Genomic DNA, 57,671 nt, shown 5'->3' with positions numbered 1-57,671 from the left:
GCATTTATCTGTGATTTTTTTGGTAAGATTGGCAGCTGCATCATCTGCTAGAAAGACCAAACGAGCCTTTCCTTCTTGAACAGACTTGATGACCAACTCTTCTCCAGAGATGATTTTCCCTGCTCGCTGAGCCAATCCCAATAAATTACTGACTTTTTGCTTATTCAAGGCCTAACTCTCTTCTTTTCACCTTATGATCCACATAAGCAATCAATTCGTCGTAGAAAGCTTCATCCACATCCATGCTAAAGCTACGATTGAAGACTTTCTTCTTTTTAGCTTGAAGTGCTTCTTCGTTATCCAGCTTGATATAAGCACCACGACCATTTGCTTTTCCAGTCGGATCGATAAAAACTTGACCTTCTTTATTTTTTACGATTCGCAAGAGATCTCGTTTATCGATGACCTCATTTGAAACAACAGACTTGCGTAAAGGGATTTTTCTTGTCTTTACCATGATTCCCTCCCTATTCGTCTACAGAATCCAAATCACTTTCTACTTCTTCAAAAGCAGGCTCTTGACTTGCTTCCATTTCTTCGTACTCACTAGCTGATTTGATATCAATCCGGTAGCCAGTTAAGTGAGCCGCCAAGCGCACGTTTTGACCACGACGACCGATAGCAAGAGATAGTTTGCTATCCGGCACTACCACAAGGGCATGCTTGCTGTCTTCTTCGTCAAAGATGACTTGATCGACCTCAGCAGGCGCAATGGCATTGTAGATAAATTCTGCTGGATCTGGAACCCACTCAATGACATCAATATTTTCTTCTGTTGGAACCATACGATCCAATTTCTGATCGTAACGAGCTGGGTGGAACTTGCTAGTAATCTTTTTGATGTTAGACCCACCACGACCAACGATGGTTCCAATCGCATCTACGTTTGGATTATGGCTACGAACCGCCACCTTGGTCCGGTCTCCAGCTTCACGCGCCACGCTCATGATTTCAACCGTTCCATCGTAAACTTCCGGAATTTCTTGCTCCATCAAACGTTTGATCATTTCTGGATGGCTACGGCTTACGAATACGTTCACCCCACGAGGATTATCTTCCACTTTGTAGACAAAGACTTCGATGCGATCATGAGATTGGAAGACTTCACCTGGAATTTGGTCTTGTTTAGACAATTGAGCTTCGATAGACCCTAAATTCACATAGATAAAGCGATTATCAAAACGCTCAACCGTTCCACTCATGATTTCATTTTCATGTTCTTTATAAGTGTTATAGGTAATCGCACGAGTTTGCTTACGCATTTTTTCCATGATGGTTTGTTTGGCAGATTGCGCTGCGACACGGCCAAACTCAGCAGGAGCTTCTTCAAACTTGATTTTATCTCCCAATTCATAAGCAGAGCTGATGGCAAGAGCATCTTTCAGGCTAATTTCCAATCGGCTATCAAATACTTCATCCACTACTTCACGAACGGTATAAACGCGGAAGTCACCAGTCTTTTCATTAAACTCGATAGCCGCACTTTCTGCTTGACCATATCGTCTCCGGTAAGCCGAACGCAACGATTCTGTGACAGCTTCAATGATATCTTCTTTTTTGATTCCTTTGTCTTCTTCCAAGATGCGGAAAGCATCAAGCATTTCTTTACTCATTCTTTTCTTGCTCTTAGGCTACTAAGAGCCTTCCTTTCTTTTCTGCTATAATTTGACAGCTAATCTTGCTTTCGATACAAGACTATAGGGGATTTCAATGGTTTTCTTTCTGGTTTTGTCCATGTATTCCATGGTCAATTGGTCATCTTCGAACTTAACGAGCGTTCCTTCAATGACCTTTTGTTTATCAACTGCCTTGTACAAGCTGACATGGATATATTGACCCAGAGCTTTTTCCACTGCATCTTTAGTTTTTAAGGGACGCTCCAAACCAGGACTCGTCACTTCTAGGAAGTACTGTTCTGGGAATGGATCTGGTTGAATCTGATCCAACAGAGGACTAATCACTTCTGTTAAATCTGCCGTATCATTTAGGGTAATACCACCTGGCTTATCAACAAAGATACTTAGAACATAATCTCCTCCCATCTTTCCATATTCAACATCCACCAATTCGAATGGAGCTTGGATGGCTGGTTGAAGAATTTCTGTTACTAATTCAACAATTGTTGCGATAGGACAACACCTCCTCACAGACAAGAGGCGAAGATGTGTCTTCGCCTCTCCTTTTCTATTCGTTTTAAATATTCTAGCACAAGTTCCGTCGAAATGCAAGAATTTCGCCTTCCTGATTCATCCAGCTATCATCCAAAAGAAAAACGCCTCCCTTTTCAGAAGACGTTGATCCTTACCTAGACTTTAAAATTGTGCCTCAACTCGATAAATGACCTGACCCTTACTTGAAAATTTCTTTTCATATTCGGTCATGACATTTCCCTCAAAATCACTAGCATGAAGATCTAGCCAGACACCCTTCAAGGTCATTCCATACTGAGAAAAACTCACCAAACTGTATTCAAAGAGTCCTCGATTGTCCGTCTTGAAATGAATCTCCCCGTGCTCTGGTAAAATTTGTTTGAAGGTATCTAAGAAGCTCTTGTAGGTTAGACGACGTTTTTCATGGCGTTTCTTGGGCCAAGGATCTGAAAAATTAAGATACAATTGATCAATCTCACCGTCTTCAAAGTAATTGGTCAAGCTATCCCCGTCTACCCAAAGTAACTTGATATTGGGAACGTCAACTTCTAACACCTTGTCCAAAGCGTAGCTTAGTACTGATTTTTGAATATCAATCCCGATATAGTTAATGTCTGGATTTTGTTTGGCCATTCCAGTAATAAAGGCTCCTTTACCGCTTCCTACTTCAATATGAATAGGATGGTCATTTCCAAAAATCTCATGCCACTTCCCTTTGGCTTCTTCTGGCTTCAAAATGACAAATTGCGGATTGGCTTCTAATAATTCGGTTGCACCCTTGCGGTTTCTAACTCTCATGCTTCCTTCCCATATTTTGACCGGAAATTACGCAAGGCATAAATTTCTCGGTTCACATTCTCTAAATCATTGTTTTCATAGTATTTTACAATCTGACAAAGGAAAGAGTATTGACCAAACCAGTACAATTTACCAAATACAGTTTCGTTGTATTTGTAGCCGTAATAGACCAACCAATCCTGCCACTGAGAGTCTGGAATGTAGTGACTTAAAACATGAGCCACATCCATCATCCGATCTGTTAAGCGGACAGAATCCCAATCAACCAAATAGATAAATCCACTGTCCGTTTCAATCCAGTTACTGTGACGGACGTCTCCGTGAACAATGGTTGCATAATCTTCTCGAAAAGCTGGAACAGTCTGTCGTAAACTCTTTAATACAGATTGCAAATAATTGTTTTGACGCAAAGCGATTGGCAACTGACTGCTCAAAGAATTCAATAAATCTAATGGCGATTCAGCTGTGTAGCCCAACTTTCTCAATTGTGTCATCAAGGGGCGTGAACGGTGCAAACGAGTCAGGATATGAACCACTTGCTTTTTCCCCATCCCATTCGGAGTTAAAATTTCTCCATTTAACCATTCTTGTGCGCTCATCACATTTCCGTCAGGTAAGCGTCGGCTCCATAAGAGTTGTGGAGCAATTTGTTCTTTAGCTAGCCCCGCTAATATTGGGGTTGTATTCATTTTGACAAATACTTTCCCCCCATCCGGATAAGTCCCCATAAAGGCTTTTCCGCTTTTACCAGCAATTGGGGTCAACGTTAGCTCTTTTTCGTTCGAGTCCATCTATTCCTCCGTAAACAGTTTCCCATCTATTTTACTAATTTTAAGGCGTTTCGTCAACTAATCGTCTCACCTTGAAAGGTGCATAACCATAGGCTAAAAAGGCTGTGAAAGCTAGCAAGGCCAAGACGAGAAGTTTGTCTTCAAAGACCACCAATCCCAGGCCTCCCTCAACGAGAACCACAAACAAAGTTACCGATTGGACTGTTTGAAGAAGGCCTCGTGTTTTAGCATGAATTTCTAAGGGGAAGAGTCGAGTCAAATACTGATAGTCAAAGGCCTTGTAAAGTCCGAGCAATTGAAAAACAAGTAAATAATTCAAGAGACCCGCGACGGCCACTGCTACTAACGTTTGCGGGATGAAGATAAAGACAGCGATGGATAGTCCTAATAGATGCAGGCTCATGGAAAACAGGTCACCATTTCTGAGGTAAGAACGGAGATACAGGTTGTTCCAGGTCTTAGCACTGACTTTCGGAACCATGCTTGTCAGCTTATCTAAATAAGCCCGCCGTTTTACGCTGTTAGTCATTCCTTTTACTGTTGTAAAAAGGGCAAAAAATCTTAGAATACTTTGCTTTCTCAGGTTTTCAAGCTCTACGATTCGCTTCCAATCAAGACCCGCCTGGTTATAGAATCTTTTTCCCTTCCCTTGAAAAATAAGAACCTTCAACAAAAAGAGAACAGCCAAATAAACCACTACAATGGTAAGAGACAGTCCTAAAGCCAAAGCCAATGGGACAAATAGGACAAGCACAAGGGTTTGTACAATTCCCCAGAAAATAGTCGCTCGTAAGATTTGTTGGTTCAAATAGCCTTTCAATTGCTCTTCTTTTGCCAGAAGGAAAATCATGTCTGGCTTCTCAAGATAGGTAGCGATAGAACCAACTGGAAGCAGGAGCAAAGGAGCTAGGGCAAGTAGAAGGAGGAGAAGGCTCTTATCTTCTGGTAGGGAGCGCAAAAATTGACTGTACTGAACCGCTAAAAAGCCTAGAAAAATCAGGAGAAAGAGGACAAAGTGATCATTAAACACATAGCGAGAATATTTCAAGCACTGATTGCGAAAGGTCGTCTTCCTCTTTTGTAAAACTTCAATCATCGGTCCGCCTCTTTTGTTAGTGCAAGGTAAATTTCATTCAAATCGGCATCTGCCATTCCAAATTCTGTCCGCAATTCCTCTAAAGTCCCCTGAGCACGGACCTGCCCCTTATGAAGAATGACAAAGGCATCACACATTTTTTCAGCAGAATCCAGCACATGGGTACTCATTAAAATAGATTTCCCCTTCTCTTTTTCCACCTTCAATAATTGAATTAAATCTGAGATCGCAACTGGATCCAAACCTAAGAAAGGCTCGTCGACAATAAACAAACTTGGATCAACAGCAAAGGCACAAATAATCATGACCTTTTGTTTCATCCCCTTAGAAAAATGGACAGGAAACCAATCCAATTTTTCCTCTAGTCGAAATTGCTTCAAGAGAGGAGTCACACGCGCAAAAACTGCTTCCTGATCCAAGTCATAGGCCATCGCCACTGTCTCAATATGCTCACGCAGGGTTAACTCCTCATAAAGGCTCGGTGTTTCAGGAATATAACCAATTTTTTGGCGATAAGCACTTGGAGAAGTAGCTAAAGTCAAACCATCGATCCGGATTTCGCCAGCATAGGGACGCAGTAGACCTATAATTTCATTTATGGTCGTTGATTTCCCTGCTCCATTCAAGCCAATCAATCCAATTAATTGACCATCGCCAACCTCAAAACTAACATCTTTCAAGACAGGGATATTGACATAGCCTCCTGTCAGGTTTTTTATTTCTAACATATTTTCTTAGCTTTCTGGTATAATGTTCTTATATTATAACAAAATCTAGCGAAATTGAGGTACATTTATGGTTTCGGATTGTATTTTTTGTAAGATTGTTGCCGGAGAAATTCCTGCTTCTAAGGTCTACGAAGATGACCATTTTCTTGCTTTTTTAGATATCTCACAGGTCACTCCAGGCCATACCCTTGTGATTCCAAAAAAACATGCCCGTAATCTATTGGAGATGACACCAGATGAAACGGCTGCCCTTTTTAACATCGTTTCAAGAGTCACCAAAAAAGTGGAAAGTGCTACACAGCCTCAAGGAATGAATATCATTAGTAACATGGAAGAAATTGCGGGTCAGTCTGTCTTCCACACCCATGTGCATATTCTTCCACGCTACTCTCAAGAGGACGATTTAAAGATTGATTTCATTGCCCACGAGCCTGATTTTGACCGCCTTGCCCAATTAGCCAAGGATATCTCAAACCATTAAAAAGGAGCTTACTATGAAATTAAGAGATCTAATTTGGTTTGCGACTGGAGCAACCATCAGCTATCAACTTGTTAAAAATCGCGAACCTCTGAAAAATGAATTCAACGAAACCAAGCAACTCACGGATGGAATCCAATCAAACCTTTCAAAAATCAAAAAGAATATTGAAATCATCCAAGAGCAAAGAGTCCTTTTAAATCAACTACTGGAAGACTTCTCCTATAAAGCAAGGGTCTTCTCTCAGCAAGCCAACGCTTCTGTAGAACAAATCCAAACTATTTGGTCTGAGAAATCTAATGATCATGAATAAGCAAAAAAGGTTTTGAGATAGTCGTCTCAAAACCTTTTTATTTTTAGAAGTATTTGACTTAGTTTCCTCCGGTACCAGCTACTGTTGTATCCGTATAAGGTGGCACTGTCGGTGGTTGGTTTGGCGTAACTGCTTCTGAGCTTACAGAAGTTTCTGGAACATAGGAAGGATCATAATATCCTCCACCAGTATCCTGGCTCGCCTCTACTGGACTTTCACCACTTTCTGATGAAACGCTTCCCCCAGTTTCGTCGCCATCCAATAGAACGGCACTTGTTTTGAGCTTGCTTACAGGTGATAAGCCCAGACTTTTACGCAGAATATTCTGCATCTTCAACAGGTGCTCTGAAGTAACGATTTGGTAACTTCCGCCATCCGCTAGGGTGGCATCTTCACCTTTCAACTGTTCCATACGGATGTTCTTCAAGGCATCTCGATAGCCCATCAAGTTCATCAAGTTATTCGTATCCAAGGAGATATTGGTCTGCATATTATCACTAACCGCTTCAATAATTCCTTGATAGTTGCTCAGACCATCCAAAGTCAATACTTTCTTGATGATCTTTTCGATGACTTCCCGTTGGCGTTTTTGACGACCATAGTCTCCTTCTGGATCTTGGTAACGCATCCGTGAGTATACCAAGGCTTGCTCACCATCAATCTCTTGACGACCTGGTGGAATTTTCGCTGTGTATTCCGGTTCATTTTCTTCAATCGAAATATCAAAATCAAATGGATTGTTCACCGTTATGCCACCAACCTTATCAACCAGTTGGACCAAGCCTTTCATATTGATCATCGCATAACGGTCGATATGAATATTCATCAAATCTTGGATGGTTTTAATGGCCAATTCTGCTCCACCTTGAGCATAAGCCGAATTTAGCTTAGCTTGGACAGTTTCTCCATCTTGCGTAATATTGGTCAAGATATCCCGTTCCAAACTCATAATCGTTGTTTCACGCGTCTGTGGATTCACTGTCACGAGAATCATGGTATCGCTATTCCCTACCCACTGATCCTCTCTTGAGCCTGATCCAGTATCCACCCCCATGAGCAAGATGGTCATTGGTTTGTTTTCTGCGATGACATTGTTTTCATCGCCAATCCCTTTATAAGTCTTACTCAACGAATTTGTCGACTGATTGAGGATGGTCAGCCCATAGGCTCCAAGCCCGATTGTCGTTACGGCCAACAAACTAAAAAACATTAATAGAATTTTTTTAATCATAGATTCTGTCCATCTATCAGTTTACCCATTAGGTAAACATCCAGATATTCCCCTTCCTTGTATACGCCCCTCTTGCGGAGACCTTCAATTTCAAATCCTAGCGTTTGGTAGAGATGGACGGCTCGTTCATTTCGAACTTGGACACTGAGGTCTAATTTCCGAAGGAGGTTGGTACCTTCTGCCCATGCGATTCCTTCTTCTAGGAGAATACGACCCAAGCCCTTATTCCAATAGGCCTTTCGAACAACGATAAAGAGATCTCCAATATGACGCAAGGCCCTATTTTGATCCGCCGCAATATTTAAGACGCCTACCAAATCCTCACTCAAGTATAACAAAAGACATAATTGGTTGTCTGTTTGTGCTTGTTCTTCAGCAAACATTTCTAACTCTTGCTTGGTCATCCCAAGCCCTTCTGGAGCCAAGGTCATAAAGTCAGATTCAGTCGCCACATCTTTAAAAAAGTCAAGTAAACGCTCTGCATCCGAAGCCTCAGCCTCTTTCAAAAAGAGATCCAATACCTGTTCCATCTTCAAGCTCCTACAGAAGTTAGAAATGAGTCCTTTAATTGTTCTGCACGTTCACCGACAGCTGACAAGCGTATCTCACGTCCGTCGCCGTCCTTGAGCAGTTCAACCTTTAAATATCCAGCAGAAAGACTGGTCTCTAGCAGTTCGCCCCACTCAATAACGGTCACCCCTTCACCAAATAAAAAGTCATCCAAATCAATCGAATCTGGATCGTCTCCAATACGATAGACATCCAGGTGATACAAGGGCAAGCGGCCTTCATATTCTCTCACAATGGTATAAGTGGGACTTTTAATCATCTGACGAATATCCAACCCTTGAGCTAGACCTTTTGTAAAGGTTGTTTTCCCAGCGCCAAGATCCCCTGTCAGAATCACGACATCCTGTTTTTCTAACCGTTGACCCAACTGTTTTCCAAGTGCGATCAACTCTTGTTCATTTTGACTTTTCATTGCTCCATTATACCAAAAATAATTGATTCTTGCCCACTATTTTTAGTCGATCACTTTCGGCCTCACCTGAGACAATCAAAAAAGCTTGGACGATTTGTCCAAGCTTTCTTCTATGTTCATTCTAGTGCAAGGCCATACTGATAAAGTTCAGAATAAACAAAGCATCTAGAATCCAAATCATACTGTGAACCTCTTTGGCTTCACCTTTGACAAGTTTAGTTACTGTATAAGTAATAAAACCTGCTGCAATCCCATTTGTGATGGAATAACTGAATCCCATAAAGATAGAGGTGAAGAAGGCTGGTACAGCTTCTGCCATATCATCCCAATGGATGTTTTTCAGGCTACTCAACATCATGATCCCAACGATGATCAAAATCGGTGCTGTGGCTGCTGTCGGTACAATAGCAAGAAGGGGACTAAAAATACTTGACACTGCGAAACAGATGGCTACTACAAGGGCTGTCAAACCAGTCCGTCCACCAGCTCCAATTCCCGCAGCTGACTCAACATAAGTCGTCACATTCGAAGTACCTGCAATAGCACCAACAGATGTCGCTACGAGGTCTGAATAAAGGGCTTTATCCAATTTAGCGGATTGATGATTTTCACCATTTGTAGCAACGATTCCGACTTTTTCTCCTGTACCAATCAAGGTACCAATCGTATCAAAGATATCTGTCAAGGAGAATGCTAAGATGGCCATCAAGGTTTCAGGAAGACGAGAAGTATTGGTAATCAAAGAACCTAATCCTTCTGAACCAAGTGCAGCACCAAAAATTTTCCCAAGATCATTGACAGCTGCTCCAAGATGGGTGCTAGAAAAGTCAATCGTTGAAAGATCAACAATGCCAAACACAATAGCAAGGACTGTTGTCGTAAGGATTGAAAGGATAATACCACCTTTAATGCCCTTGATGACAAAGAAAACAGTGATAGCTAAGCCAGCCAAAGCAAGGAGGACTGTCGGACTATTGAAACTAACAAGTCCTGGGACCGCTGCAGAATTTGCTGTAATTGCCGCATTCGCCTTGTCAGCCCCTTCTCCTGCCACCGTATAAGTATGTGGATCAATTGAAAACTTCAACAGGCCAGCATTTTTAATTCCGACATAAGCCAAGAAGATTCCGATACCAGCTGAGATAGCTGAACGCAAAGCATTTGGAATTGACTCAATAATCATTTTCCGAACATTTGTTAATGTAATAACCAATGAAATGAGTCCGCAAATAAAGACCATTCCCAAAGCTTCTTTCCAAGAATAGCCCATCCCAAATACCACTGTAAAGGTAAAGAAGGCGTTCAAGCCCATCCCTGGTGCTTGGGCATAAGGCAGATTCGCATAGAAAGCCATCATGAGAGTCCCAACGACTGAACCAATAATGGTTGCTAGAAATACTCCTTGAGCAGGCATTCCTGTTTGGGAAAGCATTTGAGGGTTTACAAACAAGATATAAGACATGGCAAAGAAGGTCGTTAAACCAGCTAATACCTCTGTACGAACCGTCGTTCCGTGTTCAGATAGTTTGAAAAACTTATCCATTTTTCCAATAAACTCCTTAAAAAAAATAAATCTGCTCGCGATTCAATCACGAACAATACCAATATTTTATCAAATATTATTCACTTATACAAGAGATTCATCTGGACAATCTTTCGTGTCATATCATCTTCTATTCGAAAGACTGAAATTTTCCTGTTTATCTGGTATAATGGTAGCATTCGTCTTAAAATATGGTGCTCTATACTCTATAAAACATTCCTTATTTAGAGTTCGAAAAACCATACAAATGAAAGGATTCTTCCTATGAATAAGAAACTAATCGCTGTCGATTTAGATGGCACCTTATTAAATTCTGAGAGCAAATTATCATCCTATACGATTGAAACCATCCAGAAAGTCAGTGAACAAGGCCACCAGGTCATTATTACAACTGGGCGTCCCTATCGAATGGCAGATCACATCTATAAGGAATTGGGATTGGAAAGTCCCATGATTAACTTTAACGGCGCTCTCACTCATATTCCAAATAAAAAATGGTCGAAAGAACTATCCATGACCCTTGATAAAAAATACCTCCTCGATATGGTCGAGAGAGAAAATGACATCCAGGCGGACTTTATTGCAGGAGAGTACCGAAATAAGTTTTATGTCACCCATACCTACCACCATACGATTGATCCCGCCTTATTTGGGGTTTCAAAAATCTCCTCCAAAACAAAATTCGAAGCTCGTAAAGTTACCGAAAACCCAAATGCCATCCTCTTTCAAACACGCGCTGAAGATAAGTATGCTTTAGCCGAAGAAATGCGTGATTACTACCATCACGAGCTAGAAATCAATAGCTGGGGTGGTCCCCTCAACATTCTTGAATGTGCTCCAAAAGGCGTCAATAAGGCCTTTGCCCTCAACTATCTCCTCGAGACTTACGGACTTGATCAGAAAGACCTTATCGCCTTTGGAGACGAACAAAACGATACAGACATGTTGGCTTTCGCAGGAACTGGTTATGCAATGAAAAACGCCAATCCTGTCCTCCTCCCCTATGCCGATAAACAAACCGAGTATACAAATGATCAGGACGGCGTTGCTCGTCAACTAGAAAAACTCTTCCTATAAATAAAGTGAATCGCTTGAATCACCTTTTACAAGAAAGGATTCAAGCTTTTTTGTTTTCTCAAACATACGAAACTTTATAGGGACTTTTTCTAAAAATAATTTAACCAGTTAAGTTTATTTTCAGAAAATTTTCTATGTAAACGCTTGCTAACTGATGGAGTTTGTGATAAAATTAACATAACAAAAATAAAAAAGGAGCCTAGCTCGTTTCATACGATAATGATTCAAGTGATGTTACTTCTCGTTTTATTACCGTCTCTAATTCAACTAAGCTCTTGAGGAGGAAAACTATGAAAGCTGTTGTTGTAAATCCAGAAGGTACTGGTGTTGAAATTGTTGCAAACAAGGAGATGCGCCCATTAGAAACAGGGGAAGCTCTTGTTCAAATCGAATACTGTGGTGTCTGCCACACGGACTTGCACGTTGCTCACGGAGACTTCGGTAAAGTTCCAGGCCGTGTTCTTGGACACGAAGGAATCGGGATTGTTAAAGAACTTGCTCCAGATGTGACAAGTTTAAAAGTCGGTGACCGTGTCAGTGTTGCTTGGTTCTTCGAAGGATGTGGCACTTGTGAATACTGTACAACTGGTCGCGAAACTCTTTGCCGTACTGTAAAAAATGCTGGTTACTCTGTTGATGGAGGAATGGCTGAACAATGTATAGTAACTGCAGACTACGCAGTAAAAGTACCAGAGGGATTAGATCCAGCTCAAGCTTCTTCTATTACCTGTGCCGGTGTTACAACCTACAAAGCTATCAAAGAAGCCAAAGCTGAACCAGGACAATGGATCGTTATCTATGGAGCTGGTGGACTAGGAAACTTGGCTGTTCAATATGCTAAGAAAGTCTTCAACGCTCATGTCATCGCTGTTGATATCAACAATGATAAACTCGAATTGGCCAAAAAAGTTGGGGCAGACTTTGTCATCAACGGTCACGAAGTCGAAGATGTCCCAGGATTGATCAAAGAAAAAACAAATGGTGGAGCTCACTCTGCTGTCGTAACCGCTGTTTCTAAAGTAGCCTTCAACCAAGCAGTAGATTCAGTTCGTGCGGGTGGTCGCGTTGTTGCAGTCGGACTTCCTTCTGAAATGATGGACCTCAGCATTGTGAAAACAGTATTAGATGGTATCCAAGTCATCGGTTCTCTTGTAGGAACTCGTAAAGACTTGGAAGAAGCCTTCCAATTTGGTGCAGAAGGCTTGGTCGTTCCAGTTGTTCAAAAACGTCCAGTAGAAGATGCTGTCAAAGTCTTTGACGAAATGGAAGCCGGAACCATTCAAGGACGTATGGTACTTGACTTCACCAACTAATCAACTCAACCTATTAGACCAGCCCAAATGGACTGGTCTTTTTTAGTTTCTCACAAACAGGACCTGCAAGGGGTTGCTATATTTTTATTTTACCTATTAGAAGCTACTACTACTCTTTTTAGAAACTTTGGTTCCCCTTCATTCCCCTCTTGTCAAGGAATTCCAAAGGATTTTCGAATTTAATGGCTAGATATAGATATTAATAATTCAATATATCAAAACCTCTCTTTTTCCTTTAATTTAGTACTGAAAAATTGACTTTATCATGAAAACGTTTTATAATAGATAAGCTTAAAGTTTTCTTAAACTGAAAGTCAAACAAATTTTATAAGGAGGAATGTCAATAATGAGTATTGGTATCATTATTGCTAGCCACGGTGAATTTGCAGCTGGAATCCACCAATCCGGCTCGATGATCTTTGGGGATCAAGAGAAAGTTCAAGTGGTTACGTTCATGCCAAGTGAAGGCCCAGATGATCTCTATGCTAAATTCAATGCTGCTGTTGCCGCATTTGATGCAGAAGATGAAGTCTTGGTTTTGGCTGACCTTTGGAGTGGTTCTCCATTTAACCAAGCGAGTCGCGTTATGGGAGAAAATCCAGATCGTAAATTTGCGATCATCACTGGATTGAACCTGCCGATGTTGATTCAAGCTTATACAGAGCGTTTGATGGATGCAACTGCTGGCGTTGATAAAGTTGCTGCAAACATCATCAAAGAATCTAAAGATGGAATCAAAGCTCTTCCAGAAGAATTGAATCCAGTCGAAGAAGCAAGCACTGCTTCAGTTGCTCCTGTAGCCCAAGCTGCGATTCCAGAAGGAACGGTTATCGGAGATGGAAAACTCAAGATTAACCTTGCCCGCTTAGATACACGTCTTCTTCATGGACAAGTCGCAACTGCTTGGACACCCGATTCAAAAGCTGATCGGATCATTGTTGCTTCAGATTCTGTTGCCAAAGATGAACTCCGTAAGGAATTGATCAAACAAGCGGCACCAAATGGTGTGAAAGCAAACGTTGTCCCAATTCAAAAATTGATTGAGGTTGCTAAAGACCCTCGCTTTGGAAATACCCATGCTTTGATCTTATTTGAAACACCTCAAGATGCTCTTCGCGCCATCGAAGGTGGTGTTCCGATTAAAACCTTGAACGTTGGTTCAATGGCCCACTCAACTGGTAAAACCATGGTTAACAATGTGTTATCAATGGATAAAGATGATGTGGCTACATTTGAAAAAATGCGTGATCTTGGAGTTGAATTTGACGTCCGTAAAGTGCCAAATGACTCTAAGAAAGATTTGTTTGACTTAATTAACAAAGCTAACGTTCAATAATCGATTACTTACGAAAGGATTTTAAACATGTCTATTATTTCTATGGTATTAGTGGTCGTTGTTGCCTTCTTAGCAGGTCTTGAAGGTATCCTTGACCAATTCCAATTCCACCAACCCCTTGTTGCTTGTACCTTAATCGGTTTGGTAACAGGTAACTTGACTGCTGGCATTATGCTTGGTGGTTCACTTCAATTTATTGCACTTGGCTGGGCAAACATTGGTGCCGCAGTTGCACCCGATGCTGCCCTTGCATCTGTCGCTGCTGCCATCATCATGGTACTTGGGGGAGACTTCAGTACAAAAGGAATCGCTGTCGCTCAAGGTGTCGCTATTCCACTTGCAGTTGCTGGTCTTTTCTTGACCATGATCGTCCGTACCCTTTCCGTTGGTTTGGTTCACACTGCCGACGCTGCTGCTAGAAAAGGGGATATCAAAGGTGTAGAACGCGCTCACTTTGTGGCCCTTCTTCTTCAAGGTCTTCGTATCGCCATTCCTGCAGCCCTCTTGTTGATGATTCCTGCTGAAACTGTTAAAACTGCTCTTGAACAAATGCCAAAATGGCTCTCTGATGGAATGCAAATCGGTGGTGGTATGGTTGTAGCCGTTGGTTATGCCATGGTTATCAACATGATGGCAAGCCGTGAAGTTTGGCCATTCTTTGCCATTGGTTTTGCTCTTGCAGCCGTTAGCCAATTAACTTTGATCGCTCTTGGAGCAATTGGTGTTGCCCTTGCCTTGATCTACCTTACTCTTTCTAAGAAAGGTGGCAATGGAGGTGGCGGAGCCGCTACTTCTAACGATCCAATCGGCGACATTCTCGAAGACTATTAAGAAAGGTGTGACACTATCATGACTGAAAAATTACAATTATCTAAATCAGATCGTCAAAAAGTTTGGTGGCGTTCAACCTTCTTGCAAGGTTCTTGGAACTATGAACGGATGCAAAACTTGGGTTGGGCTTACTCATTGATCCCAGCTATCAAAAAACTCTACACGAAGAAAGAAGACCAAGCGGCTGCTCTTGAACGTCACATGGAATTCTTCAACACTCACCCATACGTTGCCGCTCCTATCATCGGGGTAACACTTGCTCTTGAAGAAGAAAGAGCAAACGGTGCTGCGATTGACGATGCTGCCATCCAAGGGGTTAAAATTGGTATGATGGGTCCTTTGGCGGGTATCGGAGATCCAGTCTTCTGGTTTACAGTACGTCCTATCCTTGGTGCCCTTGGTGCATCACTTGCTGCGTCTGGTAACATCCTTGGCCCACTCATCTTCTTTATCGCATGGAATGCGATTCGTATGGCCTTCTTGTGGTACACGCAAGAACTTGGATACAAAGCAGGTTCTGAAATTACCAAAGATATGTCTGGTGGGATCTTGCAAGACATCACTAAAGGAGCTTCTATCCTCGGGATGTTCATCCTTGCTGTCTTGGTAGAACGTTGGGTATCTATTAAATTCATCTTTAATGTTTCTTCTGTCAAATTAGACGACAAAGCTTATATCCACTGGGATAAACTTCCTGAAGGACACAAGGGTATCCAAGAAGCCTTCGCTCAAGTTGGTTCAGGTCTATCTCAAACACCTGAAAAAGTTACGACTTTCCAACAAAACTTGGATTCATTGATTCCTGGTTTGATGGGATTGCTTCTTACTTTCGCTTGTATGTGGTTGCTTAAGAAGAAAGTATCTCCAATCACTATCATCATCGCCCTCTTTGTAATCGGTGTCTTGGCACACGTTGCTGGCTTGATGTAAGCAAAGATCAACAAAAAAGAAGGTTTCGACCTTCTTTTTATTATGGTATAATGAAATGAACATTGTTACAGGAGGATCACATGGCGCAATCACAGAATAAAACCGTGGAATTCCATACCACTGGTGTCTCTTATCTAGGTGTTGGTGGAAAGGTTGGAAAAATGTTAGTTGGAGATGTGGCTTTTGAATTTTACGCAGATGCTAATGTAGAAGACTACGTCCAAATTCCCTGGAAAGAAATCGAACAGATTGGAGCCAACGTATCCGGGCGTAAAATTAGCCGCCATTTTGAAATTTACACCAAGGAAAGTAAGTTCCTCTTTGCTTCTAAAGACTCGGGTAAAATCTTAAAAATTGCCCGTCAACACCTTGGAAATGATAAAATTGTCAAGCTTCCCACCTTGATCCAAACCATCGCAGCTAAAATTAAAAATCTATTTGCAAAATAGCTCCTTTTCTTGTATAATAAACGAAAACGGATAAGTAAATTAAAGAAATCTTTCAGAAAGTCTGCGGTTGCTGCGAGCAGATAGAAATCTTAATTGAAATTCTACCGTTTAGTTAAAATACAATATCGAATCAAGTGCACACCTGTGAAGTTGGATGGAACCGTGGCTCTGCCACTCCAACACTCTGACAGGTGTGTTTTTTGTTAAAGGAGAAGCTATGTTAGATATTAAACGGATTCGTACAGACTTTGATGCAGTTGCTGAAAAATTAGCGACACGCGGTGTAGATGCTGCCATCTTGAACGAAATGAAAGAAATCGATGCCAAGCGTCGTGACATCTTGGTCAAAGTAGAAGGCCTCAAGGCTGAGCGTAACACAGTATCTGCTGAAATCGCCCAAGCCAAACGCAACAAAGAAAATGCAGATGATAAGATTGCTGCCATGCAAACTCTTTCTGCAGAAGTCAAAGCATTCGATGCAGAATTGGCAGAAATCGATGCGAAATTGACAGAATTTACTACAACCCTTCCAAACATTCCTGCTGATAGTGTACCTGTTGGAGCAGATGAGGATGACAACGTAGAAGTTCGCCGTTGGGGAACTCCTCGCGAGTTTGACTTCGAACTAAAAGCTCACTGGGACCTTGGAGAAGACTTAGACATCCTTGACTGGGAACGTGGTGGTAAAGTCACTGGCGCTCGTTTCCTCTTCTACAAGGGGCTTGGAGCTCGCTTAGAACGTGCTATCTACAATTTTATGTTGGATGAGCATGGCAAGGAAGGATACACAGAAGTCATCACACCTTACATGGTCAACCACGATTCTATGTTTGGTACTGGTCAATATCCAAAGTTCAAGGAAGATACTTTTGAACTCAGCGACACCAACTATGTCTTGATTCCAACTGCCGAAGTGCCTCTGACCAACTACTACCGTGACGAAATCATCGATGGCAAGGATCTCCCAATCTACTTTACTGCCATGAGCCCTTCTTTCCGTTCAGAAGCAGGTTCTGCTGGTCGTGACACTCGTGGTTTGATCCGTTTACACCAATTCCATAAGGTAGAAATGGTCAAATTTGCCAAACCGGAAGAATCATATGAAGAATTGGAAAAGATGACAGCCAACGCTGAAAACATCCTTCAAAAACTCAACCTTCCATATCGCGTAGTTGCTCTTTCTACAGGAGACATGGGCTTCTCAGCTGCTAAGACTTACGACTTGGAAGTATGGATCCCAGCACAAAATACCTATCGTGAAATCTCAAGCTGTTCAAATACGGAAGATTTCCAAGCACGTCGTGCCCAAATCCGCTATCGTGATGAAGCTGACGGTAAGGTTAAACTTCTTCACACCTTGAATGGTTCTGGATTGGCTGTTGGACGTACAGTGGCAGCTATTCTTGAAAACTATCAAAACGAAGATGGTTCTGTAACTATTCCTGAAGTCCTTCGTCCATACATGGGTGGAGCTGAAGTCATCGCACCAAAATAAAGTTTTAAAAAACTGAGTCTTGCAAATTGCAAGCTCAGTTTTTTAATATTTACGAAAACGTTGGTAACGTTGCTCTAGAAGTTCTTCGAGAGGCAAGGCTTGTAGCTCCTTCAATTCTGCTTGGATTTCCTTCTTCACTTGAGCTAGTAATTCGCCATTGGAAAAACCATGCTCCGGAATCACCTTGTCCACAATGTCCATATTCAACAACTCATGCGAAGTAATCTTCATCAATTCAGCTGCTTCCATGGCACGGCTTCCGTCTTTCCAAAGAATAGAAGCAAACCCTTCTGGACTCAAGACTGCATAGATGGAGTTCTCCAGCATCCAGACCTTATCTGCTACACCAAGAGCTAGGGCACCACCTGAGCCACCTTCTCCGATGATAATCGCGATAATCGGAACTTTTAAATCACTCATTTCCATGAGGTTGCGGGCAATAGCCTCACCCTGTCCCCGCTCTTCAGCACCAACACCCGGATATGCACCCGCAGTGTTGATGAAGGTTACTACTGGACGACCAAATTTCTCCGCCTGTTTCATCAAACGCAAGGCTTTTCGATAGCCTTCTGGGTGGGGTTGGCCAAAGTTTCGACTGAGGTTGTCCTGAAGATTCTTTCCTTTTTGAATCCCCACAACCGTTACCGCTTGATCCCCTAACCAGCCAATTCCGCCAATTACTGCACCGTCATCTCGGAAATTTCGATCTCCATGCAATTCGATAAAGTTATCAAAAATTCCATGAGCATAATCGAGAGCTGTCAAACGTCCTTGGTCACGAGCTTCTTTAATAATTTGTGTTATTCTTGTCATTACTTCCCTCCATGAAAGGCTAACAAGTCTGCGATTGTTGAACGCATTTCACTACGCTGGACAATCACATCCACAAAGCCATGCTCCTGCAAAAATTCAGCCTTTTGGAAATTATCCGGCAACTGTTCCCGTACGGTAGACTCGATCACTCTTCGACCTGCAAATCCCACAAGGGCTTGACTCTCTGCAATGATAATATCTCCTTCCATTGCAAATGACGCCGTTACCCCTCCTGTTGTTGGGTCTGTTAGAACTGTCAGATAAAATAAGCCTGCTTTTGAGTGTCTTTGAACAGCTGCAGAGATTTTAGCCATCTGCATCAAACTGACGATTCCTTCTTGCATCCGAGCTCCACCAGAAGCGGTAAAGAGCACAACTGGGAGCTTTTCTTCTGTCGCCAATTCAAATAGACGCGTAATCTTTTCACCGACCACAGAGCCCATAGAAGCCATGATGAAATTAGAATCCATAATACCGAGAGCCACTTGATGGCCCCCGATCTTTGCAGTTCCTGTTAGCACAGCTTCATCAAGTCCTGTCAATTCACGAACAGCCGCCAATTTCTTCTTGTAGTTTGGAAACTTAAGCGGGTCCTTGGTCTCAATACCCGTAAACAATTCAATAAAGCTTCCTGGATCAATTGTCAATTGAAGTCGCTCTACCGCAGATATTCGGAAGGTATAACCACACTTAGGACACAGACGTTCACTTCCTAGATCCTTTTGATAAATCGTATGTTTACAGCCCGGACACTGAGAAAACAACTCATCTGGAACCTCTGGTTTCGGCTGAGGTGCTTCAATGGCCGACCGATTGGGATTAATTCGAATGTACTTATCTTTTTTAGAAAATAAAGCCATCAACTTCTCCTTACTTGGTAAAAGAACTTTGTAATTGTGCCCGTTCATTCCTTGTGAAAATGAATCTCACATTTACAAAGTTCATTGCTTATTGATTTTTCTGATAATTTGGTAAAAATGTCTCCATCAGAAAGGCGGTATCGTAATCACCAGCAATCACATTCGAATCTGAAATCAAATCCAATTGGAAATCACTGTTAGTCATTACACCGTCAATTTCCAACTCATAGAGGGCGCGTTGCATCTTCATCAAGGCATCAAAACGATTCTCTCCATGGACAATGATTTTGGCAATCATACTATCGTAGTAAGGTGGAATCGTATAGCCAGGATAGACAGCAGAATCCACGCGCAAGCCGACTCCTCCACTTGGAAGATAGAGATTGGTGATTTTTCCTGGGCTAGGTGCAAAGTTAAAGGCAGGATTTTCTGCATTGATCCGGCATTCAATCGCATGGCCAGAAATTTGAATATCTTCTTGGCTTACAGACAATTCTTGCCCAGCAGCAATTTTAATTTGCTCTTTCACGATATCAATTCCAGTGACAAATTCTGTTACGGGATGCTCAACTTGAACCCGAGTATTCATCTCCATGAAGTAAAATTCGCCTTTACCTTCATCGTAAAGAAACTCGATTGTCCCAGCATTTTCATAGCCAACAGATTCTGCCGCGCGGACAGCTGCAGATCCGATTTGGTCTCGAATTGTCTTACCGATTGCTACGGATGGAGATTCTTCGAGGACTTTTTGGTTGTTTCTTTGAAGGGAACAATCCCGTTCACCCAAATGAACCACATGTCCAAATTGGTCAGCCAAAATTTGAACCTCAATATGACGAGCTGGGTAGATGACGCGTTCAAGGTACATAGCTCCATTGCCAAAGGCCGCCTTAGCTTCTGTCGAAGCAGATTCAAAAGCTGGAACTAGGTCCTCTGCCCGTTCTACTTTACGGATACCTTTACCGCCACCTCCAGCTGACGCCTTCAGCATAACAGGATAGCCAATCCGATCAGCAACTTCCAAGGCTTCTTCAGCTGTATGAACTTCACCATCTGATCCTGGAATCACAGGTACGCCTGCTTTGATCATTTGTGCTCGGGCATTAATTTTATCACCCATCATATCCATAACAGATCCTGATGGTCCAATAAACTTAATCCCTACTTCTTCACACATGGTGGCAAACTTCGAATTTTCACTCAAAAATCCAAATCCTGGGTGAATCGCTTCTGATCCAGTCAAGACAGCTGCAGATAAAACAGCATTCATGTTCAAATAAGATTCGGTTGACTTGGCAGGCCCAATACAAACTGCTTCATCCGCTAGTAAGGTATGCAAGGCTTCTTTATCAGCCGTTGAATAGACAGCGACTGTTTCAATTCCTAATTCACGAGCAGCTCGAATAATCCGGACCGCAATTTCACCACGATTCGCGATTAAAATTTTTCGGAACATAGAAACCTCCCTAGTTACCAATTGCAAATGTTAGGGTCCCGCTAGCAGCTAATTTCCCATCGACTTCCGCTTTTGCTTCCACGACCGCAATCGAACCACGACGCTTGACAAAGGTAGCCGTCATCACGAGCTGATCTCCCGGAACGACTTGTTTTTTAAATTTAACCTTATCCATTCCAGCGTAAAAGACTAATTTCCCTTTATTTTCTGGTTTGGATAATTCTAAGACACCGGCAGTTTGTGCCAAGGCTTCCATAATGAGGACACCTGGCATTACTGGGTAGCTTGGAAAGTGCCCATTAAAGAAGGGCTCATTGATCGTCACATTCTTAATGGCTACAATCGTATCCTCACTTGTTTCAAGGACGCGATCCACCAACAACATCGGATAGCGATGCGGAAGAGCCTCTTTAATAGCTTGAATATCGATCATTTAATCCGTACCAATCCTTTCCCAAACTCAACCATTTCTTCATTTGAAACAAGGATTTCAGTGACAATTCCATCCCTTGGTGCAGGAACTTCGTTCATAACTTTCATCGCTTCAATAATCAATAGGGTTTGGCCTTTTGAAACGCTATCACCAACCTGAACAAAAGCTGGTTTATCTGGACCTGAAGCTAAATAAGCTACACCAACAAGAGGACTTTCAACCACTTCCCCTTCTGCTGCTACTGCTGGACTTGCTTCAGGAGCTGGTGCTGAAGGAGCAACTGGTTCTTCTGCAAGAACAACAGGGCTCTCAACAGCAGGTGCCACTTCCTGAACTACAGGAGCTGGCGTAGCAGGTTGTGGGCTAGCTACACTGCCAGTATTTTTACTAAATGATAGCACATCAGTTGCATTTTGATAGCTAAATTCACGAAGACTAGATTGGTCAAATTGACTCATTAGGTCTTTAATCTCTTGAATATTCACTTTATCCCTCCCAACGTTTAAAGGCTAAGACAGCATTGTGTCCTCCAAATCCAAATGTATTGGAAATAGCATAGGAAATCGGACGTTCTTGCCCTTCACCAAAGATGACATTGGCTTCAATATAATCTGATAACTCTTGTGTTCCAGCAGTTTTTGGAACATATTGATGGCGAATTGCTTCAATCGTCGCAATAGCTTCAACTGCCCCTGCTGCTCCCAAGAGGTGACCTGTAAATGATTTTGTAGAAGATACTGGAACTTCTGTACCAAATACAGAAACGATTGCACCACTTTCTCCTTTTTCATTTGCTGGAGTAGAGGTACCATGAGCGTTGACATAATCAACTTGAGCTGGTTCAATTTCTGCCTCATCCAAAGCCAACTTCATTGCTTTAATAGCACCTTGACCTTCTGGATGTGGAGAAGTCATATGGTAAGCATCACAAGTATTTCCGTAGCCCACGACTTCAGCAAGAATGGTTGCACCACGTTTTTCAGCGTGTTCCAAACTTTCAAGTACCAACATTCCTGATCCTTCACCCATTACAAATCCATTCCGATCTTTATCAAATGGAATAGAAGCACGAGTTGGATCTTCTGTTGTTGAAAGAGCTGTCAAGGCTTGGAAACCGGCGATTGCAAATGGCGTAATAGAAGCTTCTGAACCACCAACCAACATCAAATCTTGGAAACCAAACTTAATAGCGCGGAAAGCATCTCCAATCGCATCATTGGAAGAGGCACAAGCAGTATTGATCGATTTACAAATTCCATTAGCTCCAAAACGCATGGCAACATTACCAGATGCCATATTTGGCAAAGCTTTTGGAAGGGTCATTGGTTTGACACGTTTTGGTCCTTTTTCATGCAAACGAATCACTTGATCTTCGATTTCTTTGATACCACCAATACCAGAAGCAACAATGACACCAAAACGATCTTTATCAATAGCTTCTACATCTAAACCTGCATGATTCACAGCTTCTTGAGCGGCATACAAGGCATACAAAGAGTAGTTGTCAAAGCGGTTTGTATCTTTCTTGATAAAGTACTTATCAAATGGGAAATCATGGATTTCAGCTGCATTATGAACAGCAAAGTCACTGTGGTCAAATTTTGTAATCGGACCAATTCCAATCTTTCCTTCTTTTAAACTATTCCAAAATTCTTCTGGAGTGTTTCCGATTGGAGATGTCAAGCCATAGCCTGTTACAACAACACGATTTAATTTCATTTCAAAACCTACCTCTTTTTATTGCATGGTTAAGCCACCATCAATTGCGATGACTTGCCCTGTTAGATATTCTTGAGTCGCAAGAAAGACTGCAACATCTGCCACTTCTTCTGTATTTCCAAATCGTTTCATTGGAATTTGAGCGAGAGACATTTCTTTAATTTTTTCAGGAAGTCCTTCTGTCATATCAGACTCAATGAAGCCCGGCGCAATGACATTGACACGGACATTTCTACCAGCTACTTCACGTGCTACAGATTTAGAAAAACCAATCAAACCAGCTTTTGAGGCTGCATAGTTGGCTTGTCCAACATTTCCTGTCAGACCGACAACACTCGACATGTTAATGATAGCACCTTCACGTGCTTTGGTCATCGGTTTTAAGACTGATTGTGTCATATTAAAAGCACCGGTCAAATTCACCTTCAAGACTTGCTCGAAATCTTCTTCCGTCAATTTCAACATGAGCTTATCATTGGTAATCCCAGCATTGTTGACAAGGATGTCTACTGAGCCAAGTGCTTCAATCGCTTCCGCGACCATTCGTTTCGCTTCCGCAGCTTGGGATACGTCCCCAGTAACGCCAACTACCTTCACACCGTATGAGGCAAATTCATCCACTAGGCCTGCTGGGAGCTCTCCACGACTATTTAAGACAATGTTGGCACCTTTTGACGCAAATTTATGCGCAATAGCCAATCCAATGCCTCGACTTGAGCCAGTAACAAATACATTTTTATTCTTTAGTTCCATAGTCACCTCATCTTATTCGTTCAGTAGGGCATCAAGACTGGCTTGATCCTCCACATTTTTCGTTGGAAGAGTTTTATCAATCTTTTTCAAGAAACCAGTCAAGACCTTACCTGGACCAATTTCAATCACTTCATCTACTCCAAACTCTTGAATCGTCGCAATCGAATCATAGAAACGAACGGGCTCCATCACTTGGCGAGCTAATAAAGCTTTGATTTCGTCTGATTTCATGATCTTTGCTTCTGTATTCCCAACCAAAGGCAAGCTAAAGTCCTTAAAAGTAACTTTTTCAAGTTCAGTCGCTAGTTTTTCACTAGCAGAAGCAAGTAAGGCCGTATGGAAAGGACCAGAGACATTCAGAGGAATCAACCGTTTTGCCCCTGCTTCTTGTAAGAGTTCAACTGCATAATCCACAGCTTCAACCTCTCCACCGATCACAATTTGGGCAGGAGTATTGTAGTTAGCTGGTGTTACAACTCCCTTTTCAGAAGCCTGTTGACAGATTTCTTCAATCAAGGCAGGATCAGTATTCATAACAGCTACCATTTTCCCGCTTCCAGCAGGCGCAGCTGTTTCCATAAATTCCCCTCGCTTAGCTACCAAGGCGACCGCTTCTTCAAAGGAAAGAGCGCCTGCAGCAACCAAAGCAGAATATTCTCCTAGGGAGAGACCAGCCACAATATCCGGTGTTATGCCATTTTCTGCCAATAGACGATAAATAGCTACAGAAGTTGTCAAAATAGCTGGTTGAGTATAGCGTGTTTGATTGAGTTTTTCTTCGTCAGAATCAATCAATTCACGCAAATCATAACCTAGAATACGACTAGCCGTATCATATGTTTCTTTGACAACGGGATAAGTTGCATACAAGTCACTAGCCATCCCCAATTTTTGGGCACCTTGACCAGCAAATAAGAAGGCACGTTTTGTCACTGTTCTCTTCCTTTCCTTAACCTTATCTGTTAGAATTTCACATCTGCCCAGCGAGCTGCTTCTTTCTGAATGACCTTAGCAGCTCCAAGATAGATATCTTCCAAGATTTCAGCACAGGTTTCTTCTTTACTTACGAGACCTGCAATTTGTCCTGCCATCACAGATCCATTATCAACGTCTCCGTCAACAACAGCATTGCGAAGAGCACCTGCTCCTAATTCTTCAATTTCTTCTTGAGTCTTCTTACCTGCCAAGAAATCTTTTTCAGCTTGGTTATAGGCAGAAGCCAATTTATTCTTAATCGCACGAACTGGGTGGCCAACAACTGACGCAGACACCACTGTATCAATGTCCTTAGCTTTCAAGATTTTATTCTTAAAGTTTTGGTGAGCATTTGATTCTTTAGCAACGACAAATCGTGTTCCCACTTGAACAGCATCTGCTCCAAGCATGAAGACTGCAGCCGCTCCTGCACCATCTGCAACACCACCAGCACCGATAACTGGAATAGAAACAGCTTCGACCACTTGGCGAACCAAGGTCATGGTCGTCAATTTACCAATATGACCTCCTGCTTCCATTCCTTCAGCAATGACAGCATCCGCACCTAGTTTTTCCATCCGTTTTGCTAAAGCTACTGAAGGTACAACCGGAATAACGGTAATGCCTGCTTCATGGAAACGATCCATGTATTTCCCAGGATTCCCTGCACCAGTGGTAACCACTTTAACCCCTTCTTCGATAACTAAGTCAACGATGTCATCTGCAAAAGGAGAGAGGAGCATGATATTGACTCCAAAAGGTTTGTCAGTAATGGATTTGACGCGATCAATATTCGCTTTGACAACTTCTTTAGGTGCATTTCCTCCACCGATGATCCCAAGACCACCCGCATTAGATACAGCTCCAGCAAGATCTCCATCTGCTACCCAAGCCATACCACCTTGGAAAATTGGATATTTAATGTTTAATAATTCAGTAATTCGTGTTTGCATAGTACCTTCCTCATTTTCGCTTAAGTAATAGTTTGAAAGCGGTTCTTTGCTTTGAGCGTCAAACTATTACCTAAACAAGAGAGAATATCTTTCGATACTCTCATCCATTATTATTTAGTTTTTTCTTCTACGTAAGCAACAAGGTCACCTACAGTAGACAATCCTTCTTCAGTTTCAATTTGAATGTCGAATGCATCTTCAATTTCTGAAATCACTTGGAACAAATCCAATGAATCAGCTTCAAGATCTTCAAAAGTAGACTCAAGAGTTACTTCTGATGGTTCTTTACCAAGTTCTTCAACGATAATTTCTTGTACTTTTTCAAATACTGCCATGATTGGCCTCCTTAAAATAATAAAAATTTTTAAAATGTGTTTCCACATGTTTAACTAGATTGTAACAAGAAGTGAGCCCCATGTCAAACCTCCACCAAATCCTGACAGAAGAATTATTTGACTTCCATCCAATTTGATTAGTCCTTGGTCGACACACTCCGATAATAAAATTGGAATACTTGCAGCACTGGTGTTGCCATATTCCATCATATTTGCAGGAAGTTTTTCCCGATCAACCCCGATTTTCTTAGCCATTTTATCTAAGATACGGTCATTTGCTTGGTGCAGAAGAAAAAAATCAATCTCTTCAACAGGCACTGGAGCATCTGCTAACGTATTTTTAATACTCTTAGCCACATCCCGAATGGCAAAATCAAAGACTGCTCTCCCATCCATTGACAAATATTTTTTATCTTCTTCCTTATCAGAATATGGTGAAGATAAACCAACAGATGATGATTGAAGAACTTCTCCACGGGAACCGTCTGAAAACAGACTTTCTGCTAAAAAAGTTTGTTGCTCGGATGCTTCCAGTAAAACACCGCCAGCACCATCCCCAAATAAGACTGCTGTTGTCCGATCTTCCCAATCGATCACTTTCGATAAGGTTTCACTTCCGATAACGATTCCTCGTTTGTACTGGCCAGAGCGAATAAACTTTTCAGCAGTCGCAAGCGCAAATACAAATCCACTACAAGCAGCGGTCAAATCAAAAACAAAGGCTTTTGAGGCACCAATTTTAGCTTGAACACGAGCAGCTGTAGATGGCATCATGGAATCGGGCGAAATCGTAGCAACAAAGATAAAATCCAACTGATCCGCTTGTAAACCACTTTTTTCAAGCAAGCGACGAGCCACTTCCGTAGCTAAATCGCTGGTTGATTCTGATTGAGAAATATGACGCTTCCGAATTCCTGTCCGACTAGCAATCCACTCATCACTGGTATCCATCCGTTCAGAAAGATCCTGATTGGAAATCACTTGGCTTGGCGCATAATGGGCTACCTGACTAATTTTTGCAAAAGTCATTATTTCAACTCCTCCAAGAAACGATAAAGGTTCTGCAACCCTTTTTGCATCACTTTCCGTTCATCTGGAGACATCCCATCGATAATTTGATTGACCATCCGCTTGTGAAATTGTTGGTGAAGCCGATACAAGAGTTTTCCTCTTTTGGTCAAACTCAAATGGACAACCCGACGATCAACTTCAGATCTGGTTCGTTCAATATAACCTTTTCGTTCAAGGTTATTTAAACTGGTTGTGACTGTACCTAACGTAACCATTAACGAACGCGAAATATCACTTGGAGTTGCGTTTGGTGTTGAGCCGATGACATCTATTGTGTGCATTTCCTTAATAGAAACATCATTAAATCGACTGCTACGTAAACTAGTTTCTTCGATGACTAAAACGTTGTTAAAAATGGATGTAAGGTAATCATTTACTAGTTGAAAATTCAAAAACCACACCCCCTATTCATTACTTTGATAATCGAATTTTATCAAAATTCAAACCAAATAGCAAGTCTCAAGAACAAAAACATAAAAATTTTACGTTTTTATTTTCCTATAAATTTTGGACGTCGACGTTCTGAATAGGCAATAACTCCCTCTTTAAAGTCTTCTTTTAAAGATAGATTTCTTTGCAATCTCAACTCAATTTCAGCATAGCGATCCCAGTCAGTCAGCATGCTAGACCAGGCCAACTCTTTAATCGCAGCAAAAGAATTGTCTGAGCTACGTCTTAACTTTATGAGAAGTTGGTTAACAGTCTTGTCTAATTTATCTACTTCAGAAACCTTATACACAACGCCATATTCCAGAGCCTTTTCAGCACCTAATGGTTCACCGGTCATCGCTAACTGAGTTGCTCTACTCAAACCAATGGCTCTTCCTAAAAGGAAAAGACCACCAGCATCCGGAGCTAAACCTACTCCAACAAAGGCTTGAATAAACTTGGCTTTATCAGAAGCAATACAAAAATCTGCCGCTACTGCCATATTAGCAGTTGCTCCTGCAACCGCACCATCTGCAACCATAATCACAGGTTTTGGAAGTTGCTTCATTTTTTTAGAGATTTGATTAACCAATTCCGCAATTTGCGTTAACGAATCGATATCATCGGCATCGACAGCCCGCTTCATCTCTGCTAAATCACCTCCAACCGAAAAAACCTTACCGACTGCTTTAAATAAAATAAAACGAATATCTGGATTCTTCTCAGCTAATTCTAATGCTTCAAGGATTTCCTGACACATTGGAATGTTAAAACCATTTGAAACCTCAGGTCTATTTAAAATAATAGATGCGAGATCCTCTTCTACAGAATATATAATCGTTTCGAACACCATAAGCCACCCCTTTACTAATTAGCTGTTCAAATTGTTTGATAGTTGAACTTATTTATTTTTATATTATTTTAGCACAACTACTTTGAGAAGTAAATTACATTTTCATAACAAAGTGTCTCAGCCGAAAGACTTGCTTGATAGCAGTGCTGTTTTAGATTGTAACCAAGCCTTATCTTTGGTATAATTTAAAGTAAGTTTTGTAAAGGAGTCCACATGAAAGTAGTTAAATTTGGTGGTAGTTCGTTAGCATCTGCTACCCAGCTAGAAAAAGTATTCAATATTGTTAAAGAAGATGAAACCCGTCAATACGTGGTCGTTTCTGCACCAGGGAAACGCAATGCTGAAGACACAAAAGTTACCGATGCCCTTATCAAGTATTATAAAGAATATACCAACGGAAAAGATACTAGTCAAAGTCAAGAATGGATTATTAATCGCTATCGTTCTATTACAGAGGATTTAGAGTTAAACGAGGAAATTATCGAAGAAATTGCTAGAGATATCATGTCCCTTGCAACACTTCCCAAATCCGATAACACCTTCTTATATGATACCTTCTTAGCAGCTGGAGAAAACAACAATGCGAAACTAATTGCAGCTTACTTTGTTAAAAAGGGCTTAGAAGCAAAATATATCCATCCAAAAGATGCAGGTATCTTTGTAACAAGTGAACCTTGTAATGCTCGCATTCTGCCTTCTAGTTACGATAAGATTGAAGAACTCAGAAACCATAATGAAATTTTAGTGATCCCTGGATTCTTTGGAATTACTAAAGAAGACCAAGTATGTACTTTTTCAAGAGGTGGTTCTGATATTACAGGATCAATTATTGCAGCCGGAGTTAAAGCAGATCTCTACGAAAACTTTACGGACGTCGATGGTATTTTTGCAGCTCACCCAGGGATTATTAAACACCCACATTCTATTCCTGAACTAACCTATAAAGAGATGCGGGAATTAGCCTATGCTGGCTTTAGTGTCCTCCATGATGAAGCACTTGTTCCTGCATATCGTGGAAAAATTCCAATGGTGATTAAGAATACCAACAATCCAAAACATCCAGGTACCAAGATTGTACTGAACCATACCAATGAGAATGTAAAAGTTGTTGGAATTGCAGGAGACTCAGGATTTGTCAGCATTAATACCACCAAATACCTGATGAATAGAGAAGTCGGTTTTGGTAGAAAATTATTACAAATTTTAGAAGATTTGAATATTAGTTGGGATCACATGCCAACAGGAATTGACGACCTATCAGTCATTCTTCGGTCAAAAGAATTAACCCCAATTAAGGAACAAGAAATTTTAAAACATTTAATCCAAGATTTACAGGTGGACTATGCCGAAATTGAGCATGATCTTTCCATTATCATGATAGTAGGAGAGAATATGAAAAATCAAATTGGTGTAACAGCAACAGCTACAAAGGCTTTATCAGAAAACAACATTAATATCCAAATGATTTCTCAAGGATCCAGCGAAGTTTCCATCATGTTTGTAGTCAATCAAGAACAAGAAAAACAGGCAATTAAAGCTCTATACAATGTTTTCTTTAACTAAGAAAAAAAGGTTCGATAGAACCTTTTTTTTAATGTACTCATAAAAAGAAAAAAAACCCTTTCGGGTACTGACTCCGCCAGTAGGACTCGAACCTACGACATCATGATTAACAGTCATGCGCTACTACCAACTGAGCTATGGCGGAAAAAAGCTAAGCGACTACCATATCTCACAGGGGGCAACCCCCAACTACTTCCGGCGTTCTAGGGCTTAACTTCTGTGTTCGGCATGGGTACAGGTGTATCTCCTAGGCTATCGTCACTTAACTCTGAATGATGAACATTCAAAATTGAATACCTATATTCTAACAAAAATCTAACCAGCTGTAAATATCCTCAGTTACTTTTTGGATAAGTCCTCGAGCTATTAGTATTAGTCCGCTCCATTGCTCACACAACTTCCACTCCTAACCTATCTACCTGATCTTCTCTCAGGGCTCTTACTAACATATTGTTATGGGAAATCTCATCTTGAGGTGGGTTTCACACTTAGATGCTTTCAGCGTTTATCCCTTCCCTACATAGCTACCCAGCGATGCCTCTGGCGAGACAACTGGTACACCAGCGGTAAGTCCACTCTGGTCCTCTCGTACTAGGAGCAGATCCTCTCAAATTTCCTACGCCCGCGACGGATAGGGACCGAACTGTCTCACGACGTTCTGAACCCAGCTCGCGTGCCGCTTTAATGGGCGAACAGCCCAACCCTTGGGACCGACTACAGCCCCAGGATGCGACGAGCCGACATCGAGGTGCCAAACCTCCCCGTCGATGTGAACTCTTGGGGGAGATAAGCCTGTTATCCCCAGGGTAGCTTTTATCCGTTGAGCGATGGCCCTTCCATACGGAACCACCGGATCACTAAGCCCGACTTTCGTCCCTGCTCGAGTTGTAGCTCTCGCAGTCAAGCTCCCTTATACCTTTACACTCTGCGAATGATTTCCAACCATTCTGAGGGAACCTTTGGGCGCCTCCGTTACCTTTTAGGAGGCGACCGCCCCAGTCAAACTGCCCGTCAGACACTGTCTCCGATAGGGATCACCTATCCGGGTTAGAGTGGCCATAACACAAGGGTAGTATCCCAACATCGCCTCCATCGAAACTGGCGTCCCGATCTCTATGGCTCCTACCTATCCTGTACATGTGGCACAGACACTCAATATCAAACTGCAGTAAAGCTCCATGGGGTCTTTCCGTCCTGTCGCGGGTAACCTGCATCTTCACAGGTACTAAAATTTCACCGAGTCTCTCGTTGAGACAGTGCCCAAATCATTACGCCTTTCGTGCGGGTCGGAACTTACCCGACAAGGAATTTCGCTACCTTAGGACCGTTATAGTTACGGCCGCCGTTTACTGGGGCTTCAATTCATACCTTCGCTTACGCTAAGCACTCCTCTTAACCTTCCAGCACCGGGCAGGCGTCACCCCCTATACATCATCTTACGATTTAGCAGAGAGCTGTGTTTTTGATAAACAGTTGCTTGGGCCTATTCACTGCGGCTGACCTAAGTCAGCACCCCTTCTCCCGAAGTTACGGGGTCATTTTGCCGAGTTCCTTAACGAGAGTTCTCTCGCTCACCTGAGGCTACTCGCCTCGACTACCTGTGTCGGTTTGCGGTACGGGTAGAGTATGTTTAAACGCTAGAAGCTTTTCTTGGCAGTGTGACATCACTAACTTCGCTACTAAACTTCGCTCCCCATCACAGCTCAATGTTATAGAACTAAGCATTTAACTCAATTCACACCTCACTGCTTAGACGTGCACTTCCAATCGCACGCTTTAGTTAGCCTACTGCGTCCCTCCATCACTACATACTCTAGTACAGGAATATCAACCTGTTGTCCATCGGATACACCTTTCGGTCTCTCCTTAGGTCCCGACTAACCCAGGGCGGACGAGCCTTCCCCTGGAAACCTTAGTCTTACGGTGGACAGGATTCTCACCTGTCTTTCGCTACTCATACCGGCATTCTCACTTCTATGCGTTCCAGCACTCCTCACGGTATACCTTCTTCACACATAGAACGCTCTCCTACCATACCATTAAAGGTATCCACAGCTTCGGTAAATTGTTTTAGCCCCGGTACATTTTCGGCGCAGGGTCACTCGACTAGTGAGCTATTACGCACTCTTTGAATGAATAGCTGCTTCTAAGCTAACATCCTAGTTGTCTGTGCAACCCCACATCCTTTTCCACTTAACAATTATTTTGGGACCTTAGCTGGTGGTCTGGGCTGTTTCCCTTTCGACTACGGATCTTAGCACTCGCAGTCTGACTGCCGACCATAATTCATTGGCATTCGGAGTTTATCTGAGATTGGTAATCCGGGATGGACCCCTCACCCAAACAGTGCTCTACCTCCAAGAATCTTAATGTCGACGCTAGCCCTAAAGCTATTTCGGAGAGAACCAGCTATCTCCAAGTTCGTTTGGAATTTCTCCGCTACCCACAAGTCATCCAAGCACTTTTCAACGTGCCCTGGTTCGGTCCTCCAGTGCGTTTTACCGCACCTTCAACCTGCTCATGGGTAGGTCACATGGTTTCGGGTCTACGACATAATACTAAAGCGCCCTATTCAGACTCGGTTTCCCTGCGGCTCCGTCTCTTCAACTTAACCTCGCATCATATCGTAACTCGCCGGTTCATTCTACAAAAGGCACGCTCTCACCCATTAACGGGCTCGAACTTGTTGTAGGCACACGGTTTCAGGTTCTATTTCACTCCCCTCCCGGGGTGCTTTTCACCTTTCCCTCACGGTACTGGTTCACTATCGGTCACTAGGGAGTATTTAGGGTTGGGAGATGGTCCTCCCAGATTCCGACGAGATTCCACGTGTCTCGCCGTACTCAGGATACTGCTAGGTATAAAGACTATTTAAAATACGAGGCTGTTACTCTCTTTGGCCTACCTTCCCAGGTAGTTCTTCTATAATCTTTAAGTCCACATTGCAGTCCTACAACCCCGAAGAGTAAACTCTTCGGTTTGCCCTCCTGCCGTTTCGCTCGCCGCTACTAAGGCAATCGCTTTTGCTTTCTCTTCCTGCAGCTACTTAGATGTTTCAGTTCACTGCGTCTTCCTCCTCATATCCTTAACAGATATGGGTAACAGGTATCACCTGCTGGGTTCCCCCATTCGGACACCCCCGGATCTAAGCTTACTTACAGCTCCCCGAGGCATTTCGTCGTTTGTCACGTCCTTCTTCGGCTCCTAGTGCCAAGGCATCCACCGTGCGCCCTTATTAACTTAACCTTATTAACCTAATTTCTTAAAAAATTAGAAAACTCATTAAATATTCACAGCGTTTTCGGTTTATTTTCTTGTTACTATTTGATATAGATATTCAATTTTCAATGTTCATCCTTGGTGATCTCTCACCAATGGAGCCTAGCGGGATCGAACCGCTGACCTCCTGCGTGCAAAGCAGGCGCTCTCCCAGCTGAGCTAAGGCCCCACAAGACCTCTCAAAACTAAACAAGACGAACGTGCAGGTTTCCTTATCCTTAGAAAGGAGGTGATCCAGCCGCACCTTCCGATACGGCTACCTTGTTACGACTTCACCCCAATCATCTATCCCACCTTAGGCGGCTGGCTCCTAAAAGGTTACCTCACCGACTTCGGGTGTTACAAACTCTCGTGGTGTGACGGGCGGTGTGTACAAGGCCCGGGAACGTATTCACCGCGGCGTGCTGATCCGCGATTACTAGCGATTCCGACTTCATGTAGGCGAGTTGCAGCCTACAATCCGAACTGAGACTGGCTTTAAGAGATTAGCTTGCCGTCACCGACTTGCGACTCGTTGTACCAGCCATTGTAGCACGTGTGTAGCCCAGGTCATAAGGGGCATGATGATTTGACGTCATCCCCACCTTCCTCCGGTTTATTACCGGCAGTCTCGCTAGAGTGCCCAACTGAATGATGGCAACTAACAATAGGGGTTGCGCTCGTTGCGGGACTTAACCCAACATCTCACGACACGAGCTGACGACAACCATGCACCACCTGTCACCTCTGTCCCGAAGGAAAGCTCTATCTCTAGAGCGGTCAGAGGGATGTCAAGACCTGGTAAGGTTCTTCGCGTTGCTTCGAATTAAACCACATGCTCCACCGCTTGTGCGGGCCCCCGTCAATTCCTTTGAGTTTCAACCTTGCGGTCGTACTCCCCAGGCGGAGTGCTTAATGCGTTAGCTGCGGCACTGAGTCCCGGAAAGGACCCAACACCTAGCACTCATCGTTTACGGCGTGGACTACCAGGGTATCTAATCCTGTTTGCTCCCCACGCTTTCGAGCCTCAGCGTCAGTTACAGACCAGAGAGCCGCTTTCGCCACCGGTGTTCCTCCATATATCTACGCATTTCACCGCTACACATGGAATTCCACTCTCCCCTTCTGCACTCAAGTTAAACAGTTTCCAAAGCGTACTATGGTTAAGCCACAGCCTTTAACTTCAGACTTATCTAACCGCCTGCGCTCGCTTTACGCCCAATAAATCCGGATAACGCTCGGGACCTACGTATTACCGCGGCTGCTGGCACGTAGTTAGCCGTCCCTTTCTGGTAAGATACCGTCACAGTGTGAACTTTCCACTCTCACACTCGTTCTTCTCTTACAACAGAGCTTTACGATCCGAAAACCTTCTTCACTCACGCGGCGTTGCTCGGTCAGACTTCCGTCCATTGCCGAAGATTCCCTACTGCTGCCTCCCGTAGGAGTCTGGGCCGTGTCTCAGTCCCAGTGTGGCCGATCACCCTCTCAGGTCGGCTATGTATCGTCGCCTTGGTGAGCCGTTACCTCACCAACTAGCTAATACAACGCAGGTCCATCTGGTAGTGGAGCAATTGCCCCTTTCAAATAGTTGTCATGCAACATCTACTGTTATGCGGTATTAGCTATCGTTTCCAATAGTTATCCCCCGCTACCAGGCAGGTTACCTACGCGTTACTCACCCGTTCGCAACTCATCCGGAAAGAGCAAGCTCCTTCCTTCAGCGTTCTACTTGCATGTATTAGGCACGCCGCCAGCGTTCATCCTGAGCCAGGATCAAACTCTCATTAAAATAATTGTTTGTCTTAAACTCATTCTGTCACTGACAGATTTATTGTTTTTTTATTGTTCAGTTACTATAACTTCCGTTATAGCGCCCTGCACATTGGTTCGTCTTGTTCAGTTTTCAAAGGTCTTTGTCGCTCTCGCGCGACAACTATATTAGTATATCACGACCAAAACTACTTGTCAATATCTTTTTTCTATTTTTTTAAAAAAAGTTTTTCTTTTTAAAAAAAATAGAAAACGAGAAGTGTATTCTTCTCGTTTTCTTATGATTATACAAGTTCTTTATATTTTTTCTGTTCTGCTTTATTTGCCCAAACGTAATGTCCTGGCTTGATTTCAACCATTTCTGGTTTGTCAGTTGAATAATCATGCTGATCAGGATCATAAACTTTCAGAACTTTTTTGCGTTCTAAGATTGGATCTGGAATTGGAACTGCAGATAGTAGAGATTGTGTATAAGGATGGATTGGATTGTTAAACAATTCTTCCGTTTCAGCTACTTCAACAATAACCCCTTTGTAAATAACCGCAATACGATCAGAGATAAATCGAACTACTGAAAGATCGTGTGCGATAAAGAGATAGGTCAAGCCTAATTCTTTTTGGAATTTCTTCAGGAGATTCAATACTTGTGCACGAACTGATACGTCTAGGGCAGAAATTGGTTCATCTGCGATAACAAATTCTGGTTCCATTACCAGGGCACGAGCAATCCCAATCCGCTGGCGTTGTCCACCAGAGAATTCATGGGGATAGCGAGTTAAATGCTCTGCTAGAAGCCCTACTTCATGCATAATTTCTTTTACTTTACGCACTCGGTCTTCTTCATTTTCAAATAGGTGATAATTGTACAAACCTTCTGAAATAATGTAGTCAACTGTTGCACGCTCGTTCAAGCTAGCTGCTGGGTCTTGGAAGATCATTTGAATTTTTCGGATTAATTCATTTTCATCCTTGCGAGATTGCTTCCCATTGATTTTTTTGCCATCATATAAAATGTCACCTGCACTAGTGTCATTCAAACCAATGATTGCTCGACCAATTGTGGTCTTCCCACTACCAGACTCACCAACAAGGGAAAATGTTTCCCCTTTATTGATAAAGAAATTTGCATTCTTTACAGCTACAAACTTTTTACTTCCTTCACCGAAGGAAATTTCTAGATCTTTAACTTCTATTAATTTTTCTGTCATTTCCTTCTCCTAGTCCTTGATTGTAGTGAATCCCATTTTCGCGCTAATCTTTTCATGCAGATTATCAATAATTTCTGGTTTATTGACTTTTGGTGCATCTTCATGCAAGAGCCATGTTTTAGCCCAATGTGTATCTGAAACATTGAAAACTGGTGGGTGTTCCTCAAAATCAATTTGCATGGCATAGTCTGAGCGCAATGCAAAGGCATCACCCTTCACTGGTGAATACAATGATGGAGGAGTACCTGGGATAGAATATAAATCACCATTAGATGTAGACAACTGTGGCAAACTTGAAAGAAGACTCCAGGTATAAGGATGTCTTGGGTCATAGAAGATTTCTTCTACTTTACCAAATTCTACAATTTCACCAGCATACATTACGGCAACCTTATCTGCAATACTTGCCACCACACCTAAATCATGGGTGATAAAGATTGTTGTAAAGTTATATTCTTTTTGCAATGATTTCAACAAGTCAATGATCTGGGCTTGAATGGTTACGTCGAGGGCTGTTGTAGGCTCATCACAGATCAAGATATCAGGACGACAAGCAAGCGCAATAGCAATAACAATCCGTTGGCGCATCCCACCTGAATATTGGAAAGGATATTCATCAAAGCGACGTTCTGCTTCTGGGATTCCAACCTTTTCCATATAATCAATGGCCATCTCTCTGGCTTCTTTGGCACTCTTGCCTTGGTGTTTAATAATAACTTCCGTAATTTGTGATCCAATTGTATTAATCGGGTCCAAACTGGTCATCGGATCTTGGAAGATCGTTGCAATTTTTGCACCGCGGATATCTTCCCAATCTTTGTTTGACTTGAGTTCTGTTAATTCTTGTCCGCGATAATTAATAGTACCATTGGCTATCCGTCCGTTGTCTTCTAACATTCCTGTGAAGGTTTTTGTCAAAACAGATTTACCAGAACCTGATTCACCAACAAGTGCCATGACTTCACCTTCAACAAGGTCTAAGGACACATTGCGAATGGCTGTTAAGACACGATCCCGAACATCAAATTCTACTACGATATCGCGAGCAGATAAGATTACATTTTTATCATTTGTCATACCTACTCCTCCTATCTATGTGTACGTGGATCGCTGGCATCTGCAAGGTTTTGTCCAACGATATAGAATGACAAGGATACCAAGACTAAGACTGTCAATGGAATCCAGAAAAGATACGCATTGGTTGTTACGTTTTGTGAGTAATCTGAAATCAGACGACCTAAACTTGGAACTGTAATTGGCAATCCCAATCCAAAGAAGGAAAGGAAGGCTTCAGTTGAAATGAAGGCTGGCAACAACTGTGTAGTTGTCGTCACAATGACAGATACCAACTGTGGCAAGATATTTTTTGTCACGATTTTTAGAGTTGGAGTACCCAAAGTACGGCTGGCCAAGTTGTACTCTAAATCACGGTAACGCATAATTTGAACACGGATAGAATAAGCAATCCCAATCCATCCTGTTACCGTCATCGCCAAAATCAAGTTCCAGAAACCAGCACCGATTGAGTAAGTCAAGACAATAACAATTAACATGAATGGAACGTTTGAAATAACGTTGTAAACTTCCATCATGAAGCGGTCGATTGATTTTGATACACCCCAAATCCCACCAATCACAACACCAATCACAACATTGATCAAGGTAGCAATAAAGGAGATGATAATCGAATTGCGGGCACCAAACCAAACTCCATCAAACAAGGATTTACCATTGTTATCCGTACCGAAGAAGGCCTTGGCACTTGGAGGATTCAAACGAGCAGTGAAGTCATTTACTTTACTTACATCATTGTAATCAAAGTTTGAAAACATTGGATAGACAAAACTCATCAAGAGAATGCCAACCAAAACTGCTAACATGAAAATAGTTGATTTCTTTTTAAAAAATTGACGAAATACTGACTTCCAGTAGGAGTACGACGGCGCATCAATTGTTTCAGAGGCAAAGTCGTCACGTTCAACAAATTGGAATTTCTTTTTATCAATTGTAGACATTATTTGCCTCCTTTCTTAGTTGTCAATTTGATACGAGGGTCTACCATAACCATGAGAATATCACCGGCCATTGCTCCAAATACAGCAAGAACAGTAAAGATAAAGACAAGACCCACTACCATGGTGTTATTCGAAGCCTTAATGGAATCGATCAACATTTTACCCATACCAGGGAAGGCAAAGACGGTTTCTGTCAAGGTTGCCCCTGAAATAACCAAGACCAATTGAACAGGAATACCGGTAACAATTGGAACCATGGCATTCTTGAAGATATGCTTGCGTGAAATTTCTTTTTCAGAAAGTCCTTTAGCACGTGCAAAACGGACAAAGTCTTGTGAGTGCAAGTCAATCATATAACGGCGAATCCAAATAGCCAAACCAGGCGCGCTCAAAAGTCCCAAGATCACAGAAGGAAGAACATACGATCTCCAATCCTGAGCTCCTAAAACCGGGAAGGAATCTGGGAGACCGATTGTTGAACCAACCAAGCGGACGATGTAGACCAAGGCAATCGTTGGAAGAGCCATCATCAATGTCAAGACAGCTGTTGAGGCACTATCAAACCATGTGTTCTTCAACAAGGCCATGTATGATCCCAATGGAATTGCAATCAAGTAAGCAATTGCAATCCCGATCAAGCCGATAATAGAAGAGCTCACAATCATGGATGGATTTTCATAGTTACTCAAAGTTGCTGTATAAGCATCTCCTTCACCAAAGCGGGCAATATCTTGAGCATCTGCCTTGCTTGGTGATTTGTAAGTACGTGAGTAGATATTGATAGAAGATTCTTTTTTCCCTGTTGGGAAGTTTACTTCACTCTTCTTGGTAGTTCCTTGTCCTTGTGTAATAACCTGAAGAACTGGCGTATTTGAATAAGTTGGATAAGATTCACCCAAGTTTAACGATACAAAATTTTGATGAATGAACGGGAATTGACCATTGAAATACAAAAGATATTTATGTTTAGTCCCCGAACCAACTACTGACCAACCAATAGCTGGATCATTTTCAATGCGAATATAGCGTTCAAGTTTTGGATTTGAAGCATCTTTGATGACATTTGGATGATCAATCTGAATCAGATTGCCGTAGAATCCAATAACACGTTCAAAGACAGGGACTTCACGAGTTGCGTAAAAGCCTTTGTTTTCAGGGAATCGTTTCAATACCCAGCCATTTCCAAGATTAGAAATGTACTTTTTGTAGATCTTTTCGTTTTCTTTAGTAGGCTCTACAGTTACTGATGAGTCTTCCTTGCTTGCTTTTTCTTTCAAAGCTTTTGAATCAAGATATTCTATATACCCCATACGATCATAGACTGTGTTTTCATAATTGATTTTAGAATCCTTAGTCTTTGCAATCTTATTGTAGTTAGGGTCGTTTTTGAAAATTAAATTTCTTGGGGTTAGCGTATAAATAATTGTATACGTCAATGTCGTAACCAAAAAGATCGACACCAACGAACGTAAAATACGCATAAATATATATTTTTTCATATTCCGTTCCTTTAATGTTCAAAAGAACTTTCTCCCCTATTAGAGAAAGTTCTGATGAAGGTGATTATTTAACGTGTTTTTCTAGTTCTTGCTGAGCTTTTTTATTTGAATCAGCTTTTTCTTTCAACCATTTTTCACGTGCTTGATCATATTGTTTTTTAGTGACAGGTTCATCTTGAACTTCAACATATTTGAAATAAGTTGATCCTTTGTTACCTGTTTGTGATGAAGGTCCAGAGAATGGAACTACTTTTGAAACAACTGTTCCAGCACCTGAACTTGTCATAGTTGGAATCACTAATGCACTATCTGTTAACCAAGCTTGAGCTGCTGCAAATTTGTTGTAACGAGTCACTACATCTTGCGTTTCTTTTTCTGCATCATCAAGCAATTTCGCAAATTCATCTAAACCGACTGCTTTAGCAGAAGCATTATCGACACCACCAGCAAATCCAAGGTAAGTCTTAGTTTGGTCTGGTGAAGATGGTTGCAAGGTGTCAAGGTAAGTAGATGGATCATCGTAGTCTGGATTCCATCCTACAAGCCCTTGAAGATCCCAGTCAGTTTCTGCAGCTGATGGTACGTTCAATGTAATGTTCAAGACTTCATCTTGGTCCATCATTTGAAGGTCCACAACAACGTTTTCTGTACCAAGTGTTTCTTCAACTGATTGTTTGAAGGATTGCATCCGTGACACAAAGTTTGTTGAGTTTTGTGCAACTGGAACATCCAAGTGGATTGGGAATTGAACACCTTCTTTTTGGAGTTCAGCTTTTGCTTTTTCAAATTGAGCTTTTGCTTTTTCCTTGCTATAGAGGCCGTTTTGACCGTCTGCAAGATTCACACCGCTCCATTGATCTCCATATGTTTGCAACTTGTCTGCTACTACATCCCCAAAGTCTTTACCGTTTACTTGAACAAAGGCAGGTGCAGTGTACATGTTTCGAATAGCAGCCTTAGCGTATTCTTTACCATTGACTTGCGCTGAATAATTTTCGCGGTTCAAGGCAAATGTGATCGCTTGACGGAAATTCTTGTTTAAGATCGCTTTCTTAGTAGAAGATTTCTGATCATCTGACGTCTTAGAAGTATGGTTGTATGCTTGACGGTCAATGTTGAAACCAAAGACTGCTACACCAGCTCCAGGTTGTGTGTTGTAGATATTGTCTTTGTATTTCTTTTCAACAGACGCAAAGTTTGAACTTGCTGGGAAGAGACGAGCAACTGTGTACGATCCATCACTAAAGCCACGCGCCAATGAATCTTGATCTGATCCATCATAATAAGAGAATTTGATCTTGTCGATATGAACGTTGTCTTTATCCCAGTAATCTTCGTTCTTCTCAAAAGTGATTTCTGATTTAGAAGTGATTGATTTCAAAAGGAATGGACCATTGAACAAGATTGATTTGACATTACCTGGTTGACCAAATTCATCACCCTTGCTCTTCAAGAATTCTGTACTAATTGGGAAAAGAACCCCATTAGTTGTTTTTGAATTCCAGAAAGTTTCTGGTTGATTCAAGGTGTATTCAAGCGTATAATCATCTACTGCTTTGACCCCAACCTCAGAGAAGTCTGAAATTTTTCCTTCTGAGTAGTCTTTCAATCCTTTGATTGAGTCTTTCACCAATGGAAGAGATTCTGATTTCTTGTCTGCCGCATGCTTCAATCCAGTAACAAAGTCATGTGCTGTTACTTCACCATGCTCTTCGCCGTCAGCATCATACCATTTAACACCCTTACGGATTTTGTAAGTATAAGTCAAACCGTCTTTTGAAACAGACCAATCTTCAGCAATAGATGGTACAAGGTTTCCGTATTTGTCGTTTTCCAACAAACCATCTACACCGTTTGTTGTAATATCGTGTACGGAAGCTTTTGAAGATACAGTGTAATCCAAAGTTGTTGGATCATCTGTATAAACATAGCCATATGTTGTATCTTTTTTTGATGCAGACTTGCTATCTTTTGAGCCAGAACATGCTGCAAGGAAAGTTGCTGCGAGTAATGTTACTCCGGCAAATGCAAAAACTTTACTTTTTTTCATTTTGAGTCTCCATTTTATTGAATTTAGATAGAATTATAGCATAAGTGAGAAAAAAAGTAAACTAAATTTTCTGAATATTTGGCAAGTGAAAGGAGCCACTAAGCGGAGGACTGTCTAAAAAATCAATCCTTTTTAGTGGCTCCTTCCCCTACATAAACTTATGCGTTCTCACTATCCCAGCTATTTAGATTCGATGTGGTTCTTTAATTCTTCTTGGGCTTTTTTATTGGATTCAGCCTTTTCTTTCAACCATTTTTCTTTACTTGCATCGTAATCCTTTGTCTTGATGACTTCTTCTGAAAGTTCAAGATATTTATAGTTGGTTCCTGTACCTTTTGTTCCAACCCATGAAGCTGCACGACTATACGGAACAGTCCGTTGCAACATTGGCGTTCCACCATTTGAAACAGTTGGCAAGATCAAAGAACTATCGGTTAGCCATGCTTGAGCGGCTGCGTATTTCTCATAGCGTACAGCTTGATCACTCACTTCTGCATTGGCATCTTTTAAGAGCTCTGCATACTTACCAAAGTCAACTGCTGAAATAGCAGGGCTGTTCGAACCTGCATCCACACCTAGATAGTAGAAAACAGAACCGTTAACAGGACTTAAACTCTCCAAATAAGTAGATGGATCTTGGTAGTCTGGCACCCATCCTCCGCCTGCAAGATCATAATCTTTCTCAGCAGCAGTATCTGTGAAATAGGTAATGTTGTTAAAGTCATCATCAGATAATTTCTGAATATCTACGACAACATTGTCTGCACCAAGAACAGCTTCTACGGATTGTTTGAAGGAGCTAGCTTGTTGCACCTGGCTGTTATCTGTCTGACTGACAACGTAATCCAGATGAATTGGGAATTGTACCCCTTCTTTTTGCAGTTGTTCTTTAGCTTTTGCAAATTCAGCCTTGGCTTTTTCTTGATTGTAGAGCGTGGTTTGGGCATCATCTAGATTTACATCTTTCCACTCATCCCCATAGGTCACCAATTGTTTCTCGACAACCTTACCGAACTCTTCGCCATTTACTTGAACAAAAGTCGGTGGAACCAAGGTATTCCGAAGAATCTTGGTCGCTGCATCTGCACCAGATGTTTGAGCTGCATAGGCTTCACGGTCAAAGGCAAAGTTGACGGCTTGACGGAAATCCTTGTTTAAAATCGCTTGTTTTGTAGACGATTTTTGAGCATCTGTCGTTTTGGCTGTATGGTTATACTTCTGACGATCAATATTGAAGCCTAGGTAGTAAGATGTACCATATTGAACACCATAAACAATATTATCACCAAATTTCTTTTTCACACTCTTATAAGTAGAGCTATTTGGCATTACTGTCGCAAATGAATATTGACCATTTTCGAATTTCTTGATGACCGATTCTGGATCTGATCCGTCATTGTAGGTCAACTTCACATTATCAATATGAACATTCTTTTCATCATAGTATTCTTTATTTTTTACAAGTTCAATTTGAGATTTTGAAGTTAAATTCTTCAAATAATAGGGACCGTTATAGAGAATACTACTTGGTTTTAAAGAACCAAAGTCTTTTCCTTGAGATTCTAAGAAAGCTGCGTTAACTGGGAAAAGGACGCCTGATGTCGTCTTAGAATTCCAAAAGCTTTCTGGGCGTTCCAAGGTATATTGAACGGTGTAATCATCTAGGGCTTTCACGCCAACTGTCTTGAAATCTGTTGTTTCACCCTTGGCATAGGCATCCAAACCTTTAATGGAGTTTTGGATTAAGAAGAGACCTTCTGATTTTGATTCCACAGCATGTTTGATTCCTGTCACAAAATCGTGAGCTGTTACAGCACCATACTCTTCCCCTTCACTGGTGTACCATTTAGCATCTTTTCGAAGTTTATAAGTATAGACCAAGCCATCTTCTGAAACTGTCCAGTCTTCTGCCAAACTTGGGATTAAATTTCCATATTTATCATTTTCTAACAAACCATCAACAAGGTTACTTGTAATATCAGACGTCGTTGTACGAGTCGATGCAATGTAGTCCAATGTATTTGGATCTGTTGAATAAATATAAGAATAAGTAGATTGATTGCTGCTTCCACCACCGCAGGCTGTCAATAGAAGAGCGCTGGCTAGAGAAACACCGGCCAGTACGAACCGTTTATTTACTTTCATCACTATCTCCTTATGTTAGGTTTTCTACCATTATACACTATTTCTTCCATTTTACCAACTATCTTTCAAATTTGCCTATGACCTTCGAGTCCTAAGAGAGCAAAAATAGGATTAGAGCAGTTGCCTTCTTTTATGATACAATAGTAGAGACAAAAAACAATCGAGGATTCAAACGTGAAAAAAATAATCACCTTACTTCTTTGTCTAATGCTTGCGCTTCTCAGTACGTCTCCTGTAAAAGCGGAGGACCTAGACCTTGGAGCCCAGCATGCTATTGCGATTGATGGGACAACAGGTAAAATACTCTACGAAAAAAATAGTGATGAGAAAAAAGAGGTTGGCGGAATCAGCAACCTTTTGACCACTTATCTCGTCTATGAAGCCATTCAGCAAGGGAAAATCTCTTTGAATGATGACGTGGATATTTCGGATAAAGCCTATCAATTGACCGCCGTCGAAGGTATCAGCAACGTCCCCATGGAAGCCCGTAAATACAAGGTCAAGGACCTGCTCACTGCTCTCCTCGTATCAAATGCCAATAGTGCCGCCATTGCCTTAGCTGAAAAAGTAGCTGGTAGCGAAGAAAAATTCGTCCTCCTCATGAAAGCAAAGCTCAAAGATTGGGGAATTACAGATGCGACGATTGTGAATGCTAGTGGATTGAACCAATCTATCATTGATGGTGATGAGGAAAATAAAAGGAAAAATACCGAAAATAAGTTGAGCGCTTATGATGTGGCAGTCATCGCAAAACACCTTCTAGAAGACTATCCTGACGTTACCAAAATTACCTCCCTTTCCCATGCAGAATTTGCTGGAATTCAATTGGAGAGCGGCAATTATATGTTGGAAAATATGCCTAACTATCGAGCAGGAGTAGATGGTCTAAAAACCGGAAATTCCGAAAAAGGGGGGATTTCATTTGTAGCCTCTACTAATCAAAATGGTATTCGCATGATTACCGTTGTCATTGGTGTTGAGGCAATCGATGGTGACCCTTACGCACGATTTGTTGCAACAGCCAATCTGATGAATTACGTTAGCCAAAACTTCGTTCCAAGCCTCATTGTCAGCAAAGGCGAAGCCTACAATAACAGCAAATCAACAGTTCTCGATGGCAAGAAAACAAGCGCCACTGCTGTCGCCAAGGATGACTTCATCGTGATCGAACGACAAGGAAGCCAAGCAGAACCTAAAACCACCTTTAAAAGTAGCCAATCTTCATTTAGCGCCCCTATAAAGAAAGGTACTTCTCTCGGAACCCTTACCTACACTGATCCAGAACCCATCGGTCGAGGGTATATCGAAGGTAAAGCCCCTAGTATGGAAATGGTGAGCGGAGAAAATATCCAAAAAAGTTTCTTCTTAAAGGTGTGGTGGAATCAATTTGTTCGTTACGTCAACGAAAAACTATAACTGCTCATAAACAAAAAAAGAGGTCACCCTCTTTTTTTGTTTATTCAATTACGTCAATAGAACTTCTATCGAACTTCGAAATAAGGAAAAGCAGTATCGCTGTCTATTGGATGAGTCGGGATTTCTTGTTCAATCACCGCACGCCAACCTGCTACCAATTCTCCAAAAGATAAGCTAGCTTCAGGTGTAGCTGTTGTTAGCTTCCGACCAAACCAAGCCATGGTCGCCGTTTCTAATTGAAGCATGGCATAACTAATCACAGGAACATTGGCAGCTTCGTAATTTTCATTGACTGCATGGGCCACTGCTGGTGCTTGAGGCAAGAGTTGAAGGCGGATTTTTTCTACAAGTTCTGGATCCAATTCTTGCCAAGAAATTAATTTCCCATCGACTTGATAATACAAGTCAAATGTTTCTTGACCCGGCTTAAAATTCACTAGCATAAAGGCACGATCCGCTTTATCAGGACCGCCAACAGCCTTCACAGCATTGATCAAGAGATTTTGTTCCATCTGTCTCCAATAATCATCTGCTTCTTCAGCTAAATCGTTTGTAAATGGCGGAATAATTTCTTCTGCAGGAATTTCGCCCTTATTCGCTTTTTCGACATTACCAAATAATTTCTTTAAGAATCCCATTTGCTTCTCCTTTTATCCCCTTAACCGACAGATCCTTCCATTTCATAGCTAATCAAGCGGTTGAGCTCAACCGCATATTCCATTGGAAGTTCTTTAGTGAAGGGCTCTACAAATCCCATGACGATCATCTCAGTCGCTTCTGATTCTGACAAGCCACGGCTCATGAGGTAATAGAGTTGCTCTTCAGAAATCTTAGAAACCTTAGCTTCGTGCTCCAAGGCAACTTGTGAATTGTGAATTTCATTAAATGGGATGGTGTCAGATGCAGACAAGTCATCCATGATAATGGTATCACACTCAATGTGACTGACAGATTTCGCTGAATCTTTATTGAAGGTCACTTGTCCACGGTAGTCAACCTTTCCTCCACCTTTAGCGATGGATTTTGAGACGATTGAAGAGCTGGTATGTGGAGCATTGTGGATCATTTTAGCACCTGTATCTTGGTGTTGCCCCGCATTTGCAAAAGCAATCGACAACATGGTCCCACGCGCACCTTCTCCATCTAGGTAAACAGATGGATATTTCATAGTCGTTTTAGCCCCGAGGTTTCCATCGATCCATTCAACCGTCGCATCTTTGGTCGCTTTGGCCCGTTTGGTTACCAAGTTATAGACATTGTCTGACCAGTTTTGGATGGTCGTGTAGCGCATATAAGCGCCATCCAAGGCAAAAATTTCGACAATGGCCGCATGCAAGCTGTTGCTTGAATAAGTCGGTGCTGTACATCCTTCTACATAGTGGACGCTAGCGCCTTCATCCACAATAATCAAGGTCCGTTCAAACTGACCTGTATTCTCATTATTAATCCGGAAGTAGGTCTGCAAAGGAACATCAACCTTTACACCCTTCGGTACATAGATAAAGGTTCCACCTGACCAAACAGCTGAGTTGAGGGCCGCCAACTTATTATCCGTTGGAGGTACCAATTTAGCAAAGTATTGCTTAAACAAGTCTGGGTATTCCTTGAGGGCAGAATCTGTATCGGTAAAAATGATTCCGAGCTTTTGGAATTCCTCCTTCATGTTATGGTAAACCACTTCAGACTCATACTGAGCAGCTGCTCCGGCCAAGTAAGCACGCTCTGCTTCTGGAATACCAATCCGTTCAAACGTTTCCTTAATTTTTTCAGGCACTTCATCCCAGCTACGTGCAGGTTTATCAGATGGTTTTTGATAATAAATCAAATCATCAAAATCAATATCTGACAAGTCCGCTCCCCAAGTTTGCATCGGCATTTTTTTAAATGCTTCATAAGACTTCAAACGGAACTCCAACATCCATTCCGGCTCATTTTTCGCAGCAGACAACTCGCGAATAACCGATTCATTCAACCCTTTTCCTGTTGACAGGATTGGGTCTACATCATCGTGAAAGCCAAATTTATATTCACCAAGATCAATTGGTTTTGGTTCTACTCTTTCTTCTGTCATATCTTTCCTTTCATTTTCTTTTTAGCACTCTTTCCATGCGATTACTCTTCTAGTCTGGACCATCAGCACCCGATTGTTGATATCACTTCTCACCAGAAGCTCGGTTAAAAAAACAGACTTGAATCTTCATCACTTTTATTCATCATTAGGCTTGAGCATCGATTGCTTTCTTGAGAGCATTCCAAGCTAGGGTCGAGCACTTGATCCGTTGTGGAAATTTAGCAACCCCAGCTAAAAAGGCTGCATCTCCCAACTGGTCTTGACGGGCATCTTCTTTGCCTTGGACCATTTCTGAAAAAATAGTCGCCAACTCTAGTACTTCTTCCTTGGTTTTTCCTAGGACAACATCTGTCATCATACTAGCAGAAGCCGTCGAAATCGTACAACCTGAGTTGACAAAGGCAATGTCCTTGACTACTCCTTCATCATCAAACTGAACAGACAAACTAATCACATCCCCGCAGGTTGGATTGTTTAAGTTGATTTGTTCAACCCCTTCAATCTTTCCATGGTGATGGGGATTTTTTGAATGATCAGCTACCACAGCCATATAGAGGCTATCTAATTTAGAAAGTGCCATTGAAAAACTCCTTTGTTTTTATCAGCGCTTCTACAAGCTTATCGCAGTCTTCCTTTGTATTGTAGAGATAAAAGCTAGCTCGAGCAGTCGCCGGAACCTCCAAATACTGGATCAAGGGTTGGGCACAATGGTGTCCTGCCCGAACTGCAACCCCTTCATAATCCAAGGCTGTCGCAAGGTCATGAGGATGCAGATCGCCTAGGTTGAATGAAATCACTCCAGAGCGCTTCGCTAAATCTTGTGAGCCATAGATTTTCAGCCCTTCAATCGCTTGAAGCTTGGGAAAGACGTAGGCAATCAAGTCTTGCTCATGACGCTCAATCGCATCCATGCCAATGGCCTCTAAATAATCAATCGCCGCAGCTAAACCAATAGCACCAGCCATATTGGGAGTCCCTGCTTCGAATTTCCAAGGGAGTTCCTTCCAGGTTGCTGATTGTTCATAGACAAAGTCAATCATTTCCCCACCAAATTCAACAGGTGACATTTGGTTGAGATAGTGCTCTTTTCCATACAAGACTCCAATCCCTGTCGGTCCAGCCATTTTATGACCAGAAAAGACAAAGAAGTCTGCATCTAATGTTTGAACATCTATTTTCATATGGGGGACTGATTGAGCCCCATCCACTACCACAACGGCTCCTTTTTCATGGGCCAATTGAGCGATTTCTTGGACAGGATTGATCACTCCGAGAACATTGGAGGCATGGGCGATGGAAACAAACTTGGTTCGATCTGTCAATTTTTTTCGGAAATCCTCTAGATCCAGACCACCGTCTTTCAAATAGACATATACCAACTTTGCCCCTGTCTTCCGACAAGCTTCCTGCCAAGGAAGGATGTTGGAATGGTGTTCCATAATGGAGATGAGAACCTCATCCCCCTCTTCGAGGATTTCTTCTGCAAACCGACCAATCCAGTTCAAACCTGTCGTGGTCCCTCTCGTAAACAAGACCTCTTTGGTCGAGGAAGCGTTTATAAAGCGACGGACCGTTTCTCTTGCTCCTTCATAGGAAGCAGTCGCCCGTTCGGCTAAGGTATGAACCCCGCGGTGAACATTGGCATTATCCTCTTGGTAATATCGATTCACCGCTTCTAAGACAACTTTTGGCTTTTGTGTCGTCGCTGCATTATCCAAATAGACAAGCGGCTCATCATTCACAATTTGATCTAAAATCGGGAAATCTTTCCGAATCTTTTCGACATCTATCATCTTTATCTCTTCAATAATTTATCTTCAATGGTTTGGATCATTTCTTCACGAACTTCTTTGACTGGAATCTCCACGATCACTGATCCAAGGAAGCCACGAACCACTAAGCGTTCTGCAGTTGCCTGATCCAAGCCACGGCTCATGAGGTAGTACATGTCTTCTGGATCCACTTGACCGATGGAAGCTGCGTGACCTGCTGTCACATCGTTTTCATCAATCAAAAGAATTGGGTTAGCATCGGAACGAGCCTGGTCAGATAGCATTAATACACGGCTTTCTTGTTGGGCATCTGCCCCTTTTGCTCCCTTGATAATGTGGCCAATCCCGTTGAAGGTCAGGGTTGCCTTTTCAAGAATGACACCATGTTGGAGAATATTCCCTACTGAATTGCAGCCATAATTGGTTACACGAGTATCAATTCCTTGAACTTGACGCCCACTAGATAGGGCTACAACTTTAAGGTCTGCATGGCTACCATTTCCTATCAGGTCACTATCAAAATCAGCAACGACGTTCCCTTCGTTCATGACACCGATTGCCCAGTCAATGCTGGCATCCTTGCCGAGTTTCCCACGACGACTAATGTAGGCAGTGACATTCTCACCGAGGCGATCAATCGCAGCAAACTTCACTTGCGCTCCCGAACGGGCAATGACTTCGACCGTGATATTGGCAGTCGCTTTGGCACTTCCCTCTCCGCGAGATTCTAAGCGTTCTAGGTAGCTCATCTTACTGTTTTTACCAGCGATAATCAGGATGTGCTTGTTAAATGGCACGTCGCTATCACTATCCTGGTAGAAGACACCCTCGATTGGCTCCGCAATTTCTACATTATCTGGAATATAGAGAACAGCTCCACTATTGAAATAAGCTGTGTGGTAGGCTGCCAACTTGTCATCATCGTATTTAACGGATGACATGAAAAATTCTTCTACGACCTCTGGAATTTCTTCCAAGGCTGAGTGGAAGTCTGTAAAGATGACTCCCTGGTTCGCCAAGTCAACTGGAATCTGTTCAAATACTGTACGGGTTCCATGCTGAACCAATTTTAATTGACTGTCAATCGCAGTGAAATCTGGTACAGCAGCGAGCGGTTCGCTTTCTGTGATCGTTCCATCCCCAAGATTCCAACGATGAAATTTCACGCGTTCAATCACAGGTAGTTCTAAGTCATCAATTTTATCAAAAGCCTTCTGGCGCAACTCCTGCAACCATTGAGCCTCTGCATGCATTTCTGAAAAAAGTTTAATATTTTCTTTGGTCATTTACTCCTCCTCAAAGATCCTGTTCAGTTTTGGACACAAGATTAGAGTTCTTCTTTGTAGTCGTAACCTAACTCTTCTGCTAATTTCGCGTACCCTTCACGCTCCAAACGCACAGCAAGTTCAGGACCACCTGAAAGGACGACACGACCTTCCATCATCACGTGAACCACATCAGGAGTAATATAATTTAAAAGACGTTGGTAGTGGGTAATAATCATGGCACCAAAACCTTCGCCACGCATTTCATTGACCCCTTTTGAAACCACTTTAAGGGCATCAATATCCAAACCAGAGTCAATCTCATCAAGAAGGGCAAACTTCGGTTCCAACATCAACAATTGCAGAATTTCATTGCGTTTCTTCTCACCACCTGAGAAACCTTCATTGAGGTAACGCTCAGCCATTTCTTCTTTCATGTTGAGTAATTCCATTTTCTCATCCAATTTAGTGATAAACTCACGAACTGAAATTTTTTCATCCTCTTCTTTGCCTGCATTCATGGCAGCACGAAGGAATTCAGCATTGGTAATGCCTGGAATTTCTGATGGGTATTGCATAGCCAAGAAGAGTCCCATGCGCGCACGTTCATCCACTTCCAACTCAAGGATATTTACTCCATCAAATAGAATTTCACCTTTGGTGACTTCATAGTTTGGATTCCCCATGATAGCTGCAGATAGGGTTGATTTCCCTGTTCCGTTAGGACCCATAATCGCTGCGATTTCTCCTGTTTTAAGGGTCAAGTTCACACCTTTTAAAATTTCCTTGCCTTCAATTTCTACATGAAGATCTTTAATCTCTAATACTGACATTTGTATTCCTTTCTGCTATAGAGTTTTGTCTTATCTAGTATAACAAAAAAAAGCCTAAAAGGCTTTTCTGGTGTTTAGAATCGTTCTTATTTAGTCTTGTTTTTTCTATTTTGTCGAACTTCCTCTCGATAGGCAGAATTTCCTATATAACGTAAGCAATTGAGGAGCGGACTATGGTGAGGGCCTAGGATTCCAATCAATTCCGCTAAGAGCTCAACTCCTAATACCAAACCAATAACAAGTAGAACACCACCAATACGAGTAGAGATATTCAACAGAAGAGAAATCATAGCAAAAATCATCGAAATTCCATAGATGACCAAAACGGTCCCACGATGCGTTAAGCCCAAAGAAAGTAGGCGATGGTGCAAGTGATTCCGGTCTGGTACATAAAACTTCTGACCAGAGAGAGTCCGACGAACAATCGCTAAAAAGGTATCCGTAATTGGAACTCCCAAGATAATCATCGGCGTAACCACCGCAACAGCCGTCGCATTCTTAAGACCTTGCAAGGACAAAACAGCAATCATAAAACCAATGAAGAGGGCTCCTGTATCCCCTAAATAAAGAATCGCTGGATGATAATTAAAGGGGAAGAAACCAGCAATGGCCATGACTAAGACAAAAATCGTCATGGTCAGGAAGAGATTGGGCACTGGAAGAAAGAAATGAGAAACAATCCCCATCGTCACCAAGGAAATAATCGAAACCCCACTGACCAGGCCATCCAAACCATCAATCAAATTGACCGCATTGGTAATCGAAATAATCCAACTGACTGTTAAAATATAGGACAACCAGGGATCAAAATGAAGAAATGGGCCCCCGAAAGGGATCTTAAAATCATCCAAGCGAAAATCTGTAAAGAACCAGATTACACTAGCCCCTATGAAAATCCCCAGCATCTTTAACCGCGGTGATAATTCTTTTATATCATCAACCAAACCAGTCAGGCCAATGATCCATCCTCCGACAACAACTGGTAAGGTATAGGTCAGGTAAGATGTCTTAGCTACATACCCCTTTGTAATCATCGGCAACAAAAGTAAAGTCGCAATGGTAAAAGCAAGAAGAATGGCTAAACCACCAGCGCTAGGCATGGGTTTCTTATTAATTCGGCGCGCATTTGGATAGTCTACAGCATCTATTTTAAACGCCAATAACTTCACAAAAGGAGTTAGAATCAAACTGATCAAAAAAGTTGCAATGAGGACCAGGATAAATTGTAATGGAAAAGTAATCATACCAAATTAACCTTTTGAAGTTCGTGAATAGCATCTGAGACGAGCAAGAGATGACCATGTTCCTGGAGGACAGCTCTAGTAGTATCTGTATCTTCCGCATATTCACGCATGGTCGCCAAGAGCCAACCTGGATAATCTTGCGGACACCCTTCCAAATCGATCAGGATGGTTAAATAGTAAATCCCGTCCATTTTATAAAGTTCCGAAGTCTCGACAGCATAATGAACTGTTTTTGTAAACCGAATCACTTCTTCTAACTGAGAAAACTGGAGGATATAATAAATATACCGTGTATCTAGTGGATGATTCGGTGTATCTTCTTCTGAAAGCTGATTTTCATCAGCCAATTCCTCAGCTTCTAAATGACGGATAGCATCACCGTCTCCCTTACTTTTTTCAGAAATGGTTTTTTCCAAGGTCTTGATAAATTCGTCCGGAGACATTTGCGACAATTCTTCCATATCAGGCAAGTCGGAAAAATCGTCAAAATTTAGATGTTGATCAATTTTTGATTTGGTCACAAAAACATCGAGCTTATCTGGCTTAGGAGTCACTCGGAAACTCAACATGCCACTGTCTAAGAAGCTTTCTGGCATTTCCAATTCATCTAAGATGGTATAGAAAAATTCTTCTGTTTTTTCTTGAGGCACCAAAAAATCGGCCATTTCCATGCCCCGTTCTTCTAAATCCTCTAATTGAATCGTGATTTTAATGGTTGAATCACTGATTTGCTTCATCTTCATGATTGCACCTCATACTGTTAGTCTTTCTATTATACTAAAAAGGGACATATATTTCAAAACATGACTCCCCCACCTCAGATATGAAAAAAACTTAAACAAAAGAGCACTTCCTCTCCCCCTCAAACATAGCCATTTGAAGAGAAAGAAGAAGCACTCCTATCTCATGATTAGATAAAGATTTTAATCACTGCATAGACCAGCAAAATCGCTCCCAAAACAATCCGATATTTTCCAAAAACCGTGAAGTCATGACTTTTGACATAATCTGTCAAGAAGCGAATCGCTACCATACTGACACCGAAGGCAACTGCCATAGCGACCAAAAGAATCGTTCCTTGGCTGAAGCTTAAAGCATTTCCTCCCAAGACAAACTTAGCGACCTTTAACAGGCTAGCTCCAAACATGGCAGGAATCCCCAGATAGAAGGTAAATTCTGTCACAACTGAGCGGCTAACTCCATTGACCAAACCACCTACAATCGTTGCACCTGACCGACTGGTTCCTGGGAAAAGTGACAAGACTTGGAACAAACCAATATAGAGAGCTGTCTTATAAGGCAGCTTGTGCAATTCTGTCACTTCCGGCTCTACTTGCTCCCGTTTTTCAAGGTAAATAAAGGCCCAACCATAGGTGATTAACATGATGGCTACAGAAAAAGAGTTATGAAAATGAGCTTCAAACCAATCATCCAATTTAAAGACAAAGAGCAAGGGTAGAGTCGCCACAGCAACCTTGGCCCACAATTGCCAAGTCCGTCTCACCTCTTTTTTCGATTTCCCCGGCTTAAATGGATAAAGCTTGTCGAAATAAATCACGACAACAGCCATAATGGCACCAAGCTGAATCACGACATTAAACATCTCCATAAAGGCAGGATTTTGATCCTTAAACTGGATAAAGTCTTGAATCAAAATCAAATGACCTGTACTTGAGATTGGAAGCCACTCGGTGACTCCTTCAACGATTCCAAAAAGAATCGCTTTTATCAGTTCAATGATAAACATCTTCTTCTCCTAAACTTACATTTGCTATATTATAACACATTTCTAGCCATAGAACCAGATGCGTTTGCAAGGAGGCGTAGACTAAAAAAGTGAGGTAGATCCTACCTCACTTCTATAAAATTGTAAATACAACTGTGGTTAGCTAGCACTTGTACGACTCTAAAAAGCACCGAAGCCACCGCCACCACCGCCGCCAGAGAAGCCACCACCAGAACTACCGCTTGAAGACACTGTGAAATGACTAGCGGTTGTCGCAGTCGTTCCATAAGTAGACAAGAGATGACTGGAATGGATCAGATTACTACGAAATGGAGTGTAGACATAGGCATCCATACTTGGGTTATCCAAGTGGATTTGACGAAGCTTCATCACTTTACTTACTTGATCTGCAAAACCGAACAGAGTAGCATAGACTAATAAGCGGTTCCATAAAACCAGTGATTGAACTTCTGCTTCTTCCAAATGAGCGATATCCCGCAACATATTACGGAAGCTATCCCAGTAATAGCGCTGTTCTGCACCGATATCCGTTGGGACCCCATCCCGTCGATAGAGGCTAAACTTTCCTTGGAAGGATGCCGGAAGAATCCACATTACCAACACATAGATCACACAAAAGATAGAGAGCCAATTCAAGATGAAATAAGAAATTAGACCGGCTACCAAAGCAATGCTCCACGCAGCCCATCCAAAGAAGAGACACATACGGCCTGCACGTTCCTCCCCTACCTCTAAAGGACGGTAGTAAGGAGAAAGAGCAAAGGTTTGGATCTTTTGTTGAACTGCCTGAGCAACACGAGAAATCGCTGCATCAATTCGATCTTGCGCTTGTTTTCCTCGCTTGCGAATGGCATCTTGCTCTTTCTCAGAGGCATATTTATAGAGAGAATCCGAAATTTCATAATCTGAAAACAAGTCATCTGTTCTACAATATTTTTGAGAACCGAAAGCAAGTCTAAGAAACTCTCGCTCAAATTCATCCAATGTATCTTCATTTTGAATCGTTAAAACTGTATGAGTGTCATATTGCTCACAGATGATATTTTTTCGATCAATCAAATCAAGTAAGGTTGCTTGCACCAACTGATCAAATTTAAAGGCGCCCCGAGCGTGTTTTTTGGTTGGAGAAATCTCATCTAGCTCTGTAGAGTATACAATCGAGGCCATTAGTAGAGGCGCAACGTCATTTGGAATCTCATACAAGCGGCTATTTTTCGGAAAAACTCTGGTAGAAGTCACAGATTGCATGAATCGATGACGACAATAAATAGCGAGAAGAAGGAAGAACAGAATAAGGATTGGGAGTAGGACCTTCATAAATAGGCGAATCCAGGTCCGTTTTTGAACAATTCCTGCTTCCGTCCGATGATAGTTGGACTCCTCCATCAAGCCTGTATCTCTATCTGATTCCCCAAAGGAAGCTATATCCGATTTCCGCCAGTAAGCATAAATCTCAACACCTTCTTTTCGTTTCAGATTCTCTAGAGTAGCCTTATAGTTTGCTTCTTCTTTCTGAACAGTTGGCTCAGCCCCCATATAAGCCGTATGGATATTCAGTTCCGATTTCGAGGCGGCTGTAGCAAATTTCGGGATAACCTGTAACTCTACTTTTTTGACCTCTTGATCCCCATCACTAATCGGTTTCCAGTTCAACAACAGGATATCCTGGTGAACATAGAGCAGGTTTTTTAAGCGCCAGGTAACCTTTATCTTGACAGTATCCCCTGCGCTTCCGCCGTTATAAATCTTTACCTGATAACCATCGCCTAAATTTTGAACTTCTGGTTCTTGCGACAAGGTTCTACCTTCCACTTCCACCAAAGGAGGAATTACTATTTCAAAACCTTGAGGCATTTTACCTGCACTTCCCAAGGTGACATATTGACCATTATAGGAAGTTGTAAAATGATAGACCAATTCTTCCTCATAAGTAGCATCGTCCCAAGTGTCCAAGGTTAGAGTCCCCCGATAAGACTGAATCTCGTAGGAAGGACCATCCGCTTTTACAAGACCTGTTACAAATAGACAGGCCATCACTGCAAATAGAACATACAGAATTTTTTTCATTTTCCTATACTCCTTTGATTTATTATAGCATTTTTTCATGAAAAGGCTATCAGGTTTGAAAAGTAGACCAATTTCCTGTACAATAAGATGATACTATTTATAAAGGAAGAGGAGACTACATGAAAAAAACAATTTATGCTCTCTTTACAGGACTTCTTTTGTGCCTGGGAATGAGCCACATTGTCAAAGCAGACGAATATCTCCGGATTGGAATGGAGGCTGCTTATGCCCCTTTCAACTGGACCCAAGAAGATGATTCAAATGGAGCTGTAAAGATTGATGGTACCAACCAATATGCCAACGGCTACGATGTTCAAATCGCCAAAAAAGTTGCTGAGGGACTAGGTAAAAAACCTCTAATTGTAAAAACATCTTGGAACGGTTTAATCCCTGCCCTCACTTCTGGGAAAATCGATATGATTATCGCTGGGATGAGTCCTACTGCTGAGCGTAAGAAAGAAGTCGCTTTCTCTAATAGCTACTATACCAGTGAGCCGGTCATGCTGGTGCGTAAAGACGGAAACTATGCGAATGCCACTAGTCTAGATGACTTTAAGGATGCAAAGGTCACCTCTCAACAAGGGGTCTACCTCTACTCTCTCATCTCCCAACTCAAGGGTGCAAAACAAGAAACTGCAATGGGAGACTTTGCTCAAATGCGTCAAGCATTAGAATCCGGCGTTATCGATGCCTATGTTTCTGAGCGTCCCGAAGCCTTGACAGCTGAATCCGCTAATTCAAAGTTTAAGATGATCCAATTCAAAAAAGGTTTTGAAGTTGGGGAGGAAGATGCTACCATTGCTATCGGGATGAAGAAAGGTGACACTAGAATTGACCAAGTCAATGTGGCACTAGCTAAGATTTCATCTGAAGACCAAGTCAAACTCATGGATGATATGATCAAGAAGCAACCCGCTTCCAGTGATGCTAGCGATGATGAGCAGACTTTCTTCAGCCAAATGATGAAGATTTTGAAAGATAATGGCCCACAGTTCTTACGTGGAACGGGTATGACTCTCCTTATCTCCATGACAGGGACCATTGCTGGTTTGATCATCGGTTTGTTAATCGGTGTCTTCCGGACTGCTCCTACGTCTAAAAACAAGGCCCTCGCCACCTTGCAAAAATTCTTTGGTTGGTTCCTCAATGTCTACATTGAAATCTTCCGTGGGACTCCGATGATTGTTCAATCCATGGTTATTTTCTACGGTTCCGCCCAAGCCTTCAACATCTCCTTGGATCGTACCTGGGCAGCCATCTTTATTGTTTCGATCAATACAGGGGCTTATATGAGTGAGATTGTTCGGGGAGGAATCTTAGCAGTGGATACTGGCCAATTTGAAGCAGCTACCGCTCTGGGGATGACCCATGGACAAACCATGCGTAAGGTCGTTCTTCCTCAGGTGGTGCGCAATATCTTGCCAGCAACAGGTAATGAATTTGTTATCAACATCAAGGATACATCGGTCTTGAATGTTATCTCTGTGGTTGAACTCTACTTTACAGGAAATACGGTCGCAACTCAAAACTACCAATACTTCCCAACCTTTACTA

53 protein-coding genes, 2 tRNA genes and 3 rRNA genes (2 of these 58 running past the window's edge) are annotated in these 57,671 nt (G+C 42.0%); 12 read left to right on the top strand and 46 right to left on the bottom strand.

From position 1 onward, the window contains the following. From EL081_RS02375 to EL081_RS02340, 8 genes are all read right to left on the bottom strand, one after another. Nucleotides 1-168 carry the 5' portion of a YlxQ-related RNA-binding protein gene (locus EL081_RS02375; protein WP_126403824.1) on the bottom strand. Its footprint begins 132 nt before the window's first position, so the window shows 168 of its 300 coding nt (coding positions 1-168); it begins with the start codon at nucleotides 166-168; its stop codon lies beyond the left edge, outside the window. Beyond that, the gene (gene rnpM / locus EL081_RS02370) at nucleotides 161-457 is read right to left on the bottom strand and encodes an RNase P modulator RnpM (RefSeq protein WP_126403823.1); all 297 of its coding nucleotides are present in this window, start codon (nucleotides 455-457) and stop codon (nucleotides 161-163) included. The genes EL081_RS02375 and rnpM overlap by 8 nt, the downstream gene beginning before the upstream one ends. A 10-nt stretch (nucleotides 458-467) precedes the next feature. Continuing rightward, nucleotides 468-1,613 (bottom strand): transcription termination factor NusA, encoded by a 1,146-nt coding sequence (nusA, locus tag EL081_RS02365; RefSeq protein ID WP_023022285.1) that lies wholly within the window; start codon nucleotides 1,611-1,613, stop codon nucleotides 468-470. Nucleotides 1,614-1,658: 45 nt separating this feature from the next. Beyond that, entirely contained in the window at nucleotides 1,659-2,147 is a 489-nt protein-coding gene (rimP, locus tag EL081_RS02360) for a ribosome maturation factor RimP (RefSeq protein ID WP_185759948.1), read from the bottom strand. 165 nt (nucleotides 2,148-2,312) lie between these two features. Further along, complete coding sequence (gene trmB / locus EL081_RS02355) at nucleotides 2,313-2,948, bottom strand: tRNA (guanosine(46)-N7)-methyltransferase TrmB (RefSeq protein ID WP_126403822.1); 636 nt, start codon at nucleotides 2,946-2,948, stop codon at nucleotides 2,313-2,315. Then, entirely contained in the window at nucleotides 2,945-3,739 is a 795-nt protein-coding gene (gene ccrZ, locus EL081_RS02350) for a cell cycle regulator CcrZ (RefSeq protein ID WP_023022280.1), read from the bottom strand. Before ccrZ ends, trmB begins: the two co-directional genes overlap by 4 nt. A 40-nt stretch (nucleotides 3,740-3,779) precedes the next feature. Next, a complete protein-coding gene (locus tag EL081_RS02345) occupies nucleotides 3,780-4,835 on the bottom strand; it encodes an ABC transporter permease (RefSeq protein WP_126403821.1) in 1,056 nt (351 codons plus the stop codon). After that, nucleotides 4,832-5,563 (bottom strand): ABC transporter ATP-binding protein, encoded by a 732-nt coding sequence (locus EL081_RS02340; RefSeq protein WP_126403820.1) that lies wholly within the window; start codon nucleotides 5,561-5,563, stop codon nucleotides 4,832-4,834. Before EL081_RS02340 ends, EL081_RS02345 begins: the two co-directional genes overlap by 4 nt. A 67-nt stretch (nucleotides 5,564-5,630) precedes the next feature. Here EL081_RS02340 and EL081_RS02335 point away from each other — a divergent pair, with 67 nt between their 5' ends. After that, nucleotides 5,631-6,044 carry an HIT family protein gene (locus EL081_RS02335; protein ID WP_126403819.1) on the top strand — a complete coding sequence of 138 codons (414 nt, stop codon included), beginning with the start codon at nucleotides 5,631-5,633 and terminating at the stop codon, nucleotides 6,042-6,044. Between the two features lie 13 nt (nucleotides 6,045-6,057). Beyond that, a complete protein-coding gene (locus tag EL081_RS02330) occupies nucleotides 6,058-6,354 on the top strand; it encodes a hypothetical protein (protein ID WP_126403818.1) in 297 nt (98 codons plus the stop codon). Between the two features lie 58 nt (nucleotides 6,355-6,412). On the opposite strand, the gene brpA is transcribed toward EL081_RS02330, so the two are convergent. The 4 genes from brpA to EL081_RS02310 all read right to left on the bottom strand — a co-directional run bounded on the left by brpA (nucleotide 6,413) and on the right by EL081_RS02310 (nucleotide 10,110). Then, nucleotides 6,413-7,585: a biofilm formation/cell division transcriptional regulator BrpA gene (gene brpA / locus EL081_RS02325; protein ID WP_126403817.1), complete on the bottom strand. Its 1,173-nt coding sequence runs from the start codon at nucleotides 7,583-7,585 to the stop codon at nucleotides 6,413-6,415. Next, on the bottom strand, nucleotides 7,582-8,115 hold the full coding sequence (locus EL081_RS02320) for a GNAT family N-acetyltransferase (protein WP_126403816.1): 534 nt from the start codon (nucleotides 8,113-8,115) through the stop codon (nucleotides 7,582-7,584). The genes brpA and EL081_RS02320 overlap by 4 nt, the downstream gene beginning before the upstream one ends. 2 nt (nucleotides 8,116-8,117) lie before the next feature. Beyond that, a complete protein-coding gene (gene tsaE / locus EL081_RS02315; RefSeq protein ID WP_126403815.1) occupies nucleotides 8,118-8,567 on the bottom strand; it encodes a tRNA (adenosine(37)-N6)-threonylcarbamoyltransferase complex ATPase subunit type 1 TsaE in 450 nt (149 codons plus the stop codon). Between the two features lie 121 nt (nucleotides 8,568-8,688). Next, complete coding sequence (locus tag EL081_RS02310; protein ID WP_126403814.1) at nucleotides 8,689-10,110, bottom strand: NCS2 family permease; 1,422 nt, start codon at nucleotides 10,108-10,110, stop codon at nucleotides 8,689-8,691. 264 nt (nucleotides 10,111-10,374) lie between these two features. Between EL081_RS02310 and EL081_RS02305 the strand changes: the two genes are divergently transcribed. The 7 genes from EL081_RS02305 (at nucleotide 10,375) to serS (ending at nucleotide 17,541) form a co-directional block, all read left to right on the top strand. Next, nucleotides 10,375-11,187 (top strand): Cof-type HAD-IIB family hydrolase, encoded by an 813-nt coding sequence (locus tag EL081_RS02305; RefSeq protein ID WP_126403813.1) that lies wholly within the window; start codon nucleotides 10,375-10,377, stop codon nucleotides 11,185-11,187. 290 nt (nucleotides 11,188-11,477) lie between these two features. Beyond that, entirely contained in the window at nucleotides 11,478-12,500 is a 1,023-nt protein-coding gene (gene adhP / locus EL081_RS02300) for an alcohol dehydrogenase AdhP (protein ID WP_126403812.1), read from the top strand. 346 nt (nucleotides 12,501-12,846) lie between these two features. Beyond that, on the top strand, nucleotides 12,847-13,836 hold the full coding sequence (locus tag EL081_RS02295; RefSeq protein WP_126403811.1) for a PTS sugar transporter subunit IIB: 990 nt from the start codon (nucleotides 12,847-12,849) through the stop codon (nucleotides 13,834-13,836). A gap of 27 nt (nucleotides 13,837-13,863) precedes the next feature. Continuing rightward, on the top strand, nucleotides 13,864-14,667 hold the full coding sequence (locus tag EL081_RS02290) for a PTS mannose/fructose/sorbose transporter subunit IIC (RefSeq protein ID WP_048789380.1): 804 nt from the start codon (nucleotides 13,864-13,866) through the stop codon (nucleotides 14,665-14,667). An 18-nt stretch (nucleotides 14,668-14,685) separates the two neighbouring features. Further along, nucleotides 14,686-15,597, top strand: coding sequence for a PTS system mannose/fructose/sorbose family transporter subunit IID (locus EL081_RS02285; protein ID WP_126403810.1), 912 nt, complete (start codon nucleotides 14,686-14,688; stop codon nucleotides 15,595-15,597). A gap of 80 nt (nucleotides 15,598-15,677) precedes the next feature. After that, entirely contained in the window at nucleotides 15,678-16,046 is a 369-nt protein-coding gene (locus EL081_RS02280; protein WP_061564764.1) for a DUF956 family protein, read from the top strand. 217 nt (nucleotides 16,047-16,263) lie between these two features. After that, nucleotides 16,264-17,541: a serine--tRNA ligase gene (gene serS, locus EL081_RS02275; RefSeq protein ID WP_126403809.1), complete on the top strand. Its 1,278-nt coding sequence runs from the start codon at nucleotides 16,264-16,266 to the stop codon at nucleotides 17,539-17,541. A gap of 42 nt (nucleotides 17,542-17,583) precedes the next feature. Here serS and EL081_RS02270 read toward each other — a convergent pair whose 3' ends face one another. The 13 genes from EL081_RS02270 to EL081_RS02210 form a co-directional block, all read right to left on the bottom strand. After that, nucleotides 17,584-18,354 carry an acetyl-CoA carboxylase carboxyl transferase subunit alpha gene (locus EL081_RS02270; RefSeq protein ID WP_061564762.1) on the bottom strand — a complete coding sequence of 257 codons (771 nt, stop codon included), beginning with the start codon at nucleotides 18,352-18,354 and terminating at the stop codon, nucleotides 17,584-17,586. Continuing rightward, nucleotides 18,354-19,214: an acetyl-CoA carboxylase, carboxyltransferase subunit beta gene (gene accD / locus EL081_RS02265; protein ID WP_006597410.1), complete on the bottom strand. Its 861-nt coding sequence runs from the start codon at nucleotides 19,212-19,214 to the stop codon at nucleotides 18,354-18,356. The genes EL081_RS02270 and accD overlap by 1 nt, the downstream gene beginning before the upstream one ends. An 88-nt stretch (nucleotides 19,215-19,302) precedes the next feature. After that, nucleotides 19,303-20,670 (bottom strand): acetyl-CoA carboxylase biotin carboxylase subunit, encoded by a 1,368-nt coding sequence (locus tag EL081_RS02260; RefSeq protein ID WP_048715214.1) that lies wholly within the window; start codon nucleotides 20,668-20,670, stop codon nucleotides 19,303-19,305. 10 nt (nucleotides 20,671-20,680) lie between these two features. After that, nucleotides 20,681-21,103 carry a 3-hydroxyacyl-ACP dehydratase FabZ gene (gene fabZ / locus EL081_RS02255; RefSeq protein ID WP_006596902.1) on the bottom strand — a complete coding sequence of 141 codons (423 nt, stop codon included), beginning with the start codon at nucleotides 21,101-21,103 and terminating at the stop codon, nucleotides 20,681-20,683. Then, a complete protein-coding gene (accB, locus tag EL081_RS02250; protein WP_061564759.1) occupies nucleotides 21,100-21,588 on the bottom strand; it encodes an acetyl-CoA carboxylase biotin carboxyl carrier protein in 489 nt (162 codons plus the stop codon). The genes fabZ and accB overlap by 4 nt, the downstream gene beginning before the upstream one ends. Nucleotide 21,589: 1 nt before the next feature. Next, nucleotides 21,590-22,822: a beta-ketoacyl-ACP synthase II gene (gene fabF, locus EL081_RS02245; RefSeq protein WP_061564758.1), complete on the bottom strand. Its 1,233-nt coding sequence runs from the start codon at nucleotides 22,820-22,822 to the stop codon at nucleotides 21,590-21,592. A gap of 18 nt (nucleotides 22,823-22,840) precedes the next feature. After that, nucleotides 22,841-23,575 carry a 3-oxoacyl-[acyl-carrier-protein] reductase gene (gene fabG / locus EL081_RS02240; RefSeq protein ID WP_048688768.1) on the bottom strand — a complete coding sequence of 245 codons (735 nt, stop codon included), beginning with the start codon at nucleotides 23,573-23,575 and terminating at the stop codon, nucleotides 22,841-22,843. 12 nt (nucleotides 23,576-23,587) lie between these two features. Continuing rightward, nucleotides 23,588-24,508 (bottom strand): ACP S-malonyltransferase, encoded by a 921-nt coding sequence (fabD, locus tag EL081_RS02235; RefSeq protein ID WP_061564756.1) that lies wholly within the window; start codon nucleotides 24,506-24,508, stop codon nucleotides 23,588-23,590. 29 nt (nucleotides 24,509-24,537) lie between these two features. Further along, complete coding sequence (gene fabK, locus EL081_RS02230; RefSeq protein WP_048688761.1) at nucleotides 24,538-25,503, bottom strand: enoyl-[acyl-carrier-protein] reductase FabK; 966 nt, start codon at nucleotides 25,501-25,503, stop codon at nucleotides 24,538-24,540. Nucleotides 25,504-25,613: 110 nt separating this feature from the next. Next, the gene (locus tag EL081_RS02225) at nucleotides 25,614-25,838 is read right to left on the bottom strand and encodes an acyl carrier protein (RefSeq protein WP_003003892.1); all 225 of its coding nucleotides are present in this window, start codon (nucleotides 25,836-25,838) and stop codon (nucleotides 25,614-25,616) included. A gap of 54 nt (nucleotides 25,839-25,892) precedes the next feature. Then, nucleotides 25,893-26,867, bottom strand: coding sequence for a beta-ketoacyl-ACP synthase III (locus EL081_RS02220; RefSeq protein ID WP_126403808.1), 975 nt, complete (start codon nucleotides 26,865-26,867; stop codon nucleotides 25,893-25,895). Continuing rightward, a complete protein-coding gene (gene fabT, locus EL081_RS02215; RefSeq protein WP_006597415.1) occupies nucleotides 26,867-27,301 on the bottom strand; it encodes a fatty acid biosynthesis transcriptional regulator FabT in 435 nt (144 codons plus the stop codon). The genes EL081_RS02220 and fabT overlap by 1 nt, the downstream gene beginning before the upstream one ends. A 98-nt stretch (nucleotides 27,302-27,399) precedes the next feature. Then, complete coding sequence (locus EL081_RS02210; protein WP_126403807.1) at nucleotides 27,400-28,191, bottom strand: enoyl-CoA hydratase; 792 nt, start codon at nucleotides 28,189-28,191, stop codon at nucleotides 27,400-27,402. Nucleotides 28,192-28,404: 213 nt separating this feature from the next. Here EL081_RS02210 and EL081_RS02205 point away from each other — a divergent pair, with 213 nt between their 5' ends. Further along, complete coding sequence (locus EL081_RS02205) at nucleotides 28,405-29,754, top strand: aspartate kinase (protein WP_126403806.1); 1,350 nt, start codon at nucleotides 28,405-28,407, stop codon at nucleotides 29,752-29,754. 71 nt (nucleotides 29,755-29,825) lie between these two features. Here EL081_RS02205 and EL081_RS02200 read toward each other — a convergent pair. From EL081_RS02200 to EL081_RS02145, 11 genes are all read right to left on the bottom strand, one after another. Then, nucleotides 29,826-29,899: transfer RNA gene (locus tag EL081_RS02200), tRNA-Asn, on the bottom strand. Between the two features lie 5 nt (nucleotides 29,900-29,904). Then, nucleotides 29,905-30,020 (bottom strand): 5S ribosomal RNA (rrf, locus tag EL081_RS02195). A gap of 80 nt (nucleotides 30,021-30,100) precedes the next feature. Then, nucleotides 30,101-33,000: ribosomal RNA gene (locus EL081_RS02190) — 23S ribosomal RNA — on the bottom strand. Nucleotides 33,001-33,129: 129 nt separating this feature from the next. Further along, a tRNA-Ala gene (locus EL081_RS02185) sits at nucleotides 33,130-33,202 on the bottom strand. 53 nt (nucleotides 33,203-33,255) lie between these two features. After that, a 16S ribosomal RNA gene (locus EL081_RS02180) occupies nucleotides 33,256-34,804 on the bottom strand. The 16S, 23S and 5S rRNA genes sit together here with 2 tRNA genes alongside, the layout of an rRNA operon. A gap of 265 nt (nucleotides 34,805-35,069) precedes the next feature. Continuing rightward, on the bottom strand, nucleotides 35,070-35,993 hold the full coding sequence (locus tag EL081_RS02170) for an ATP-binding cassette domain-containing protein (RefSeq protein ID WP_048714745.1): 924 nt from the start codon (nucleotides 35,991-35,993) through the stop codon (nucleotides 35,070-35,072). A 9-nt stretch (nucleotides 35,994-36,002) separates the two neighbouring features. Continuing rightward, nucleotides 36,003-37,070: an ABC transporter ATP-binding protein gene (locus EL081_RS02165; protein ID WP_126403805.1), complete on the bottom strand. Its 1,068-nt coding sequence runs from the start codon at nucleotides 37,068-37,070 to the stop codon at nucleotides 36,003-36,005. An 11-nt stretch (nucleotides 37,071-37,081) separates the two neighbouring features. Further along, nucleotides 37,082-38,008, bottom strand: coding sequence for an oligopeptide ABC transporter permease OppC (gene oppC / locus EL081_RS02160; protein ID WP_048692005.1), 927 nt, complete (start codon nucleotides 38,006-38,008; stop codon nucleotides 37,082-37,084). Beyond that, nucleotides 38,008-39,507, bottom strand: a complete 1,500-nt coding sequence (locus EL081_RS02155; protein WP_126403804.1) for an ABC transporter permease — start codon at nucleotides 39,505-39,507, stop codon at nucleotides 38,008-38,010. Before EL081_RS02155 ends, oppC begins: the two co-directional genes overlap by 1 nt. 64 nt (nucleotides 39,508-39,571) lie before the next feature. Continuing rightward, nucleotides 39,572-41,557: a peptide ABC transporter substrate-binding protein gene (locus tag EL081_RS02150; RefSeq protein WP_126403803.1), complete on the bottom strand. Its 1,986-nt coding sequence runs from the start codon at nucleotides 41,555-41,557 to the stop codon at nucleotides 39,572-39,574. Nucleotides 41,558-41,737: 180 nt separating this feature from the next. Further along, on the bottom strand, nucleotides 41,738-43,702 hold the full coding sequence (locus EL081_RS02145) for a peptide ABC transporter substrate-binding protein (RefSeq protein ID WP_126403802.1): 1,965 nt from the start codon (nucleotides 43,700-43,702) through the stop codon (nucleotides 41,738-41,740). A gap of 174 nt (nucleotides 43,703-43,876) precedes the next feature. Here EL081_RS02145 and pbp3 point away from each other — a divergent pair, with 174 nt between their 5' ends. After that, nucleotides 43,877-45,118: a D-alanyl-D-alanine carboxypeptidase PBP3 gene (gene pbp3 / locus EL081_RS02140; protein WP_126403801.1), complete on the top strand. Its 1,242-nt coding sequence runs from the start codon at nucleotides 43,877-43,879 to the stop codon at nucleotides 45,116-45,118. Nucleotides 45,119-45,183: 65 nt separating this feature from the next. Here the strand turns inward: pbp3 and EL081_RS02135 are convergent, their stop codons facing one another. From EL081_RS02135 to EL081_RS02090, 10 genes are all read right to left on the bottom strand, one after another. After that, nucleotides 45,184-45,756, bottom strand: a complete 573-nt coding sequence (locus EL081_RS02135) for a hypothetical protein (RefSeq protein ID WP_126403800.1) — start codon at nucleotides 45,754-45,756, stop codon at nucleotides 45,184-45,186. A gap of 20 nt (nucleotides 45,757-45,776) precedes the next feature. Beyond that, a complete protein-coding gene (sufB, locus tag EL081_RS02130) occupies nucleotides 45,777-47,189 on the bottom strand; it encodes a Fe-S cluster assembly protein SufB (RefSeq protein WP_006594961.1) in 1,413 nt (470 codons plus the stop codon). 145 nt (nucleotides 47,190-47,334) lie between these two features. Continuing rightward, nucleotides 47,335-47,769 (bottom strand): Fe-S cluster assembly sulfur transfer protein SufU, encoded by a 435-nt coding sequence (gene sufU / locus EL081_RS02125; RefSeq protein WP_126403799.1) that lies wholly within the window; start codon nucleotides 47,767-47,769, stop codon nucleotides 47,335-47,337. Then, entirely contained in the window at nucleotides 47,756-48,982 is a 1,227-nt protein-coding gene (locus EL081_RS02120; protein WP_126403798.1) for a cysteine desulfurase, read from the bottom strand. Before EL081_RS02120 ends, sufU begins: the two co-directional genes overlap by 14 nt. A gap of 2 nt (nucleotides 48,983-48,984) precedes the next feature. Further along, nucleotides 48,985-50,247, bottom strand: a complete 1,263-nt coding sequence (gene sufD / locus EL081_RS02115; protein WP_126403797.1) for a Fe-S cluster assembly protein SufD — start codon at nucleotides 50,245-50,247, stop codon at nucleotides 48,985-48,987. 41 nt (nucleotides 50,248-50,288) lie between these two features. After that, on the bottom strand, nucleotides 50,289-51,059 hold the full coding sequence (gene sufC, locus EL081_RS02110) for a Fe-S cluster assembly ATPase SufC (RefSeq protein ID WP_126403796.1): 771 nt from the start codon (nucleotides 51,057-51,059) through the stop codon (nucleotides 50,289-50,291). A gap of 86 nt (nucleotides 51,060-51,145) precedes the next feature. Next, a complete protein-coding gene (locus tag EL081_RS02105) occupies nucleotides 51,146-52,303 on the bottom strand; it encodes a glycosyltransferase family 4 protein (protein ID WP_126403795.1) in 1,158 nt (385 codons plus the stop codon). Continuing rightward, nucleotides 52,300-53,046 carry an adaptor protein MecA gene (mecA, locus tag EL081_RS02100; RefSeq protein WP_126403794.1) on the bottom strand — a complete coding sequence of 249 codons (747 nt, stop codon included), beginning with the start codon at nucleotides 53,044-53,046 and terminating at the stop codon, nucleotides 52,300-52,302. Before mecA ends, EL081_RS02105 begins: the two co-directional genes overlap by 4 nt. A gap of 167 nt (nucleotides 53,047-53,213) precedes the next feature. Continuing rightward, complete coding sequence (locus EL081_RS02095; RefSeq protein ID WP_126403793.1) at nucleotides 53,214-54,050, bottom strand: undecaprenyl-diphosphate phosphatase; 837 nt, start codon at nucleotides 54,048-54,050, stop codon at nucleotides 53,214-53,216. Nucleotides 54,051-54,209: 159 nt separating this feature from the next. Continuing rightward, on the bottom strand, nucleotides 54,210-56,117 hold the full coding sequence (locus tag EL081_RS02090; protein WP_126403792.1) for a DUF2207 domain-containing protein: 1,908 nt from the start codon (nucleotides 56,115-56,117) through the stop codon (nucleotides 54,210-54,212). Nucleotides 56,118-56,236: 119 nt separating this feature from the next. Between EL081_RS02090 and EL081_RS02085 the strand changes: the two genes are divergently transcribed. Further along, nucleotides 56,237-57,671: the 5' portion of an ABC transporter substrate-binding protein/permease gene (locus EL081_RS02085; RefSeq protein WP_126403791.1), read on the top strand. It continues 128 nt past the right edge of the window; 1,435 of the gene's 1,563 nt are visible here — the first part of the coding sequence; its start codon is at nucleotides 56,237-56,239; its stop codon lies off the right edge, out of view.

This window comes from Streptococcus viridans, from assembly GCF_900636365.1.
GTDB classification, from domain to species: Bacteria; Bacillota; Bacilli; order Lactobacillales; family Streptococcaceae; genus Streptococcus; species Streptococcus viridans_A.
Note: the sequence above shows the minus strand (reverse complement) of the source record. Positions and strands in the feature narration are given on the sequence as shown.

Excerpts from the sequence above, each read along its gene's own strand:
- trmB (WP_126403822.1), bottom strand. The coding sequence starts at position 2,948 with ATGAGAGTTAGAAACCGCAAGGGTGCAACCGAATTATTAGAAGCCAAT.
- EL081_RS02120 (WP_126403798.1), bottom strand. The coding sequence starts at position 48,982 with ATGATAGATGTCGAAAAGATTCGGAAAGATTTCCCGATTTTAGATCAA.
- EL081_RS02105 (WP_126403795.1), bottom strand. The coding sequence starts at position 52,303 with ATGATTACTTTTCCATTACAATTTATCCTGGTCCTCATTGCAACTTTT.
- EL081_RS02210 (WP_126403807.1), bottom strand. The coding sequence starts at position 28,191 with ATGGTGTTCGAAACGATTATATATTCTGTAGAAGAGGATCTCGCATCT.
- EL081_RS02335 (WP_126403819.1), top strand. The coding sequence starts at position 5,631 with ATGGTTTCGGATTGTATTTTTTGTAAGATTGTTGCCGGAGAAATTCCT.
- sufD (WP_126403797.1), bottom strand. The coding sequence starts at position 50,247 with ATGACCAAAGAAAATATTAAACTTTTTTCAGAAATGCATGCAGAGGCT.
- EL081_RS02225 (WP_003003892.1), bottom strand. The coding sequence starts at position 25,838 with ATGGCAGTATTTGAAAAAGTACAAGAAATTATCGTTGAAGAACTTGGT.
- EL081_RS02310 (WP_126403814.1), bottom strand. The coding sequence starts at position 10,110 with ATGGATAAGTTTTTCAAACTATCTGAACACGGAACGACGGTTCGTACA.
- sufB (WP_006594961.1), bottom strand. The coding sequence starts at position 47,189 with ATGACAGAAGAAAGAGTAGAACCAAAACCAATTGATCTTGGTGAATAT.
- EL081_RS02150 (WP_126403803.1), bottom strand. The coding sequence starts at position 41,557 with ATGAAAAAAAGTAAAGTTTTTGCATTTGCCGGAGTAACATTACTCGCA.
- fabG (WP_048688768.1), bottom strand. The coding sequence starts at position 23,575 with ATGGAACTAAAGAATAAAAATGTATTTGTTACTGGCTCAAGTCGAGGC.
- fabZ (WP_006596902.1), bottom strand. The coding sequence starts at position 21,103 with ATGATCGATATTCAAGCTATTAAAGAGGCTCTTCCGCATCGCTATCCG.
- EL081_RS02155 (WP_126403804.1), bottom strand. The coding sequence starts at position 39,507 with ATGAAAAAATATATATTTATGCGTATTTTACGTTCGTTGGTGTCGATC.
- fabF (WP_061564758.1), bottom strand. The coding sequence starts at position 22,822 with ATGAAATTAAATCGTGTTGTTGTAACAGGCTATGGCTTGACATCTCCA.
- EL081_RS02305 (WP_126403813.1), top strand. The coding sequence starts at position 10,375 with ATGAATAAGAAACTAATCGCTGTCGATTTAGATGGCACCTTATTAAAT.
- EL081_RS02205 (WP_126403806.1), top strand. The coding sequence starts at position 28,405 with ATGAAAGTAGTTAAATTTGGTGGTAGTTCGTTAGCATCTGCTACCCAG.
- sufC (WP_126403796.1), bottom strand. The coding sequence starts at position 51,059 with ATGTCAGTATTAGAGATTAAAGATCTTCATGTAGAAATTGAAGGCAAG.
- EL081_RS02165 (WP_126403805.1), bottom strand. The coding sequence starts at position 37,070 with ATGACAAATGATAAAAATGTAATCTTATCTGCTCGCGATATCGTAGTA.
- EL081_RS02170 (WP_048714745.1), bottom strand. The coding sequence starts at position 35,993 with ATGACAGAAAAATTAATAGAAGTTAAAGATCTAGAAATTTCCTTCGGT.
- EL081_RS02340 (WP_126403820.1), bottom strand. The coding sequence starts at position 5,563 with ATGTTAGAAATAAAAAACCTGACAGGAGGCTATGTCAATATCCCTGTC.
- tsaE (WP_126403815.1), bottom strand. The coding sequence starts at position 8,567 with ATGAAAAGTCAAAATGAACAAGAGTTGATCGCACTTGGAAAACAGTTG.
- EL081_RS02290 (WP_048789380.1), top strand. The coding sequence starts at position 13,864 with ATGTCTATTATTTCTATGGTATTAGTGGTCGTTGTTGCCTTCTTAGCA.
- EL081_RS02320 (WP_126403816.1), bottom strand. The coding sequence starts at position 8,115 with ATGGAACAGGTATTGGATCTCTTTTTGAAAGAGGCTGAGGCTTCGGAT.
- EL081_RS02145 (WP_126403802.1), bottom strand. The coding sequence starts at position 43,702 with ATGAAAGTAAATAAACGGTTCGTACTGGCCGGTGTTTCTCTAGCCAGC.
- mecA (WP_126403794.1), bottom strand. The coding sequence starts at position 53,046 with ATGAAGATGAAGCAAATCAGTGATTCAACCATTAAAATCACGATTCAA.
- fabK (WP_048688761.1), bottom strand. The coding sequence starts at position 25,503 with ATGCAAACACGAATTACTGAATTATTAAACATTAAATATCCAATTTTC.
- EL081_RS02345 (WP_126403821.1), bottom strand. The coding sequence starts at position 4,835 with ATGATTGAAGTTTTACAAAAGAGGAAGACGACCTTTCGCAATCAGTGC.
- oppC (WP_048692005.1), bottom strand. The coding sequence starts at position 38,008 with ATGTCTACAATTGATAAAAAGAAATTCCAATTTGTTGAACGTGACGAC.
- EL081_RS02295 (WP_126403811.1), top strand. The coding sequence starts at position 12,847 with ATGAGTATTGGTATCATTATTGCTAGCCACGGTGAATTTGCAGCTGGA.
- ccrZ (WP_023022280.1), bottom strand. The coding sequence starts at position 3,739 with ATGGACTCGAACGAAAAAGAGCTAACGTTGACCCCAATTGCTGGTAAA.
- EL081_RS02090 (WP_126403792.1), bottom strand. The coding sequence starts at position 56,117 with ATGAAAAAAATTCTGTATGTTCTATTTGCAGTGATGGCCTGTCTATTT.
- EL081_RS02285 (WP_126403810.1), top strand. The coding sequence starts at position 14,686 with ATGACTGAAAAATTACAATTATCTAAATCAGATCGTCAAAAAGTTTGG.
- EL081_RS02220 (WP_126403808.1), bottom strand. The coding sequence starts at position 26,867 with ATGACTTTTGCAAAAATTAGTCAGGTAGCCCATTATGCGCCAAGCCAA.
- brpA (WP_126403817.1), bottom strand. The coding sequence starts at position 7,585 with ATGATTAAAAAAATTCTATTAATGTTTTTTAGTTTGTTGGCCGTAACG.
- rnpM (WP_126403823.1), bottom strand. The coding sequence starts at position 457 with ATGGTAAAGACAAGAAAAATCCCTTTACGCAAGTCTGTTGTTTCAAAT.
- accD (WP_006597410.1), bottom strand. The coding sequence starts at position 19,214 with ATGGCTTTATTTTCTAAAAAAGATAAGTACATTCGAATTAATCCCAAT.
- EL081_RS02270 (WP_061564762.1), bottom strand. The coding sequence starts at position 18,354 with ATGACAAGAATAACACAAATTATTAAAGAAGCTCGTGACCAAGGACGT.
- EL081_RS02095 (WP_126403793.1), bottom strand. The coding sequence starts at position 54,050 with ATGTTTATCATTGAACTGATAAAAGCGATTCTTTTTGGAATCGTTGAA.
- EL081_RS02330 (WP_126403818.1), top strand. The coding sequence starts at position 6,058 with ATGAAATTAAGAGATCTAATTTGGTTTGCGACTGGAGCAACCATCAGC.
- adhP (WP_126403812.1), top strand. The coding sequence starts at position 11,478 with ATGAAAGCTGTTGTTGTAAATCCAGAAGGTACTGGTGTTGAAATTGTT.
- EL081_RS02135 (WP_126403800.1), bottom strand. The coding sequence starts at position 45,756 with ATGGGATTCTTAAAGAAATTATTTGGTAATGTCGAAAAAGCGAATAAG.
- serS (WP_126403809.1), top strand. The coding sequence starts at position 16,264 with ATGTTAGATATTAAACGGATTCGTACAGACTTTGATGCAGTTGCTGAA.
- EL081_RS02280 (WP_061564764.1), top strand. The coding sequence starts at position 15,678 with ATGGCGCAATCACAGAATAAAACCGTGGAATTCCATACCACTGGTGTC.
- sufU (WP_126403799.1), bottom strand. The coding sequence starts at position 47,769 with ATGGCACTTTCTAAATTAGATAGCCTCTATATGGCTGTGGTAGCTGAT.
- nusA (WP_023022285.1), bottom strand. The coding sequence starts at position 1,613 with ATGAGTAAAGAAATGCTTGATGCTTTCCGCATCTTGGAAGAAGACAAA.
- EL081_RS02260 (WP_048715214.1), bottom strand. The coding sequence starts at position 20,670 with ATGTTCCGAAAAATTTTAATCGCGAATCGTGGTGAAATTGCGGTCCGG.